Source organism: Propionicimonas paludicola, assembly GCF_002563675.1.
GTDB classification, from domain to species: domain Bacteria; phylum Actinomycetota; class Actinomycetes; order Propionibacteriales; family Propionibacteriaceae; genus Propionicimonas; species Propionicimonas paludicola.
Genome location: NZ_PDJC01000001.1, coordinates 3,198,356 through 3,255,072, shown reverse-complemented (window position 1 = coordinate 3,255,072; position 56,717 = coordinate 3,198,356). Strand labels below are relative to the sequence as shown.

The 56,717-nt window shown below is 67.7% G+C and carries 53 protein-coding genes, 1 tRNA gene and 1 other RNA gene (2 of these 55 running past the window's edge); 28 read left to right on the top strand and 27 right to left on the bottom strand.

The annotated features are described in order from the left end of the window. The 3 genes from ATK74_RS15065 to ATK74_RS15055 form a co-directional block, all read right to left on the bottom strand. Positions 1-1,876 carry the 5' portion of an AAA family ATPase gene (locus tag ATK74_RS15065; RefSeq protein ID WP_143483508.1) on the bottom strand. It extends 620 nt beyond the left edge of the window, so only the first 1,876 of its 2,496 coding nucleotides appear in the window; the start codon lies at positions 1,874-1,876; the stop codon falls past the left edge of the window. Between the two features lie 254 nt (positions 1,877-2,130). Next, entirely contained in the window at positions 2,131-2,697 is a 567-nt protein-coding gene (locus tag ATK74_RS15060) for a YbhB/YbcL family Raf kinase inhibitor-like protein (RefSeq protein ID WP_098459126.1), read from the bottom strand. A 14-nt stretch (positions 2,698-2,711) separates the two neighbouring features. After that, positions 2,712-4,127 carry an MFS transporter gene (locus ATK74_RS15055; protein ID WP_098459125.1) on the bottom strand — a complete coding sequence of 472 codons (1,416 nt, stop codon included), beginning with the start codon at positions 4,125-4,127 and terminating at the stop codon, positions 2,712-2,714. Positions 4,128-4,213: 86 nt separating this feature from the next. Between ATK74_RS15055 and ATK74_RS15050 the strand changes: the two genes are divergently transcribed. Beyond that, positions 4,214-4,663 (top strand): MarR family winged helix-turn-helix transcriptional regulator, encoded by a 450-nt coding sequence (locus ATK74_RS15050; RefSeq protein ID WP_098459124.1) that lies wholly within the window; start codon positions 4,214-4,216, stop codon positions 4,661-4,663. 736 nt (positions 4,664-5,399) lie between these two features. After that, positions 5,400-5,588, top strand: a complete 189-nt coding sequence (locus ATK74_RS15045) for a hypothetical protein (RefSeq protein WP_098459123.1) — start codon at positions 5,400-5,402, stop codon at positions 5,586-5,588. Between the two features lie 6 nt (positions 5,589-5,594). On the opposite strand, the gene ATK74_RS15040 is transcribed toward ATK74_RS15045, so the two are convergent. Both ATK74_RS15040 and ATK74_RS15035 read right to left on the bottom strand, forming a co-directional pair. Next, a complete protein-coding gene (locus ATK74_RS15040; protein WP_143483507.1) occupies positions 5,595-7,187 on the bottom strand; it encodes a hypothetical protein in 1,593 nt (530 codons plus the stop codon). A 207-nt stretch (positions 7,188-7,394) separates the two neighbouring features. After that, a complete protein-coding gene (locus ATK74_RS15035; protein ID WP_098459121.1) occupies positions 7,395-8,219 on the bottom strand; it encodes an Nmad2 family putative nucleotide modification protein in 825 nt (274 codons plus the stop codon). A gap of 121 nt (positions 8,220-8,340) precedes the next feature. On the opposite strand from ATK74_RS15035, the gene ATK74_RS15030 reads away from it, so the two are divergent. Further along, positions 8,341-9,165: a hypothetical protein gene (locus tag ATK74_RS15030; RefSeq protein ID WP_143483506.1), complete on the top strand. Its 825-nt coding sequence runs from the start codon at positions 8,341-8,343 to the stop codon at positions 9,163-9,165. On the opposite strand, the gene ATK74_RS15025 is transcribed toward ATK74_RS15030, so the two are convergent. From ATK74_RS15025 to ATK74_RS15015, 3 genes are all read right to left on the bottom strand, one after another. Continuing rightward, the gene (locus ATK74_RS15025) at positions 9,162-9,602 is read right to left on the bottom strand and encodes a DUF488 domain-containing protein (RefSeq protein WP_098459119.1); all 441 of its coding nucleotides are present in this window, start codon (positions 9,600-9,602) and stop codon (positions 9,162-9,164) included. The genes ATK74_RS15030 and ATK74_RS15025 overlap by 4 nt on opposite strands. A 270-nt stretch (positions 9,603-9,872) precedes the next feature. Further along, complete coding sequence (locus ATK74_RS15020; RefSeq protein WP_098461813.1) at positions 9,873-10,955, bottom strand: hypothetical protein; 1,083 nt, start codon at positions 10,953-10,955, stop codon at positions 9,873-9,875. 196 nt (positions 10,956-11,151) lie between these two features. Further along, entirely contained in the window at positions 11,152-12,489 is a 1,338-nt protein-coding gene (locus ATK74_RS15015) for a hypothetical protein (protein WP_211283398.1), read from the bottom strand. A 484-nt stretch (positions 12,490-12,973) separates the two neighbouring features. On the opposite strand from ATK74_RS15015, the gene ATK74_RS15010 reads away from it, so the two are divergent. Next, on the top strand, positions 12,974-13,618 hold the full coding sequence (locus ATK74_RS15010) for a hypothetical protein (RefSeq protein ID WP_143483504.1): 645 nt from the start codon (positions 12,974-12,976) through the stop codon (positions 13,616-13,618). A 183-nt stretch (positions 13,619-13,801) separates the two neighbouring features. Here the strand turns inward: ATK74_RS15010 and ATK74_RS15005 are convergent. From ATK74_RS15005 to ATK74_RS14970, 8 genes are all read right to left on the bottom strand, one after another. Next, positions 13,802-13,889 (bottom strand) — tRNA-Ser (locus tag ATK74_RS15005). 126 nt (positions 13,890-14,015) lie between these two features. Next, positions 14,016-15,065, bottom strand: coding sequence for a hypothetical protein (locus ATK74_RS15000; protein ID WP_098461809.1), 1,050 nt, complete (start codon positions 15,063-15,065; stop codon positions 14,016-14,018). Next, on the bottom strand, positions 15,065-15,571 hold the full coding sequence (locus ATK74_RS14995; protein WP_098461806.1) for a SigE family RNA polymerase sigma factor: 507 nt from the start codon (positions 15,569-15,571) through the stop codon (positions 15,065-15,067). The genes ATK74_RS15000 and ATK74_RS14995 overlap by 1 nt, the downstream gene beginning before the upstream one ends. A gap of 94 nt (positions 15,572-15,665) precedes the next feature. Continuing rightward, positions 15,666-16,391 (bottom strand): AAA family ATPase, encoded by a 726-nt coding sequence (locus tag ATK74_RS14990; RefSeq protein WP_098461804.1) that lies wholly within the window; start codon positions 16,389-16,391, stop codon positions 15,666-15,668. 68 nt (positions 16,392-16,459) lie between these two features. Next, positions 16,460-17,560 carry a hypothetical protein gene (locus ATK74_RS14985; RefSeq protein ID WP_098461803.1) on the bottom strand — a complete coding sequence of 367 codons (1,101 nt, stop codon included), beginning with the start codon at positions 17,558-17,560 and terminating at the stop codon, positions 16,460-16,462. Beyond that, a complete protein-coding gene (locus ATK74_RS14980) occupies positions 17,560-18,066 on the bottom strand; it encodes a SigE family RNA polymerase sigma factor (protein WP_098461801.1) in 507 nt (168 codons plus the stop codon). Before ATK74_RS14980 ends, ATK74_RS14985 begins: the two co-directional genes overlap by 1 nt. A gap of 153 nt (positions 18,067-18,219) precedes the next feature. Further along, a complete protein-coding gene (locus tag ATK74_RS14975) occupies positions 18,220-19,365 on the bottom strand; it encodes a hypothetical protein (protein WP_098461800.1) in 1,146 nt (381 codons plus the stop codon). Then, positions 19,362-19,871: a SigE family RNA polymerase sigma factor gene (locus ATK74_RS14970; protein WP_098461799.1), complete on the bottom strand. Its 510-nt coding sequence runs from the start codon at positions 19,869-19,871 to the stop codon at positions 19,362-19,364. The genes ATK74_RS14975 and ATK74_RS14970 overlap by 4 nt, the downstream gene beginning before the upstream one ends. Positions 19,872-19,996: 125 nt before the next feature. Between ATK74_RS14970 and ATK74_RS14965 the strand changes: the two genes are divergently transcribed. Then, a complete protein-coding gene (locus ATK74_RS14965; RefSeq protein WP_098461798.1) occupies positions 19,997-20,773 on the top strand; it encodes a carbon-nitrogen hydrolase family protein in 777 nt (258 codons plus the stop codon). Positions 20,774-20,904: 131 nt separating this feature from the next. Here ATK74_RS14965 and ATK74_RS14960 read toward each other — a convergent pair whose 3' ends face one another. The 3 genes from ATK74_RS14960 to ATK74_RS14950 form a co-directional block, all read right to left on the bottom strand. Continuing rightward, on the bottom strand, positions 20,905-21,984 hold the full coding sequence (locus ATK74_RS14960) for a hypothetical protein (protein WP_098461797.1): 1,080 nt from the start codon (positions 21,982-21,984) through the stop codon (positions 20,905-20,907). Next, the gene (locus tag ATK74_RS14955; protein WP_098461796.1) at positions 21,968-22,489 is read right to left on the bottom strand and encodes a SigE family RNA polymerase sigma factor; all 522 of its coding nucleotides are present in this window, start codon (positions 22,487-22,489) and stop codon (positions 21,968-21,970) included. The genes ATK74_RS14960 and ATK74_RS14955 overlap by 17 nt, the downstream gene beginning before the upstream one ends. Before the next feature lie 262 nt (positions 22,490-22,751). Then, positions 22,752-23,552 carry a hypothetical protein gene (locus ATK74_RS14950; RefSeq protein WP_098461795.1) on the bottom strand — a complete coding sequence of 267 codons (801 nt, stop codon included), beginning with the start codon at positions 23,550-23,552 and terminating at the stop codon, positions 22,752-22,754. Positions 23,553-23,690: 138 nt separating this feature from the next. On the opposite strand from ATK74_RS14950, the gene ffs reads away from it, so the two are divergent. From ffs to ATK74_RS14905, 9 genes are all read left to right on the top strand, one after another. Beyond that, an RNA gene (gene ffs, locus ATK74_RS14945) (signal recognition particle sRNA small type) lies at positions 23,691-23,788 on the top strand. Between the two features lie 192 nt (positions 23,789-23,980). Then, the gene (locus ATK74_RS14940; RefSeq protein WP_245841063.1) at positions 23,981-26,077 is read left to right on the top strand and encodes a DNA polymerase III subunit gamma and tau; all 2,097 of its coding nucleotides are present in this window, start codon (positions 23,981-23,983) and stop codon (positions 26,075-26,077) included. 54 nt (positions 26,078-26,131) lie between these two features. Then, positions 26,132-26,443, top strand: coding sequence for a YbaB/EbfC family nucleoid-associated protein (locus ATK74_RS14935; protein ID WP_098461793.1), 312 nt, complete (start codon positions 26,132-26,134; stop codon positions 26,441-26,443). Positions 26,444-26,478: 35 nt separating this feature from the next. Beyond that, positions 26,479-27,093 carry a recombination mediator RecR gene (gene recR, locus ATK74_RS14930; RefSeq protein ID WP_098461792.1) on the top strand — a complete coding sequence of 205 codons (615 nt, stop codon included), beginning with the start codon at positions 26,479-26,481 and terminating at the stop codon, positions 27,091-27,093. Further along, positions 27,090-27,932, top strand: a complete 843-nt coding sequence (locus tag ATK74_RS14925) for a Cof-type HAD-IIB family hydrolase (RefSeq protein WP_098461791.1) — start codon at positions 27,090-27,092, stop codon at positions 27,930-27,932. The genes recR and ATK74_RS14925 overlap by 4 nt, the downstream gene beginning before the upstream one ends. After that, positions 27,916-28,374: a putative immunity protein gene (locus ATK74_RS14920; protein ID WP_098461790.1), complete on the top strand. Its 459-nt coding sequence runs from the start codon at positions 27,916-27,918 to the stop codon at positions 28,372-28,374. Before ATK74_RS14925 ends, ATK74_RS14920 begins: the two co-directional genes overlap by 17 nt. A gap of 156 nt (positions 28,375-28,530) precedes the next feature. Next, positions 28,531-28,902 (top strand): hypothetical protein, encoded by a 372-nt coding sequence (locus ATK74_RS14915; protein ID WP_143483703.1) that lies wholly within the window; start codon positions 28,531-28,533, stop codon positions 28,900-28,902. A gap of 268 nt (positions 28,903-29,170) precedes the next feature. Beyond that, positions 29,171-32,332: an isoleucine--tRNA ligase gene (gene ileS / locus ATK74_RS14910; RefSeq protein WP_098461788.1), complete on the top strand. Its 3,162-nt coding sequence runs from the start codon at positions 29,171-29,173 to the stop codon at positions 32,330-32,332. Next, positions 32,332-32,976: an alpha/beta fold hydrolase gene (locus ATK74_RS14905; protein WP_098461787.1), complete on the top strand. Its 645-nt coding sequence runs from the start codon at positions 32,332-32,334 to the stop codon at positions 32,974-32,976. Before ileS ends, ATK74_RS14905 begins: the two co-directional genes overlap by 1 nt. Before the next feature lie 13 nt (positions 32,977-32,989). Here ATK74_RS14905 and ATK74_RS14900 read toward each other — a convergent pair whose 3' ends face one another. Beyond that, positions 32,990-33,577 (bottom strand): TetR/AcrR family transcriptional regulator, encoded by a 588-nt coding sequence (locus ATK74_RS14900; protein ID WP_098461786.1) that lies wholly within the window; start codon positions 33,575-33,577, stop codon positions 32,990-32,992. A gap of 83 nt (positions 33,578-33,660) precedes the next feature. Here ATK74_RS14900 and ATK74_RS14895 point away from each other — a divergent pair, with 83 nt between their 5' ends. The 3 genes from ATK74_RS14895 (at position 33,661) to ATK74_RS14885 (ending at position 37,113) form a co-directional block, all read left to right on the top strand. Beyond that, positions 33,661-34,167 carry a DUF2867 domain-containing protein gene (locus ATK74_RS14895; protein ID WP_169923882.1) on the top strand — a complete coding sequence of 169 codons (507 nt, stop codon included), beginning with the start codon at positions 33,661-33,663 and terminating at the stop codon, positions 34,165-34,167. Positions 34,168-34,176: 9 nt separating this feature from the next. Next, on the top strand, positions 34,177-35,109 hold the full coding sequence (rarD, locus tag ATK74_RS14890) for an EamA family transporter RarD (RefSeq protein WP_098461784.1): 933 nt from the start codon (positions 34,177-34,179) through the stop codon (positions 35,107-35,109). 96 nt (positions 35,110-35,205) lie between these two features. Beyond that, positions 35,206-37,113 (top strand): chorismate-binding protein, encoded by a 1,908-nt coding sequence (locus ATK74_RS14885; protein WP_143483702.1) that lies wholly within the window; start codon positions 35,206-35,208, stop codon positions 37,111-37,113. A 241-nt stretch (positions 37,114-37,354) separates the two neighbouring features. On the opposite strand, the gene ATK74_RS14880 is transcribed toward ATK74_RS14885, so the two are convergent. Further along, positions 37,355-39,412: a M3 family metallopeptidase gene (locus tag ATK74_RS14880; RefSeq protein ID WP_098461782.1), complete on the bottom strand. Its 2,058-nt coding sequence runs from the start codon at positions 39,410-39,412 to the stop codon at positions 37,355-37,357. Between the two features lie 137 nt (positions 39,413-39,549). On the opposite strand from ATK74_RS14880, the gene ATK74_RS14875 reads away from it, so the two are divergent. Next, complete coding sequence (locus ATK74_RS14875) at positions 39,550-40,164, top strand: YgjV family protein (protein ID WP_143483701.1); 615 nt, start codon at positions 39,550-39,552, stop codon at positions 40,162-40,164. An 8-nt stretch (positions 40,165-40,172) separates the two neighbouring features. Here the strand turns inward: ATK74_RS14875 and ATK74_RS14870 are convergent, their stop codons facing one another. After that, entirely contained in the window at positions 40,173-40,829 is a 657-nt protein-coding gene (locus ATK74_RS14870) for a hypothetical protein (protein WP_098461780.1), read from the bottom strand. A 106-nt stretch (positions 40,830-40,935) separates the two neighbouring features. On the opposite strand from ATK74_RS14870, the gene ATK74_RS14865 reads away from it, so the two are divergent. The 4 genes from ATK74_RS14865 (at position 40,936) to ATK74_RS14850 (ending at position 45,833) form a co-directional block, all read left to right on the top strand. Continuing rightward, entirely contained in the window at positions 40,936-42,063 is a 1,128-nt protein-coding gene (locus ATK74_RS14865; protein WP_098461779.1) for an ATP-dependent 6-phosphofructokinase, read from the top strand. Beyond that, the gene (locus tag ATK74_RS14860; protein ID WP_098461778.1) at positions 42,063-42,887 is read left to right on the top strand and encodes a PhzF family phenazine biosynthesis protein; all 825 of its coding nucleotides are present in this window, start codon (positions 42,063-42,065) and stop codon (positions 42,885-42,887) included. Before ATK74_RS14865 ends, ATK74_RS14860 begins: the two co-directional genes overlap by 1 nt. A gap of 463 nt (positions 42,888-43,350) precedes the next feature. Next, positions 43,351-45,192, top strand: coding sequence for a dihydroxy-acid dehydratase (gene ilvD, locus ATK74_RS14855; protein ID WP_098461777.1), 1,842 nt, complete (start codon positions 43,351-43,353; stop codon positions 45,190-45,192). Positions 45,193-45,230: 38 nt separating this feature from the next. Further along, positions 45,231-45,833, top strand: a complete 603-nt coding sequence (locus ATK74_RS14850) for an HAD family hydrolase (RefSeq protein ID WP_098461776.1) — start codon at positions 45,231-45,233, stop codon at positions 45,831-45,833. Here ATK74_RS14850 and ATK74_RS14845 read toward each other — a convergent pair. Next, entirely contained in the window at positions 45,830-46,411 is a 582-nt protein-coding gene (locus tag ATK74_RS14845) for a cysteine hydrolase family protein (protein WP_098461775.1), read from the bottom strand. The two genes, ATK74_RS14850 and ATK74_RS14845, sit on opposite strands and share 4 nt — an antisense overlap. Positions 46,412-46,481: 70 nt before the next feature. Here ATK74_RS14845 and ATK74_RS14840 point away from each other — a divergent pair, with 70 nt between their 5' ends. Beyond that, positions 46,482-47,453 carry a GlxA family transcriptional regulator gene (locus tag ATK74_RS14840; RefSeq protein ID WP_098461774.1) on the top strand — a complete coding sequence of 324 codons (972 nt, stop codon included), beginning with the start codon at positions 46,482-46,484 and terminating at the stop codon, positions 47,451-47,453. A 4-nt stretch (positions 47,454-47,457) separates the two neighbouring features. Here ATK74_RS14840 and ATK74_RS14835 read toward each other — a convergent pair whose 3' ends face one another. Beyond that, entirely contained in the window at positions 47,458-48,645 is a 1,188-nt protein-coding gene (locus tag ATK74_RS14835) for an aminotransferase-like domain-containing protein (RefSeq protein ID WP_211283396.1), read from the bottom strand. 65 nt (positions 48,646-48,710) lie between these two features. Next, a complete protein-coding gene (gene pdxH / locus ATK74_RS14830) occupies positions 48,711-49,343 on the bottom strand; it encodes a pyridoxamine 5'-phosphate oxidase (protein WP_245840966.1) in 633 nt (210 codons plus the stop codon). Between the two features lie 465 nt (positions 49,344-49,808). Between pdxH and ATK74_RS14825 the strand changes: the two genes are divergently transcribed. Beyond that, positions 49,809-50,720, top strand: a complete 912-nt coding sequence (locus ATK74_RS14825; protein WP_098461772.1) for an AEC family transporter — start codon at positions 49,809-49,811, stop codon at positions 50,718-50,720. Positions 50,721-50,728: 8 nt separating this feature from the next. On the opposite strand, the gene ATK74_RS14820 is transcribed toward ATK74_RS14825, so the two are convergent. Together ATK74_RS14820 and thrC are read right to left on the bottom strand one after the other, a co-directional pair. After that, on the bottom strand, positions 50,729-51,253 hold the full coding sequence (locus tag ATK74_RS14820) for a hypothetical protein (protein WP_098461771.1): 525 nt from the start codon (positions 51,251-51,253) through the stop codon (positions 50,729-50,731). A gap of 25 nt (positions 51,254-51,278) precedes the next feature. Beyond that, positions 51,279-52,733, bottom strand: a complete 1,455-nt coding sequence (thrC, locus tag ATK74_RS14815; protein ID WP_098461770.1) for a threonine synthase — start codon at positions 52,731-52,733, stop codon at positions 51,279-51,281. A gap of 130 nt (positions 52,734-52,863) precedes the next feature. Here thrC and ATK74_RS14810 point away from each other — a divergent pair, with 130 nt between their 5' ends. The 4 genes from ATK74_RS14810 to ATK74_RS14795 all read left to right on the top strand — a co-directional run. Beyond that, the gene (locus tag ATK74_RS14810; RefSeq protein WP_098461769.1) at positions 52,864-54,294 is read left to right on the top strand and encodes a coiled-coil domain-containing protein; all 1,431 of its coding nucleotides are present in this window, start codon (positions 52,864-52,866) and stop codon (positions 54,292-54,294) included. After that, positions 54,291-55,313 carry a DivIVA domain-containing protein gene (locus ATK74_RS14805; RefSeq protein WP_098461768.1) on the top strand — a complete coding sequence of 341 codons (1,023 nt, stop codon included), beginning with the start codon at positions 54,291-54,293 and terminating at the stop codon, positions 55,311-55,313. Before ATK74_RS14810 ends, ATK74_RS14805 begins: the two co-directional genes overlap by 4 nt. A gap of 174 nt (positions 55,314-55,487) precedes the next feature. Then, the gene (locus ATK74_RS14800) at positions 55,488-55,961 is read left to right on the top strand and encodes a GyrI-like domain-containing protein (protein WP_098461767.1); all 474 of its coding nucleotides are present in this window, start codon (positions 55,488-55,490) and stop codon (positions 55,959-55,961) included. Positions 55,962-56,082: 121 nt separating this feature from the next. Further along, a protein-coding gene (locus ATK74_RS14795; protein ID WP_098461766.1) for a MerR family transcriptional regulator crosses the window boundary here: on the top strand, positions 56,083-56,717 show its 5' portion. 187 nt of this gene lie beyond the right edge of the window; the window shows 635 of its 822 coding nt (coding positions 1-635); it begins with the start codon at positions 56,083-56,085; its stop codon lies beyond the right edge, outside the window.

Genomic DNA, 56,717 nt, shown 5'->3' with positions numbered 1-56,717 from the left:
GAGCGTTGCAGATTAGGTTCGCCCCATAGTTCAGGAGGCACCGGTAGTACTCAAGTGGTTTCCGAATGACAGACTCTTCGTCACGCGGCGCGAAGTACTCGGCGGCGCGTCTTGTACGGCGGAGAGCGATATCCGGCTGCTCGACTGCACCGGCGCTTCTGTCGAGGATGTGGAGTTGGTCACCAGCGCTCTCGTCGAAGCCAACTCGACTCTCGAGACGGCTTCGGAGATCCCGTTCAAGCGCGCGAGCTTCGCCCTTATCTGTGGTCATTGCGAGGCCGTAAAGGAGGTGGCGCATAAGCCGAAAACCCAGGTCGAACTCCTCTGACTCGATACCCCGCCAGGAGTGCAACAGTTCCCGGCCAGACCGTCGGTTCACCTCACTCCGAGTGGCCATCAGGCACGCCGCAGCTATGCAGTCCGCCTCAGCATTGACCGAGCGTGCCAAACCTCGTGGAACGCGATCGACCAGATCAAGGCACTTCTCAAACTCGTAGGCGCCGAGAGCGATGGTTGCCTGCACCAGTGCACTGAGCGCGTCAGCTAGCCCGCCATCAGCAATGGCTTGTCGGACCTCTGGAGAGAGGTCCTCTAGGGTCCTGCTGTGATCTCGGGTGGCCTGGAGGCCCGCTTGAAGTCCTAGGACTGCAGCCTCCTTCGTCCGCTCAGCACGAAGTGCGTTGATGCAGCGGGTCTCATAGTCATCAGGCCGGAGGACCCGTAGGCAGTCCATTAGCCGCTCATGCACTTCCACGCCGTCAGTCAGTTCGGGATCGCGGAAGTACTCGCGGATGATGTCGTGCACAAAACGGTATGTGCTCGCTCCTCCTTCGATGACGCGTTCATCGCAGCACCTCCGGATCAGGCGACGCGCCTCGGCATCCTCGCCGGGGTAGGCGCACACAACCTCGGCTTGTCGGAAGGTGAGCCCGATGGTTGCCGCGATCTGCAGTAGGGAGTGGAGCTCGTTACCAACATTGCCGAGTGCGCGCACGCGTTCGCCGAACAGCTCTCGCCGAAAGGCTGTGATGCTCATGGTTGTGAGTTGGCTGGGCCCGTAGCGGGATAGGTACTCCGCCGCCCGCTGAGCCAGCTGCAGGTGTCCGCCAGTCAGCGCGTAAATGTCCTCCACCGTCTCGCTCGGCGTGCCAGCCGGCGCACCAAAAGCGGTCAGGACTTCTCGGAACTGGGATGGAACTATCTCACCTAGCTCACGGCGGCGAACCCACCTGGCGGCAAGCGCGTCGTCATGGGCTCGCGGATAGACAACGCCTTGATACTTGGCGAGAGTCTCAACAGCAATCACGCGAAGCTGAGTCAGGAAGGGATACGACTCTCGCAACTCTTCGTCTAGCAATGAGCTAAGGAACTTTAAGGAACCCGCGTCCCACCAATGCAGGTTATCGGCGATCAGGAGTAGCGGTCGCTTCCTAGACGCCCGCTCCAACACGGCTAGGGCATGCTGCTCGGCATCGCTGAAGACTCGGGAGTGTCCCCTCTTGCGGGATGGGCCGAGCCGCCTTGCGCCATCCACCACCTGAGCAAGCCCTTCGACGAGGCCCGCCATGTTCACGGCAGCCAGGGCCATCTGGCCTATGCCAGCCACGACTGGTACCGCACCCCTCCATCCCTGCGGCAGGCTCTCGAGTGCGTAGCCGAAGGGCGCGAGCGTTGAGGCGCTGCGATCGATGTCACCGACGGCAGTGAGAGTCACGCCTCCTGCGTCCTGCCAAGCAGAGCCAACCACTCTTGCGATCGTTGACTTGCCTACGCCAGGAGGCCCGGTTAGAAGCTGGATTTCATCGGCGGTTTTGAGGCCTTCCGACAACTCCCGCACGACCGTGTCGTAGCCGAGCACCTGCATGACGCTGGACAACAGATAATCCTCAATTATCTAGTATTCGCTTGCTCTCAACTATGACACGCATGGGTAATCGGCGGTGAGAGTTTGGGCCAACTCTCACCCTTGTCAGCACCGCCTGCCCTCCCGCACACCAAGGGGCACTGAGGGATACAACAGCCACGCCTGACTGCAGGCGATGAGGCGACAGTGCAGCTAGCGGAGATGAGTGCGCGCACCCGACTCGAGTGATCGCAGGGTTCCTCGCTGGCGAACGTGATTGTGTGCCGTCAGCGGATCTCGTAGGTCCCGTCCAGACGGGCGCGGGCGATCACATGTCCAGCCATGGCCTGGACGGTGTCGTCCAGGGTGAACGTGTCGGGCAGATCGATCTGCTGGTCGAGGGCGAACAGCTGAAACACGTAGCTGTGCGGGCCGTGGGAGCGAATCGGCAGCGGACCTGAGTAGCCGCGGCGACCGAGACCGCCCTTGCCGTGGCGGAGTCCACGGACGGGGCTGGGGTGAGTGAGCCCGTTCTCCGGGATGCCCTGGGCAGTGGGGTCGATGCCGAGAGTGAGGGCATGCGTGGCCGGTCGGCCGAGAGGCACATCGGGGTCCTGAACGATGAGGACGAGCTCCTGAGTGCCCGCCGGCGGCGGAGTCCAGGTCAGGGCCGGTGAGATGTTGGGTCCGCGCATCCGTCCGCGATGTCGGGGCGGGATCGGAGTGCCGTGGTCGAAGGCCGGGCTGGTCAGCACGAAGGTTCCGGGTGCCTGCAGTTCGGGCGTGGCCCAGGCGAGGGTGTGGTGTCCGGCACGCCGCTTGCGGAGCAGGACGCCTAGGGGGTTGACGGGCATGAACTGGCTTCCTTCTAGGCGTGGGACGTGGTGCCGGCGTGGCGGCGGAGGGAGCGGTCGAAGACCGTGAAAGCGACCGCGATGAGGCTGACCACGATCATGATCGCGCCGATGGTGCGGACGCCGCTGTCGGTGGCTTCGGTGTGGAAGACGATGCCGGCGATGGCCGAGGACGCGATCGAGCCGATGTAGCCGAACGTCCGCAAGAGGCCGGACGCGACGCCGAGCTGCTCGGGTGGCGCCTCGAGGTAGAGGGCGAGTTGGTTGCCGCTGGAGGCCGTCCCCAGCACCACACCGAAGACCACCGTGATCGCAATGATCCACGCGATGTTGGTGTCGGAGGTGAGGAAGGCCACGCCGATGGAGCCGATCAGGCTGGCGACGGCCGCGACAATCACCGGCCCGCGGACCAGGTTGCGCTTCGAGATCGGCGCGACGATCACCCCGGAGATGACCCCCATCGGCAGCAGGAGCAGTCCGACGCTCAGCGCGGACATGCCGCGCGCGGCCTCCATCCATTGGGTGACGCCGTACATGACCACGTAGACGCACAGCCCGACCAGGGCGAAGCGGATGTAGGTGCGGGTCAGGGCACCGTTGCGGACGAGCAGTCGCACGTCGAGGAACGGGGACGCGGCGCGCAGTTCCGACAGGGTCAGTGCGACGAACAGGACCACGGCGGCGGCCAGCATCGTCCAGTTGGGGTTCTGCAGGGAGAACAGGAATAGCAGCAGCGCGATCGTGGCCAGCCCGAAGCCGATGATCCCGGCTAGGTCGATGCTGGACAGCACGCCGCGGACGTTCCTGCGCTCCTGCGGGACGGGGTCGCGCGGGATCCAGATCAGCGTTGCGGCTAGGGCGATCAGCGCCGCGGGGACGTTGATGAAGAACACCCAACGCCAGCCGATGGTCTGCACGATCACCCCGCCGATCGGCAGGCCGAGCGCTGCGGTGGCCATCCCTGCGATCTGCAGACCACCGAGCACGCCGCCGGGCGGCTTCTCCATGCCGGTCTGCGCGGCCCGACGCTGGATCAGCATCATGGCGGACGGGTAGGCACACGACGTCCCCAGCCCGATCAACACCCGGGCGGACAGCACCATCGCCAGGCTCGGCGCCACTCCCCCCAGCACGCCGCCGAGCAGCACGAGGACGATCCCGACGACGAAGACCCGTCGGGCGCCGAACACCGCGGCCAACTTGCCCGCGGTGGGCTGGGCGATCGCGCTGGCCAGGTAGAGGGCGGTCACCAGGGAAGCGGTCTGCCCGATGGGGACGCCCAGTCCGGTGGCGATCGGGACGAGCGCCGTGGCGATCATCGAGCTGTTGATCGGGTTCAGCGCCGAGCCAATGAACAGCGGGGTGGTGAACCGCCACGAGAACGGCTTCTCCATCACGGCTGACCCTGCAGCGGCGGTGGGTGATGACATGGGTAGCTCCGAGGAAGGCATCGGTGGTTGGCGAGTCACGATGTTTAGGTGTACTAAAGATCGTCTTTTAGGTATGCTAACGATCTATGGAGACGGAAGCAAACGGAGTGGACGACGCCCTCGACGGAGGTCTCGGAGGCCAGGTCAGGTCCACGGTGGGACGGCTCTATCGCCGCTTCCGCAGCGAACGTCCCGAAGGCAGCCTCGGCGACACCGCCCTGGACGTGCTCATCTGGCTACACAAGCACGGCCCGCAGACCCTGACCGAGCTCAGCGAGTACGGCCAGGTCGCGCCGGCGTCCATGAGCCAGAGCGTGAACCGACTCACCTCCGCCGGCTACGCGATCCGCACCCCCGACCCGAAAGACCGCCGCAAGGTGCTCTTCCGCACCACCCCCGAAGGCGACGACATCGCCGCGACCACCCGCACCCAGCGCCACGCCTGGCTGGACGCCCAACTCCGCGCCCTCAACGCCGAGGACCAGCACGCCATCGCCCACGCCTGCGCGCTGCTGAGCACCATCGCCGACTCCTGAGGCTCAGCGGCCGATCCGAGCCGCCGCGACCGCCCTCGCCCGGTTGATCAACGATTTCCGTCCGGTGCCTCACTCTGCCGCGATGCGCGACCTTCACGTCGTCGCCGCCACCGTCGCTCAGACCGCCTAAGCCCCAACCCTGACCCGACGGCCCTGGACTACAAGGCCTCCGGCTCACCACGGCGCAAACAGGTCGCCGCAGACGCGGCGGGAGTATGCCCAGGTCACAGCGACGGACCCCGCCTTGCGGTCGGATGTGGGGCAGCACTCAGGCACCAACTAGCGCACGATCCGCGGCGACCCCCTAGCCGACCGGCCAACGAAAGGGTACTTGCCAAGCCCAGCCTCTGCGGTGGACGATAACCGCAGCTTCTGTAGTTGAAGCAAGACGCGAGCCGACGCACGACGTCACACTGGAGCACTTGGTGCAATTTCTCGAACTGCAACACGCGGTTCGCCTACGTGGCGAACCGCGTCAGGTATTGCAGGATGCTCACATGGTGACTGTTGGTGCGTATCAGGAACCGCAATTAGTCCGAGTTGAGTTGAGCAGCGACACACTCGCCTTCTCCCCGCGACACATTCGCGTCGCGGAACCCGCGCCAAGTTCGGCAGGAACGGCCACTCAACCCAGATGTCCGGTGTGGTCGCATGACCGAACGGCTACTGGCACCGGGGTCGCGTACCACCACCCGCGCGGTTTCATGTCGGTGTGCCCCGGGGAAGGGAACGACGCATGACCCTCGATGAGCCTGTGAAGGACCTCAAGCCAACCGAGGTGTTCACTCTGCGTGAGCTCACCAAGGGGGTGGGCGACCCCGCGACTCGCGCGAAGCTTGAGGCTGTATACCGCCGCAACCTTCGGCGAAACCGTTGGCTTGTCTCCGATATCGCCATGGTGAATCCAGAGGCCAAACCGCTCTAGCCTCCGTTAGGCACCCAGCGCGCGGTCAATCTCACGCAGCACTTCGCCCCGACTCTTGGCTGGAATCTCCTTGTCAAGGATCAGTTCACCTGCCTCCTCCAGCCACGGCATCGCTCGCTGAATGCGATCAAGGTTCCTTTCCCTTAGCGAGCTCTCGCCATGGCCGGGACCCGCTTTCACTCCCCATGTGCTGGAGACGACGACAACACCCACGGGAACTGGCCCATCACCCTTGCCATCATGCCAAAGGGGCATTCCAAACGACGTCTTCCATCTCCCTGGCGCGTCTGCACCGGCGGCGTCCAACTGCGGCGAGCCTGCGCAGAACACCCGAACCGCGAAATATGGACTCTCAAGCGAGATAGTGTCGCGACGCATAAGCTCGTGGTCGCGCCAAGTCCCAATGGAGGCCGCCCAAAGTGCCAGTTCGCGCAGATGGTTCGGGCTCCATCGCGCCCATATCTCAATCTTCAACCCTTCGTCCGGGCTGGCGCCAAGCTGGAAGCGCACCATCTTCAGATACCTGTCAAGAATGTCGTGGTGGAACGCCTGGGCTGCCGAGTCATCACAGTGCCCGGACCAACCCCTCCACCAACGCGCCAACCGTTCGTCGTACCTCCGTCGGTACCTTACGGTTTCAAGACGATCCACGTCGCCGCGCATGAGTGCCCAGGTGCTTTCGAGAAGCAGTTGCGCTACTTGTGAGTAGAAGTCCGGATTGATGGCGGTGAGCGCCAGCGCAGCGAGCCGGTCAGAGCTAAGCGCCTTTATGCCGTGGCGAACACCTGATGACGCAAGCCACTCCGAGCCTTGATGCGGCAGGATCGCATAGCGCGGTTGCAGGCCCTCAGAGCTTGAAGTAGCTATCAAACTCGAAACTAGTGGCCCGTCGCTTACTGACGAGCCCACTATCAGCAGTCGCGCAGACTCAATGCACTCAGTTAGGAACGCGGACGTGCGGGCACTCGTCATGCTGTAGGTAACCTCACCTACGACTGGAATTCCGACAGGGCGGTCGCCGTAGGGCACCGATCCATGCAGGTGCACACACGTCAGTGAGCCCGGGCTAGTGACGTTGCCGGGAAGGCCCTCGCCCTCGCCTAAGACCACCACAGGGTTCAACACCACCCGCGGAGCCAGCCCTTCCGACTGAAGATGCAACTCCTCATAGAGATAGCTGTCGTAATTGGGAGTGACAAAAAGGACTGATCCTCCTTGCCACGCAATCATCGCGGCCCACATGCTCAGCGCCTGGAGCAGCATTCCGGCCATCATGCGGCGCGGCCCATAGAGAATCGAACCAAGATCAGCTTGCAGATGACCAACCCAATTGCCCTTGTCTCGCCACTGATACAGGGCTTCAGCCGCAGTTGCCGCACGCTCGGGTCCGAGGTTCGTCACCCAATCAGAGACATCCTCCAGATTGGCATCCGTCTCCTTCCAGAACTTCCCGAGCAACTGCTGAACCAAGTTGCTCCAGCTGACATCCGTTCGGTCGATCGTGGCGCCTAGTCCCACGTAGACAACCCAGTGGTCAGGAGTACTGAGATCACGAATTCGAGCATATGTAGATTGTCTGCGGAAAAAGTGCTCGTTCACCTTGCAGCCCTAGAACGTGAATTGACTGGGATCACCAGGGTAGCGGCAACATTGAGCGGGGACCGATGTTGCGGAGCCACGAAGCTACTCGTGTCGCCCGGCGATTCAGGCAACGTGTTGGCCACTCTTGCGACACAGTCCCATTCCACTAGCCGCCCCTGCTACTGAGCGCGTGGCGTTGCTGCAAAGGCGGCCAACGCGATCAGCTCACAGTCTCGTCGCAAGAGCGCGGGTCCCGACGCCAGTTGAGCGATGTCTGTCGGAGTCGGCGTGGATCGTTGCGCATCCGCAGTCGCAGCTCGGCTGGTCGCCCGCGACGAAGCTCACCCGCCTCTCTGGATCGTCGAGCAGTTCAGCCCACTCCCCGTTGAGCAGCGCCTCTAGCTCGGCGATGGCCTCGGCGCCGTGATTCGAGCGATGCCCCCTGCCGCGGTGCAACTTCCCCTCGATCGGCAAGTAGGGCGCGTCCGGCCCGAAGTAGACGAAGTGATCCGACACCAGGACGTAGCGTCCGCCGAGGTCGTGCCACTTGTTGCCCTCGTCCTCGGCCTCACCGTTGGAGTGCGCGGACGGGGCCAGCTGGCGCGCGGTGGCCGGATCGTTGCCGGTGTAGATCGCATCCCCATGCCAGGCCGGATCAACGGACGTGGCCGGCGGCGTCCGCATCGGACGCTTCTGCGGATACTCCCGGTGGTACGACTCGAAATCGAGGACGTCGGTGACCTGCATCACGAACACCACCGACCGATGCGGACGACCCCGCAGCCCAACACCGGCCAGCCCGACCACCCAGATGTTCTGCGCTCGGATGTAGCCCGGATCTGACCTCCGCAGCTCAGTGATGTCGGCTCGTCCCGACTGACGCAGCAGCCGTCCGCCAATCGCCCTGCGGATCGCTGGCTTGCAGCACGCCAACGTGCAAACCCCGAAGAACGGATTCGGCGCAAATCCAGAGTCAGTCGCCACCACATAGCTGAAGAGCGCGTCCACCCGGTTCGGGTTCGCCGGACCCGTTCGGGCATCGTCGGCCATGTCCCAATATTGACGGAACGGGCGCCGCCGCGCGGTGCGGCGCCCGAGGTTCCTCTCCGAACTACCTGACGCGGATCCCGCATTTCGACATTATGGGTCTCATCATGATCGAAGGAGACGCATGACTGCTCAGGCAGCCCAAGGAATGGTGCAGGCCCGCATCCTCATTACCGCGAAGACCTACCCGACGCCGTCCGAGAGGCACCTCGAGACAGTGTGCACAGCCGGCGTGCGTCTTGACACGCCGCAGCCGGAGTGGGTACGGCTTTACCCGATCTCCTTCCGCCTGCTCGATTACGATCTGCAATTCAAGAAGTACCAGATTGTGGAGGTCCCGATACGCTCACGCGGCGCCAAGGACATCCGATCAGAGTCGTACACCCCTGACATCTCACGCCTCATCTCGGGCGAGGTCATCGATTCGCAGCGAGGAAAGTGGACTAGGCGTCGCGAGATGCTGGGCTCTCTGGTGGGCGCCACCACAACCTGTGCGTTGATCAGCGCTAACAAGAACCTTCCACCTCATACTCTGGGCCCCTCGCTCGGCCTAGTCAAGCCTTTGAATCCGCAAGTGAGCGTCACCAAAGGGAAGCCCTGGAATCGAGCACAGCAGCAGAAAGTGGCCCGGGCGGCAATGCCAACGCTCTTCGATGAGGATTACGTCCGCAATGAACTCGAACCACAGCCCTACGACATGCGGGTTCGGTACTGCTGCACAGATCCAGCCTGCAAGGGGCACGACCAGTCGCTGATCGACTGGGAGGTCGGACAGGCTGGTCGTACCTGGTCGCTTCGTTACCCAGCGGACGAGATCCCCGAACGCCTGCGCGCAAAGTGGCAGGGGCTCTTTTCTGAAGACAAGGATGCCCACCTTTTCGTTGGGAACCAGCTACTACACCCTCAATCCTTCATGGGGCTTGGCGTCTGGTACCCCCGGAAGACCTAGACGCAGGTCAGCTCCACTGGCATCTCCTCGGCAATGACGTCCGCGACTATTCCACGGTGACACTGGGAATGGTCACGTTCGAAGCACAACAGAGCCACAGTGCCCTCATCGAGGAGTTCAGTCACGTGGTGAATCGCACCCATAGCCTCATCCGACTCAAGTAGTTGCCGGTACAGCATCCGGGATTGAGTGGAGCCGTGCCGAAAGGCCTCACGGTTGTCTTTCGGGTTTCCGAGCTCTCTGTGATGTACGTAGCCGATCCCGGCCGCGCCAAGCGCGTCACGGAGGGCCGACTTGGAGAGCCCTCGCTTCCTGGATATCGGGGTCAGACGGACGTCGATCAGCACCTGAACATCGCAACTCTGAAGAGCGCGCACGAGTTGGCTCAAGTCCCTGCCCTCGTAGCCGATGCTCACAAGTTGGGGAGGTTCGCTCATGTAGTCATTATGACGCAAGACGGCGGTGCGAACTTGTCAGACTGGGGACGACAGCCTCGCCACCCGACCGGAGGCCGTCCACGCCAACCGACGGCCGAGCTCGCGAGGTTGACACGAGCCCGCCACAGGGGCCAAACGACGCTTCTCATCGAACGGCTGTGATTCACCTTGGCGCCCGCGTGTCCACCCAAAGAGCCAAAGACATCCGGCCTCAGCGCGCAGCCGTGAGCCGATTGATGCCCGGGGAAAGGCCCCGTCTCCAGGAGGTCTTCATGCCGTGAGGGCCTTGCTGACGGCATCTGGTATCTCCGCCGCGGAGCGCAGGAATGCGGCGAGCCAACGACGGTGTCGCTCGCCAGATGCGAGATCGTGGCCGCAGATTTGTAGAAGGTCCGGTGCAATGTGTCTTCGCTTCACCAATCGCTCGTGGATCACTAAGTCGATATGGCGGGGCAACTCACTCAGCGTCGACTCTTCTGCGAGTCGGTTGATCAGTTCGACAAGTTGCTCAGTCCAAGGTGGGGGTGCGGGCTCGAAGGCACCGACAGACTCCGCCTTCAGCGTGGCATCAGCACCAGCAGCCGACAGTGCCCGAGCAACATACATGTCAACTGCTTTCGATAGCGTTCGCATCGCGTGAGCCGGAACGAGCCCTTCGGCCAAGCGGTCCTCCACCTGCTGGCGCCAATCTCGGGGGTCGGTTGAGCGAGCCAGACCTACCAGCATGACGATCTGGAGCCCGAGCACAGAGATCGCTTCCGCGTACAGCCAACGCAGCGCCGCCTGGTCGTCATCGTCGAGCGTTGGCGTCCACCACTTTCGAAGCTCGGCGATGATCCCGACGCAGCGCTTCGTTGCCTGCCACGGAGAGACGAACCAGATCTCCGACCGGAGCGACCAGAAGGCGCGCTCGAGAACTGGCTCCTTCTTGACTGCGAAGTGAGTGGATGCAGTCGCCTGCCATGCTTCCGGGCCCTGGCTTCCAGCATTCTGTTGCATCTCAGCGAGGTCTCGTTGCTCCCATCTTCCTAGATCGCCGGTGCTAAGCGCGGCGACGTCGAGCGTCCTAGCAAGGTCACGAACTCTCTCGGACGGTGGCGTGGCGGTCAGCAAGATCGCGTGGTCAGCGCGGACAATTCGCTGTAGCCCAGCCAACCAGATGACGCGGTCCAGTGGCTTTGGGGCCGACTTCCCGGTCCCGCTCTTCGCCTCCCCGATCAACTTGACGGACTTCATCTGCGGGGTGAACGAGTACGCCAGAAGATCCAGGTCCGTAATCAGCAACGGATCCGGATAGTAATGGCGCTGAAGGTCGACCCCAGCCCTTACGTAACTCCCCTGCCAGAAGCACATTCGGGCGAGCCGCATCTCAAGCTCGGCGCCGGCACTGAGCTTCGCGGGAGCTGCATGCTCAAGGCGGCGACCCGTAACGCTGGCTGCAGCGGGAGCTCGATGCCCAAGCCGAGAAAGGTGTGAGCGACCACTGCCTCTCGTTCCAGCCGAAGCGCCACCGGGGGCAACCAGATCATCCATTGGCAAGGAGTTCTGCTCAGAAGTCGAATCGGGCAGCACGCTGGGCCTCCTGTCGGGCTTCTCGAAGCTTAAGTATCGCTGCGCCGGTGATCTCGTCGGCCTCCCGCTGATCCCCAATCTCTGCTCGGTCCGCCTCTGGCGTCTTCCAGTTCGACGGGGGACGCAACGGCTCTAGCGAACCCCTCACGCCTGAGTCCGCGGATTGTGATGCTTGGAGCCAAGCAAGGCCACCCTCAATGATTTCAGTCTTCACGGCGTCCAGATACGCCCGCCCGCCGGAGCCAGATCGTACAGAAACGATTCCGTGGGCCTCCAGCAGGTGATAATCGGTCGAGATGTTCGTTGCTGGACCGACAGAGCCCCGATTCACCAGCGCATTCACGAGAACGGTGGGGCTCTGGATACGCCCCATGCTCGTCGCTGCCTTCTCGTGACCGTAGAGAATGTGGGCAACGAAGAGCTTCCGCTGGTGCAGTGCTTCCGTTGTTAGGAGACGGTCGTCCTGCGACTCCTGGATCGGCGAAAAGACGTACGTCTGTGGTGAGGCGCCGGCAGCGCTGGACTTCACCGTGACGGCCTGCAGGAGCCCTACCTTCCGAGCAGACTTGAGGATCGAGGAATCGAATGCGCCATAGCTGTTGAGCGCTAGCCCCGGCCTGGCAGATGCCAACTCGCACATGCCGAGCAACGAGTCTCGCTCGCCGCTGGGCAGCGACCGCAGAAAGCCCGCAATGTCGACTGCCTGCGCTCCGCCTCCCCAGACATTGGGGTTGTAGACCACATCCTCGCCAAGCGCCGCCGATAGCACCTTGCAGTTGATCCCCGAGGCGAGCGTCAGAGCAAGCGCTGCGTCGGCGACTTCATCGACATAGCCTCTCCGCGAGATCTGGTCCGCATGCTGTGACCGGGTCAACGGTGCCCAACTAGCGATCTCGGTGCTGTGAAGAACTGCCTGCTCCAACTCCGTAGGATTGTATTCGCTCAGCACGCGGAGTGCTTGGTCGATTACTCGTCCGCTTAGGCCGACGAACTCCTCGATCGAAGCCAGCCTCCCGTCGACACCCCAGGAGTAGTCGACTAGATCCGCCCGCTTGAGCGTGGGCAGCACTTCGTGCTGAAGCCGATGCGAGCCTATGCCCGCGAGGGTCGCAAACTCGATGGCCATATCAGCGCTGAGGCCCGCTCCAAAGCCACGGAGACGAACGGCGAAGTCCATGGCGTCCGCGGCTGCCGATAGCTGCCCCAATTTGGCCTTGACCACCGGTTCGTTAATGGCCGCGAGCTGCTTGTGCACATAAAACAGAGCCCTGCCCAACCTCGCGTCGTTGGTTGGTTGCGGCGGTGGGGTGATCACAGAGGACATCTTGCCCTGCCGACCGCCGCATGCGCTGGATCTCGTGCCTTCAGGTCGCGAGTGGGGTGGCGGGATGTGGCGATTACCCGCTCGATGCGAGCGGGTAGCACTGCGTCCAAGGTTCCCAATATGAACCTGCCGAGGACCTCGGCATACACAAAGCGGCTCGTCACAAAGTCCTGAACGACCGGCATGAGTCTGGGAAAGCCGCGGTGCGGAATCTCAAGCGGGCTTCCATCGGACCGGGCTGAGTCGAAGGCCCTACTTCCGACGGCACGAAGAGCCCTGGGTTCCTGCGACCGGCCCGGCGTCGGGTCAGCCACCACACGGGCGACACTTCCCAGGCCAGCGAAGGTGGCCAGGTCGGCCTCGGTGCACGCACCGAGTTACCACCGCTGCGGACGCCGCGCGATGCTTGCCCGGGCTGCGGGGCGAGCTCTGACACCATCGGCCCAACTCCCCGTCCGCTGGCATTATGTGGATCGTGGACCTGAACCAGGCAGCAGCGAACTTCCGTCGCGCGATCGTGCACGCCGACAACCTGGTCTCTGTGCACCGGCATGCCGGAGGCGGCGGGCGCGGGCGTCGCACTCAAGAGACCTCGATCAACCGGGCGGTGGTGGTGATCACCGTTGCGACGTGGCAGGCTGCCGTCCAAGACATGGTGTTGAGCTGCGCAGCAATGTCGGAACCTCCAGCGGCGGATCCATTTCTGCCCGCTTACAAGGTCATTGTCGGCCGGGTTCAGTCGGAAGTGGGCGCCTTCTCCACTCCGAACGCGCAGAACACGCGTCGGCTTCTCCAAGGAGTGGGTTTCGACCCGCGGCAACACTGGGCTTGGCGCCAGGCTGGTGGTCGCGGTCAGGGATCGATTGCCGTGCAACCGTCTGATGTTGAAGCCAGGATCGACCAGTGGCTCAAGGTGCGTCACGCGATCGCCCACGGACATGAGCACCTTCCAGCGGTCCGTGTTCTCCAGTCAGTTCGTGCTTCCGCCAGCCCGCTCGCGGATCCGCCGCTCCGTTTGGTCGACGCCGAGCAGTGCCTTGTGTTCTTCAAGCGCGTGGTCGGGCTCACCGGTGATGCTCTCGCCTCACATCTCGGTGCAGCAGCGCCGATGTGGGCCTAGGCCCCCATGGGCGGCTCTCGCCGGCACACCCTGCGTGGGTTGCTGGGGGGCGGATCAGTCCTTGCGTGGAGGCGGGCGACTGACCTGGCCCGGTTGCGATTGGGACAACCCCTCCGCGGATAACAGCTGGGCCAGATGCCTGAAACGCTCCTCCCGTGGTCGGAGCACGCCTCCCTAGCCAACTGGCGGAGGATACGAGATTCGAACTCGTGAGGGCGTGAACCCAACCCGCTTTCCAAGCGAGCGCCATAGGCCTCTAGGCGAATCCTCCGTCGGCGATGATACCGGCTGAGCGGCGGAGAACTCCAACCGAGCGAAACCCCTGGTCAGACGGACGCCCTGAGCCCCCAGCCCACCCCAGCGCCCGCCGACGCTCGCAGGTGCACCGATCAGACCCCTACTCGGGGCGCGGAGTCTCCGTGTAGGTGTAGCCACGGTCGTCCCGGTAGGTCACTGACGTCACCAGGTTGCCGGACTGCGGAGTGCCGATCGCCATGATCACGTCCCAGCCGTCCAGGTGGTACCGCTGCGAGTGCCGGACGCCGGGGGCCAGCTTCGTCCGGATGATCGTCGAACCGTGGGGCACCAGGCACACCTGTAGGGACTTGGTCGGCCCCATGGCGGGGTCAGGGGCGTCACAGTCCAGCACGAGCGCCCCGCGCCGGAAGGAGTTCACCATGTCGTTGATCTTGTAGCGCAGAACGGTGTGCGTCTGATCCAGGTAGAGCCAGCCGTCGAGGCCACCCAGCGCCACATGCACCTGCGACAGCCGCTTGCCCGTGCCGTCGAAGTGCTCCCCGGACGGGCTCTCCCATTCCAGCCGGTCGATCGTCGGAACTCGACCGTCGTCGTAGTAGGCCACGTACAAGGTCGCATCCACCCCGGGCAACGGCTCATAGAGGATGCCGGGGGTGTCATCCCAGGCGAAGCTCATCGGCGCCCAGAGGTGGACTGCCCGGTGGGCCAGCACTCCGATCCGCAAGTGTTGCCCCAGGTCCGAGGCGACGTCGAAGGGCCGATCTGCGGTGGCCTCACCCGTCCAACTCTGCAGAAGCGCCCCGGAGGGGCTGTACCGAAATAGCGTCACCGTCAGCCCGCCCGCGGACGGCACCGCCGATCCCTCCACCCGGGCAGTCACCCCCGCATTGGAGGACAGCTCGATGCGCGCCCGGTCCTTCGCTAGCGGGGACGGGTCCTCCGTGTCCACCACCGACGGGGACGGCGTGGCGACCACCGGGGCCGACCCGTTCGGGCGCAGCGGCGCCAGGCCCGTCCAGCTCAGCCAGCCGACCAGGGCCAGTGCGAGCCCACCGGCCACCGCGCGGGACCGCCGGACGCGCCGCAGCCGCTCTCCGGGAGCGAACAGCGCCTCCGCCTGAACGGTCGGACGCACCGGCTCCGCCACCGCAATCAGGCCATCCCGCAAGCGGGTCTCCACTTCGTCCATCACCGTTCCCCCTCCTTGATCGGGGTCAGTTGCTCACGCAGCATGGCCAGCCCGCGCGAGCAGGCCGACTTCACGGTGCCCACGCTCACCCCGAGGGTGCGGGCCACCTCGGGCTCAGTCAGATCGTCGAAGTAGCGCAGCACGATCACCCGCCGCTGATGGGGCGAGAGCGTCCGCAACAACCGGACGATCTCGTCCCGATCGTCGACGCCGGCCTCGGCCGAGCCGGACGCCGCGAACTCGGTCAGCTCGACCGACTCCGGGCCACGGCGCCGCCACCGATCGACGCTCAGATTCACCAACACCCGACGGGCATAGCCGCGGGCATCGTCGGGACGGACCCGCCACCAGGCCGCATAGGTCCGGGTGAGCGCCTCTTGAACCAGGTCGTTGGCAAGCTCGGCGTCACCGCAGAGCAGGAAGGCGGTGCGGGTCAGATAGCCGACCGACGCGTTCACGAACTCGGTGAACTCCGCCTGCCGCTTCGCGGTCGCTTGCCCGGCCATTAGCTGCCCTTCTTCCATCCTCACCTTGCCCTACGCAGGGGCCGGCCGAATGGTTGAGCGCGAACGCGGAACGCCCGGACGGGCTCAGTTGGGCCTAGTCAAGGCCGAAGTAGCCCGGGTCGGCCAGGAATCGCCGGTAGAGGGCCACGGTGAGCAGCTGATCCCAGCGGCGCGGCTCGAAGCCGGTCTCGTCCAGCTCGATCAGTTGAGCCGCTGGAATCGCGGCCAGGATCGGGGAGTGGGTGGCCAGCAGCACCTGGATCCCGTCGCTGCGCAGCTCACGCAGCTGATTGGCCAGCGCGATCTGGGAGAGCAGCGACAGACCGGCCTCGGGCTCGTCCAGCACCAGGAAGCCACCACGTCCGGCCATGTGGCCGAGCTTGGTGGTGAGCAGCTCGCGGAACGCCTGGCCGTGGGAGTACTCGTGATACGGACGCTCCGGATCGGCCGGCGAGGGATGCTCCTCCAGGTAGGTGAGCAGCCCGTGCATGGTCTCGGCCCGCAGGAAGTAGCCCCACTTCGAACGGGCCAGGCCGCGGGTCAGCTGCAGGTGCTCGTGCAGCCCCGACTCGCTGGGCCGCGAGCTGTGCTGAAAGTTGGTGCTGCCGCCCTCGGCATTCAGCCCGTAGGCCATGGCGATGGCCTCGACGATGGTCGACTTGCCGACCCCGTTCTCCCCCACCAGGATCGTCAGCTCCGACAGCTCCAGGCCCTCGGCGGCCAGCTGGGCCACCGGCCCGAGCGTGAACGGCCAGCCGACCTGCTCCACGCCCGGACGCAGCCGCACCTCTCGCACCGGGAGCGAACTGAACGCCGTCACCTCACCGAGGGTAGGCGCTGGCACCGACAGCGCCCCCGGGGGTGGACGGGACGCTGTCGGTCACGCTGCTACCCGACCTTGGTCTCGACCTGCTTCCCGGTGCCGGTGGTGTAGCGGAGCCCGGTGACGATCTGGGCGAGTGTGCCCTTGTCGTAGGGGACGACCACGACCGGACGATCCCCGACGGTCACCAGTTTCCAGTCACTCACCCCGGGGGCCAGGATCGGCGTGATCTGAGTGGCCCCGATCGGCAGCGGGCAGATGGCCAGCGACTCCCACACCTCGTCCTGGCCTACCTCCTTGGTCGACGACCCGGCGAAGCGACAGTTGCCTTGCGCCTCGCGGACGTTCATCGCATACCCGAGCCCGTCGTAGTCAACCAGCGCCAGAAGATCGTTGTGCTCCAACGAGGCCAGGGTGCCGGTATGCCCGTCCACCACGAACCGGGCGGACGGCATGTCCGCGGCCACCGAGTCGCGGGGGCCTCCGGAGGTCTCCACCGAGCGCAGCTGCCCGTCCGAGCCGCGCCAGGCGAGCGCGGCCAGGCTGTTCAGCTTGGCCCCGTCCTGGGGAGCCACCACGAACACTGTGACCCCGAAGTCGGGCAGCTCGGCGGTGTAGCTGACCAGGCCGGACTGGCCCTTGTTGTCGACCGGGGTGAACCAGCTCGCCCGATCGGTGAGCAGGCCGACCCGGAGTCCTTCCTCGAGATCGAAGCCGGCCGGGTTGCGATCCTGGTTGAGCTGCTCGGTGCTGAAGTTGCCCGACTGACTGACCGCGGTCACCTTCAGGTCGATCCCCGTTGCCGTCTTGGTGGCACGGAAGCGGACGTCGTACACGCCGGAGGTCAGCCCGAGCGGCGGGAGCGCGATGTGCGCCTCCTCGGTGGCGCCCACGCCGATCTGCCGGGCCGCCGTGGACGGAGCCGGCGACGGTGTGGCCACCACGGACACCCGTCCGTTGTTGGCGAAGATGCTGGAGGTGAGCACCAGGCCCAGGCCGGCCGCGGCGACCAGTACCGCTGCCGTCCCGCCGGCGATCCCGGCCATCCGTCGCCGCTGGCGCAGCTGCCGTCCGCGGGCGACGACCTGGTCCAGGTCGGGAACCTCGGCCACCGGCTCAGCCAGCTGGGTCAAGCCGGCGTGCATGCGGGCCTCACGTTCGTCCATCACCGCTCCCCTTCCTTCGCTGCGGCCGTTGTCCGGCGCAGATTGGCCAGTCCTCGCGAGCAGGCCGCTTTCACCGTGCCCGCGCTCACTCCGAGGCTGCGGGCCACCTCGGCCTCACTGAGATCGTCGAAATAGCGCAGCACGATCACCTGACGCTGCTGTGGCGAGAGCGTCCGCAGCAGCCGGGCCACCTCGTCCCGGTCGTCGTAGGCGGACTCGGCCGAGCCGGACGTCGCATAGTCGGCCAGCTCGACAGCCTGCGGCCCGCGCTGCCGCCACCGATCGACGTTCAGGTTCACCAGCACCCGGCGGGCATAGCCGCGGGCGTCTTCTGGACGCAGCCGCCACCAGACCGCATAGGTGCGGGCCAGCGCCTCCTGGGTGAGCTCCTTGGCGACCTCGCGGTCACCGCTGAGCAGATACGCCGTGCGCGCCAGATAGGGCGAGGCGGCCGCGAAGAACTCAGCGAACTCCTGCTCGCGGCGACTGACCCGTTCGGTGCCCACGTGTTCCTCCTCGGTGCTCTCAACCCTGCCCTACGCCACGGCGGACGGTTTGGTTGACGCCGAACTCCGTCGAATGTGGCGCGAGCCAGGAGACCCGCACAGACACCGACAGCGCCCCGCGGGGTGGCCGGGGCGCTGTCGGTAACTCGACTGCTACTTACCCAAATGCACTGCCTTGCCGGAGGCGTCCACGTAGTCAGCAGAGACCACGACCGTGCTCGTCTCCTCGCTGGCGTGGTTCACCGCGACCACCATCACCCAGCCGTCCGAGAGCGTGGCCGATGTCCAGTCCGAATCCGGAGCTTTCGGGTTGAGGGTGAGCTGCAGCTTGGTCGTCCCCGGTGGCAGCGCCACGAAGTTGGCCCAGGTGCAGCCGGTGGGCGGGACCTCGCCGCAGTGGCCGACGCCGCCACCGATCAAGCTGGACGGCGTCGCGTCCTTGATCGCCATGCTCGTGCCGCTGAACGTGCCGCCGTCGCCCCACAGGCCGAGTTCCCCGATCTCCTCCGACCGGTAGACCCGGGTCCGCGCCCCAGCGACCGTCACTTCCGCACTGGGCACCTCCGCCCCCGAGGTCGAGTACAGGGAGCCGTCCGGGGTCTGCCAGATGACGCCGACATCCTTGGTTGGCTCGGCCACGCCGCGCTCGAAGACCGTGACGAGTGCGGATAGTCCGGTTCCGGGAAGGACCTTGGTGTCGCTTGCCCGTAGACCGACATTCAGGCCGGTGGACAGACCGGCGCGAGTGGCCGTCCCCGGAACCAGCGTCACCACCACTCGCTTGCCAAGGGCAACGAAGGCTGCCGACGTCCGGCCGGCTTCGATCTGCGCAGTGGTCTGCTGGTCCGCCTGGCCGAGCTTGCTGCCGGTGGCGGTGATCGACGTCATCCCGGTGCCGGTCGGCTTGGCCACCACTACCAACTGGTCGAAGGGAGAATGGGTCTTGTTCATGCCGAAGCCGGTCAGGTCGAACGTTGCCTTCCCCGGGACGGTGTCGCCGCTCGTTGGGCTGACCGACGGGGTTGCCGAGCTCACCGAAGGGGTCACCGAGACCGACGGAGCCGGGGACGGGGTGGCCAGCACCGGAGCCCGTCCGCCGTTGGCGACGGTGGCGGCCACGGCGAGGCCCAGGCCGGCCACGGTGACCAGCACGGCGGTGAGCCCGGCGCCAACCCGCATCGCCCGGGAGCGGCGAGCCCGCTGTCCAGTGGCGAGCAGGTCATTCGCGTCCAGGCCGGAGTCGATCGGCTCGGCGGCCCGAGCCAGGTCGGTGCGCAGCAGTTCCTCAAGATCGTTCATCGCAGGCCTCCTTCATCGGCCATCTGGTAGTGCTGGCGAAGCGCGGCCAGGCCCCGCGAGGAGGCCGACTTCACCGCGCCGGTGCTGATTCCGAGGAGTTCGGCGGTGGCCGCCTCGGACAAGTCGTCGAAGTAGCGCAGGACGATCACGCGTCGCTGCTGGGTGGGCAGTCCGGCCAACAGCCGGACGATCTGATCCCGGTCGTCGACCTGGGCGGGGCCCTGATCGGTGAACGGCTGCTCGGCCAGTTCGGCCGGCACCGGCGGACGTCTGCGCCACCGATCGATGTTGAGGTTCACCAGCACCCGTCGGGTGTAGCCGGTGGCCTCGCCGGGCCGTACCCGGCGCCAGGCCAGGTAGGTCTTGAGGAGCGCTTCCTGGACCAGATCGTCCGCGAGAGCCCGGTCGCCACACAGGAGATAAGCGGTGCGGGTCAGGCTGCGCGAGGACGTCCGGACGAAGTCGGCGAACTCGGTGTCCCGAGTGGGGGTGGAAGATCCGAACATCTGGCCTCTTTCGTCTTGCTTCACCCTGTCCTACGCAGCCGCGACCCGCGAGGTTGCCTGCCGCGGGTCGCTGATTTCGAGATTGTGGGCGGTGCTCTGGGGCGTGGGCGTGTCAGGCTGGAGGCATGCGCGTCGCCTTGGCCCAACTTCGCTCCGGCACCGACCCGTCGCAGAACCTCGACCTGGTCGCCGATCACATCGCTCGCGCCGCCGGACGGGCCGAGCTCCTGGTGTTCCCGGAAGCCACGATGAGCTCGTTCGCCGGGGCTGCCCACCGGGCGGCCCAACCGCTGGACGGGCCGTGGGCCGGCCAGGTGCGCCAGCTGGCTGTCGAGGCCGACCTGACCGTGGTGCTCGGCATGTTCACCCCCGGCGCCGGACGGGCCCGCAACACCTTGCTGGTCACCGGCGCCGCCGAAACCCACTACGACAAGCTGCATCTGTTCGACGCCTTCGGCCAGGCCGAGTCCGACGACATCGAGCCGGGCGCGGCATTGGCGTCCTTCTCGCTGGGGACGCATCAGGTCGGGCTGGCCACCTGTTACGACGTCCGGTTCCCGACCTTGTTCACCTCGCTGGCTCGCGGCGGAGCCGAGCTGATCGTCCTGCCGGCCTCCTGGGCGTCCGGGCCGGGCAAGCTGCATCAGTGGCGCACTCTGGTCACGGCCCGGGCCATGGACTCGACCAGCTTCGTGGTTGCCGTCGATCAGGCCGCCGGGCCGGACGCCCGTCCGGGGCTGGCCACCGGGATCGGCCACTCGATGGTGGTCTCACCGACCGGCGAGGTGCTCCTCGAACTCGGCGACGACCCCGAACTGGCCTTCATCGACCTCGACCTGGCCGAGGTCCCTGCCGTCCGGCTGCGCCTCCCCGTCCTGGCCCACACCCGCCCGCTCCCCTGAGCGGGGACGGTTCCCATTTCGTACCAACCCCTTGTCACACGGGTTGGGGACGGTTCCGATTCCGTACCACGCCACCCGTCCACCCTGGTCCCAGCGTTTGCCGGGGACGGTTCCAATACCGTCCACCGACGTCAGCTGGGTGCCTTCCAGGTGGCCTCACGTCCGTCCGCAGCTCGGTAGGTGACCTGACTGAACACCGAACGGATGTAGCTGGGCTCCTTGCTGGAGGCAAGGATCACCTGCCGATCTTCGAAGCTGCCCGTGCCCCACTCGACACCGTCCCCCTCGAAGCTCTGGTCCAGAAGGGAGGCTCCCCTGGGCAGGACCACCATGGTCGTCAGCACCCCTCCAGAGCCGAGCGTGGTCCAGTTCGGCTCGGACGCAGGCTCGACGCCGCCGAGTCTTCCGCCGTCCGACACGGTCATCACGTCGAGGCCCAGAGCCTTGTCCCAGATGAGGGTGCCGGTCCGTCCGCTCGTGGACAGCGTGATCCCCACGCTTGCGACCGCGCCGTTGGAACAGTCATGACCAGTTCCTTCGGTTCCGATCCAGACACAACCCATCGCTGCAGCGTCCACGTTCACGTCGGCCATCGCGACCGCGACGGTGGCGTCGACCTGCGGCAGGTAGCGCATGGCGACCTTCTCGGGCTTGATCCGGTTGGCGGCCCCGTACTGCCGATCACTCCAGTAGATGTCGTCGATGCGGCCCGGGATCAGAGCCACCAGCAGCGGGCCCGATCCGCCCAGCGCGGCCCGCTCATCCCCAGACGGCTCGGGACGCACGCGCTGAACCTTGCCATCTGTCGCCGTCACTACGAAGTTCAGCTGGTAGCTGTCCGGCGTTGAAAGCCGCTCGGCCGTCACTTTCAGCTGCTTCACCGGAGCACCCAAGCCGTCCGCGGAACCAAACGTGACCGACTCCTTGGTCCCCGGGCTAACGCTCGGCCGCACGGACTGGCTGGCCGTAGGCACCGGAGACGGCGTGGCCAGCACCGGGGCCGATCCTCCGAGTAACCAGTGCGGGGCGGTCGACCAGCCGACAGCGCCCGCGACCATCACCACGGCCGCCACGACGACCAGGCGCAGCGCCGTCCGGTTCTGCCGCGCCTGCCGTGCCCGAGCCAGGACGGCCTCGAAGTCGGTGGCCGGCGCGAAGGTCTCCGCCGACGTCATCAACTCATCGCGCAGCTTCTCATCGAGCTCGTTCATCACTGTCTCCTTCCCCCACCAGGACGAACCGGGAACGCAGCGTGGCCAGGCCACGGGAGGCCGCCGACTTCACCGAGCCGAGGCTGATCCCCAGCGTCCGAGCGACCTCGGCTTCGGGCAGATCGAGGTAGTAGCGCAGCACGATCACCCGACGCTGCTGGGTGGGCAGCTCGGCCAACATCCGGGAGGCCTGGTCGTGGTCGTCCACCCGTCCGTGCGGGTCGGAGGCCTCGACAGCCTCCATGGTCGGCGTCGGTACCGTCCGATTGCGTCGGAAGCGGTCGATGTTGAGGTTCACCAGCACCCGGCGCGCATAAGCCAGCGGGTCTCCGCTCCGGGCTCGCGACCAGGCCAGATAGGTCTTCACCAAGGCCGCCTGGACGAGTTCACCGGCCTGCTCGGCGTCCCCGCACAGCAGCCAGGCCGTCCGGCTCAGCGAGGCGGACGCGCCCCGCATGAACGCGGTGAACTCCGCGTCCCGCTCGACGCTCCCGGTAGCCGGCATCTGCACCCTCCTTGGCCATCTCCACCCACACAACGCCGCAGGGCGGACGAAGGTTGCCTCTTCCCGCAAACTGAGACAGCAGAGCCGACGACCCCCGGCCGCCGGCTCGCTGCCAGCCCCGAAGGGCTGGGCTTTGGGGGCTCTGTAGAGCCCGATGCGGGCAAGACTCGCTCCTGTGTCGCTCCGGTACGAAATGGGAACCGTCCCCAACCGCCGCGACAAGGGGGTGGTACGAAATCGGAACCGTCCCCGTGGGTGGGGGCTAGCTGGGAGTTGCGCTCGGCTGAGGCGAGGCGGGAGCCGATGAGGCACTCACCGACGGCGGGGTGATCCCGCACTGCTTGAGCTCCTGCTCGACCTGCTTGGTCAGCCGCGTCTTGCCGTTCGCCACAGCCTGAGCGACGGTGCCGGAGTAGATCTGGTTGTCCTTGGACTGCAGGTTCACCGCGGACGCCTTCTCACACAGGTGGTAGACCTCGCCGGACTTGGTCCAGAAGACCTCGTCCTTGCCGGTCAGCTGGACGACCTGGCTGTTGTCGACGGCTGCCGCTTCCTTCGAGGGCGGGTTGGGGTTGATGCCGACCACCATGGCCACCACGGCCAGCACTCCGGCCAGGCCACCGGCGATCGCCTTCTGGCGTCCGTCCATGTTCTTGTTGGTCAGCACCATGACGATCAGCGGCAGGAACGCCAGGACGGCGATGAACGCACCCAGCTGGTTCTGCACGAAGAACCGCACGGTGTCCTTCTTGGACGCCGGATCGAGCCGGTTGGCCTTCTTCCACAGCAGCGAGCCGGTCACCGACAGGCCGCCGATCACCACGATCACCACACACAGCCAGATCAGCAGCGTCGTGGTGAACGGAGTTTGCTTGAGCATCCAGAAGATCGCGAAGGCCTCCAGCCCGATCGCCACCACCCAGGCCACCATGGCGATGATCCGCAGCGTGGTGGCCTGGCTCTTGGCTTCGGGGGTCGGCTTCCAGTTGGCCACCTGCTCTTCGAGGGCCTTGTTCGACTCGTCATCGGGCAGGTCAGCCGCCCGAACCAGCTTCTTTGCCATCCGTCCTCCTTCGGCTTGGCGAAAGCATAAGCACAGCCATCGGCGTGCGGCGGGAGGACGACGAGATTCACTTACTAGTGAACGTGCGGTCGCTGGAACCCCGGCTCGCCCTGGGCCGTCCGGGCCAGGTAACATGGGTCTTGGTTCCCCGCGCGGCGGTACCTCGCCCAACTCCCCCAGGGTCGGAAGACAGCAAGGGTAAGTGAGCTCTATCGGGTGCGCGGGGGCCGCTTCAATTTCCGGGCCGACGAATGTGGGCTGCAACCCGTAAGGTGCACGTCGTGGACGAAAGCGACGAGGAGTTCTCCGAAGACGCACTCGAGTTGTTCGAGCAGGACGGACCCGATCTGTTCGGCGCGACCGAACCTGCCCTCGAAGAGCTTCCCGAGGATGCGGACGCCCAGTCGCCCGAGGTGACCGCCGCCCTGATGGACGCGGTCGATGCGCGCCGGCTGCCGGCCACCACCGTCACCCGTCCGGACACTCCGCTGGCGCTGTATCGGCGCTACCGTCCCGAGACATTTGCCGAAGTCATCGGCCAAGAGCACGTCACAGAGCCGCTGCAGCGGGCGCTGGCCAACAACCGGGTCAACCATGCCTATCTGTTCTCCGGGCCGCGCGGCTGCGGCAAGACCACCTCGGCCCGGATCCTGGCCCGCTGCTTGAACTGTGAGCAGGGTCCGACCACCACGCCGTGCGGGGTCTGCCAGTCCTGCCGCGACCTGGCCCGCGGTGGCTCCGGCAGCATCGACGTGATCGAGATCGACGCCGCCTCGCACGGTGGCGTGGACGACGCCCGTGATCTGCGCGAACGTGCCTTCTTCGCACCCGTCCAGAGCCGCTACAAGATCTACATCATCGACGAGGCGCACATGGTCACCCCGCAGGGCTTCAACGCCTTGCTGAAGGTGGTCGAGGAGCCGCCGCCACACGTCCGCTTCGTGTTCGCCACCACCGAACCGGACAAGGTGCTCGGCACCATTCGCTCGCGGACCCATCACTACCCGTTCCGGCTGGTGCCGCCCAAGACGCTGTCGACCTACCTGGCCACGCTGTGCGAGGCCGAGGGGATCGCCGTCGAGCCCGCCGTGCTGCCGCTGGTGGTCCGGGCCGGTGCCGGTTCAGTGCGAGATTCGCTGTCCGTGCTCGACCAGCTGCTCGGTGGCGCCGCCGAAGGTGGGGTCAGCTACGCCCAGGCCACCGCCCTGCTCGGCTACACCCCAGACGCTCTGCTCGACGAGATCGTGGACGCCTTCGCGGCCGGTGACGCCAACGGCGTCTTTGCAGCCGTCGACAAGGTGATCGAGGTCGGCCAGGATCCACGTCGGTTCGCCGAGGATCTGCTGCGCCGGCTGCGCGATCTGATCATCGTGGCGGCCGTCCCGGAGGCGCTCAGTAACGGCCTGGTGGACGTGGCCGGCGACCAGGCCGAGCGCCTCGCCTCCCAGGCCAGTGCGCTGGGGGCCGGTGAACTGACCCGCGCCGCCGAGGTGATCGCGGTCGGGCTGACCGAGATGCGGGGCACCACGGCACCCCGGCTGCACCTGGAACTGATGTGTGCCCGGGTGCTGCTGCCCGGCGCCGACGTGGACGGACGCGGCCTGCATGCCCGCCTGGATCGCCTGGAGCGCCGGATCGGGATCGGCGGCGAGCTGCCCGCTGCGGCTCGTCCGGCAGCTGAGCCTGCCCACAGCCCGGTGGCTGAGCCCGTCGAAGCCCGCCCGGTGGCCGCACCTGTCGGAGCCAGCGAGAAGTCCCGCCGCAACGCCCAGGAACCGACAGCTGAGCCCGCCCACAACCCGGTGGCTGAGACTGTCGACGCCCCGGCCCCGGCTCCACGAGGAGCCTCTCGCCGTCAGGCCGCGATGGCCGCAGCCGCCGCGGAGGCGGCCGCTGCCCAGGCGGCGACAGCTGAGCCGGTCGCAAAGGCTGCTGAGCCAGTCACAGCTCCGGCGGCCGAGCCTGCCGAAGCCCGCCCGGCGGCTGAGCCCGTCGAAGCCCCCGCTGCAACCGGACGACTTTCCGGGGCGGACCTGCGTCGGCTGTGGCCGGAGATCCTTGAGAACGTCAAACATCGGCGCCGGTTCACCTGGATCCTGCTCAGCCAGAACGCCCAGGTGGTCGACGTCCGCAACGATGTGCTGACCCTGGGCTTGGCCAACACCGGCGCCAAGGAGAGCTTCGCGCGCGGCGGCAACTCCGACGTGCTCCGCGAGGCGATCCTGGAAGTGATCGGGGCGGCGTTCCACATCGAACTGATCATCGACGCCACCGCAGACGCTCCCCAGCAGGCCGCGGCACCGGCTCCGGCACCGTCCTCGTCGAGCAGCCCGGAGCGAGCCGCGGCGATCGAAGAGGCGCGGGCGAACATCCGTCCGACAAGGTCGGCCGGGTCGCCGTCCGAGCCACCCGAGGACGAGGTCGAACCCGATCGCGACGATGAAGTGGTCGACGCGGGCGAGTCGTCCACCGAGGAGTTGCTGATGAAGCACCTCGGCGCCGAGTTGCTCGACGATGAAGGCTGAGCAGCCCGTCCACCTGGGCGCGGCTAGCATGACAGGCACCCGATAAGGAGCACCATGTTCGATCCCAGTTCCCTCGACCTGAACACCCTGCTGGCCCAGGCTCAGGCGATGCAGAGCCAGCTGGAGCAGGCTCAGGCCGACCTGGCCAACCGGACGGTGCAGGGCAGCTCCGGCGGCGGCCTGGTCGAGGCCACTCTGACCGGCACCGGCGAGCTGGTCGGGCTGAAGATCTCTCCGGAGGCCTGCGACCCGACCGACACCGAGACCCTGGCCGACCTGATCGTGGCGGCCGTCCGCGACGCCAACCACCAGGCCATGGCGCTGGCTCAGGCCACGATGCCGCCGATCCCCGAACTGGGGCTGTGACGACGTCCGTCCAGGACTGAAGGCTAGGAGCAGGTTTGTACGAAGGTCCGATTCAGGATCTGATCGATGAGCTCGGGCGGCTGCCCGGCATCGGTCCCAAAGGCGCGCAACGAATCGCCTTCTACATCCTGTCCTCCGACAAGGCGGACGTGGAGCGGCTGGCCGCCACCTTGCGGGAGGTGGCCGAGAAGGTCCGCTTCTGCGAGGTCTGCTTCAACATCTCCGAGGAGGACCGCTGCCGAGTCTGCCGCGACCCGCGCCGGGACCGCACCTCGATCTGCGTGGTCGAGGAGTCCAAGGACGTGATGGCGATCGAACGCACCCACGAGTTCCGCGGGCTCTATCACGTCCTGGGTGGTGCCATCAGTCCGATCGACAACGTCGGCCCGGCCGACCTGCACATTCGCGAGCTGCTCACCCGGCTGCAGGATTCGACGATCACCGAGGTCATTCTGGCCACCGATCCGAACCTGGAAGGTGAAGCCACCGCCACCTACATCGCCCGGCTGCTCGGCGGCACGGGCGTCACCGTCTCCCGGCTGGCCAGCGGGCTGCCGGTCGGCGGCGACTTGGAGTACGCCGATGAAGTCACCTTGGGCCGGGCCTTCTCCGGTCGTCGGCGGCTCAACGAGGGGGCAGCACAGTCTTGACCAATCACCGGATCCGGCTGATCGCATCAGACCTGGACGGCACTTTGCTGCGCGCTGACAAGACCATCACCGAGCGCACGGCTGAGACCATCCGGACGGCCACCGCGTCCGGGCTGTTCGTGGTGGCCGCCACCGGACGCCAGTACCCCCAGGTGCCGACCGAGCTGGAGAGCGCCGGGCTGAGCCACATCGTCGGCAGTAACGGCGCCATCGCCGTCGAGCTGCCCAGCCGCCGGGTGCTGTTCGAGGAGTTACTGAGCCCGTCCGCCATCGAGCCGATCGTCGCCTTCCTGGACGCCGAGCTGCCCGAGGCCCGAGTGTCGGCGGTGCGCGACCACGGCGCCCGGCATGCCGCGGCGCCCGGCTACGCCGACCTGCTCACCCCGATGGAGCGGGACAAGTACTGGTGGCACATCGACACCGAGCCGCTGGCTGCGGTGATCGGTGAGCCGACCCTGAAGCTGACCGTCCGGCACCCTCGGCTCGACGCCGAACAGCTGCGGACGATGCTGTCCAGTTCCGGACTGAGCGGCTTCCACGCCACCACCTCGGGTGCGCCGTTCCTGGAGATCGGCGGTGCCGGGGTGACCAAGGCCACCGGCGTGTCCCGGCTGTGCGAACTGCTCGGCGTCTCGCCGTGCGAGGTGCTGGCCGCCGGGGACGCCCGCAACGACCTGGAGTTGATCGATTGGGCCGGGATCGGCGTCGCGGTTGGCAATGCCGACCCGGCTACCATCGCCGCGGCAGACTGGGTGACGGCCAGCAACGAGCAGGATGGAGTGGCGCTGGCCATCGAGACCGTGCTTGCCCAGGAGAACCGCCATGAACCCGTCAGCTGATCCGGTCCTGACCCGGTGGGCCGCCGACTGCGCCGAACACCTGCTGGCCCAGTTCCCCGACTTCGCCGATCATCACGCCGAGGCTGCCATCGCGTCCGCTCGGGCCTGGGCGGACGGCACTGGCAGCGCCGATGACTGCCGGGAGGCCGCCTTCGCCGCCCACCTGTCGGCCCGGGAGTTGTCCGAGGCCGGCTATCGGGCCGTGGCCAGTGGCGTCCGGACCGCCGCGAACGCTGCGGCCAGCTGCGATGACGCCACCTTGGCCGAAACCGCTGCTGACTACGCCATCGAGGCCTTGAGCCTGAACAGCGCGCCCTGTGAGCTGACCAGCGCGGTCCAGGCCGAACGCCGCTGGCAGTGGACGCAGCTGCCCGAACCCCAGCGCAGCACCCTGTTCGACCTCGAGCCCCCCGAGCCCGACCCGGCATCCTGCGCCATCTAGCTCGCTGAGCCTGTCGAACGGACCTGTTGGCTTCGACAAGCTCGGCCAACAACAAGCCCCGCCATCGCGGCGCTCAGCCGACCTGCGGGGAGCTCACAGCCACGGCACAGGGTGGATGTGCATGCTGAGGGGCACTCGGCAGTAAGGGAGCACGACATGCGACGATTCCCAGGCCCGGACTACTTCTCGGGCTGGCACATGCTGGCTGGCATCGCAGGGTTCCTCGGCACCCTGCTGCTGATCACGCTGATCACCGTGCTGGTGGTCTTCCTGGTCCAGCGGGGCAAGCGGCGTCCCGTCCCGATGGACTATCGGCCGCCGCTGCCGCCGGCCCTGCAGCTCCTGGACGAGCGGCTGGCCCGCGGCGAGATTGAGATCGACGACTACCTCAACCGCAAGGCCGCCATGCTTGGAACACCCACCACGGCCGCCGAACCGGCGGCCTGGCCCGAGCCGGGGCAGGACCCGACCCGGGCGACATCAGCCCGGGTGGACGCAGCTGGCCAGTCCAGCTCCACCGAAGGCTGAGCCAGGACGCCGCCGAGCCCCCAACGCCCGTAGGGGCTCGGCGCGTCGAGCTCGGTTTCGGCCGGGGTTGCCCACAGCCCTAGAATGTGGGGGTCCGCACGGCACTGATGGGGCTATCACCCCGGAGCTGCCGGAAGAACAGAGCGCGAGCTCTCAGTAGAACCGGCCGCGGCGAGCAAGAGCGGGGTGCCGATCTCGGCACCCAAGAAGGGTGGTACCGCGGGGTTCGCCTCGTCCCTTCGTCCGCACCACCGACGAAGGGCACCCGATGACCACCGACTCCACTGAGCGTCCGCTGTATCGCGCCGTCCCCGCGATGCTCGACCTGCCGGCCATGGAGCACGAGATCCTCGACTTCTGGGCCGCCAACGACACCTTCGCGGCCAGCCTGGAGCGCACCGAGGGTGGTGCACCGTGGACGTTCTACGAGGGTCCGCCCACCGCCAACGGCATGCCCGGCACCCACCACATCGAAGCCCGCGTCTTCAAGGACGTGTTCCCGCGGTTCAAGACCATGCAGGGCTTCCACGTCGAGCGCCGGGCCGGCTGGGACTGCCACGGCCTGCCCGTCGAGCTGGCTGTGGAGAAGGAACTGGGCTTCAACGGCAAGCCCGACATCGAGGCCTACGGCGTGGAGGCGTTCAACGCCAAGTGCCGGGCCTCGGTCAGCCGCCACGTGGACGCGTTCACCGAACTCACCACGCGAATGGGCTACTGGGTGAACCTCGACGAGGCCTACTGGACGATGAACCCCAGCTTCGTCGAGTCGGTCTGGTGGGCGCTGAAGCAGATCCACGACAAGGGGCTGCTGGTCGAGGACTACCGGGTCGCGCCGTACTGCCCGCGCTGCGGCACCACGCTGTCCGACCACGAGCTGGCCCAGGGCTACGAGGACGTCACCGACCCCAGCGTGTACGTCCGGTTCCCGCTGATCTCCGGCCCGCTGGCCGGCAAGGCGTCTCTGCTGGTGTGGACGACCACGCCGTGGACCCTGGTCTCGAACACCGCCGCGGCCGTGCACCCGGACGTCACCTACGTCGTGGCCACCAAGGACGAGCCGGACGGTGAGTCGCTGGTGGTCGCCGAGGCGCTGGCCGAGAAGGTGCTCGGCGATGGCTGGTGCCTGGGCCAGAGGTTCCAGGGCAAGGAACTGGAGTACTGGAAGTACAGCCGTCCGCTGGATCTGGTCGAGTTCCCCGACGTGGTCGGCGGCACCCACTACGTCCTGCTGGCCGACTACGTGACCACCGAGGACGGCACCGGCCTGGTCCACGAGGCTCCGGCTTTCGGCGAGGTCGACATGGAGGCCTGCCGCGCCTACGGGCTACCGCTGGTCAACCCGGTGCGCCCCGACGGCACCTTCGATGAGGACCTCGACCTGGTCGGCGGCCTGTTCTTCAAGGACGCGGACGCCGTTGTCATCGACGACCTCACCAGGCGCGGCCTGATGTTCGCCGTCGAGCACCACATGCACTCCTACCCGCACTGCTGGCGCTGCCACACCCCGCTGCTCTACTACGCCCAGCCGTCGTGGTACATCCGGACCACGGCCATCAAGGACGCCCTGCTGCGCGAGAACGGCAAGACCAACTGGTACCCCGAGCACATCAAGTGGGGACGCTACGGCGACTGGCTGAACAACAACATCGACTGGGCGCTGTCCCGCTCGCGCTACTGGGGCACCCCGCTGCCGATCTGGCGGTGTGAGGCCAAGCACCAGACCTGCGTGGGTTCTCGGGCCGAGCTGTCCGAGCTGACCGGCGTCGACTTGTCCGAGCTGGATCCGCACCGTCCGTTCGTGGACGAGGTGAGCTTCTCCTGCCCGCAGTGCGGCAAGACCGCACACCGGGTGCCCGAGGTGATCGACGCCTGGTTCGACTCCGGCGCCATGCCGTTCGGCCAGCTCGGCTACCCGTGGGTGGACGGCTCGAAGGAGGCCTTCGCGGCCGCCTACCCGGCCGACTTCATCTGTGAGGCCATCGACCAGACCCGTGGCTGGTTCTACTCGCTGATGGCCATCGGCACCCTGGTCTTCGACGAGTCCAGCTACAAGAACGTGCTCTGCCTGGGCCACATCCTGGCCGAGGACGGCCGCAAGATGAGCAAGCACCTGGGCAACATCCTGGAGCCCATCCCGCTGATGGATAAGCACGGGGCGGACGCCGTCCGCTGGTTCATGGCCGCCGGCGGCTCGCCGTGGATGGCCCGCCGGGTCGGTCACCAGACCATCCAGGAGACCGTCCGCAAGGTGCTGATGACCTACCTGAACACGGTCGCGTTCCAGAGCCTGTACGCCCGGGCGAACTCGTGGTCGCCGGTCGATGCGCCGTCCACCGAGAAGGCGCATGTGCTGGATCGCTGGCTGACCAGCGCCCGCAATGTGCTGGTCCGCGACGTGACCGCGGCCCTGGAGGACTTCGACACCCAGCGGGCCGGTGCGCTGCTGGCCGAGTTCGTCGACAACCTGTCCAACTGGTACGTGCGCCGCTCGCGGCGCCGCTTCTGGGAGGGCAGCGACGGCGCTCTGCGCACCCTGCACGAGACCATCAACGTGGTCACCCGGCTGATGGCCCCGCTGGCCCCGTTCCTCACCGAGCGGGTCTGGCAGGACCTCGTGGTCGCCACGGACGCCTCCGCTCCGGCGTCGGTGCACCTGGCCACCTGGCCGCTGGCCGACGTTGCCGCCATCGATGACCGGCTGGACGAGGCCATGCAGCTGACCCGGCGGATCGTCGAGTTGGGCCGCTCGGCCCGCTCGGAGGCGAAGGTGAAGACCCGTCAGCCGCTGCGCCGGGCGCTGGTGCCGTCCGCCGCGTTCGGACTGCTGGACGCCGAGCTGATCGCCGAGATCGAGGCCGAGCTGAACGTGGAGTCGGTGGAGTCCTTCGCTTCGGCCGGTGACCTGGTCGACCATTCGGCCAAGGGCAACTTCCGGGCGCTGGGCAAGCGATTCGGCAAGCAGACCCCGCTGGTGGCCAATGCCATCGCCGCGGCCGATGCCTCCGCCCTGGCTGCGTCCCTGGCCGCCTCGGGTACGGCCACCGTGGAGGTGCCCGAGCTGGGAACGACCGAGGTGAGCGCCGAGGAGGTGCTGATCTCCGAGCGTCCGCGCGAGGGCTGGTCGGTGGTCAACGAGCAGGGCGAGACGGTGGCCCTGGATCTCGAGCTGACCCCCGAGCTGATCCGGGCCGGCCTGGCCCGCGAGTTCGTCCGCGCCATCCAGGAGGCTCGCAAGTCGTCGGGCTTCGAGGTGTCGGACCGGATCGCGCTGCGCTGGTCGGCCACCGGTGAGACCGCGGACGCCATCCGCGCCCACGCCGGGCTGATCGCCGACGAGGTGCTGGCCACCGACGTGGCCGAGGCCCCGGCCGGCGAGGGTTGGTTCGCTGACGAGGAGCTCGGCTTCACCTTCACGGTCAGCAAGCTGTGATGACCGGCCGCCGGTTGCCGGTGGTGCTGCTGCACTCGGCCGGCCAGACGCCACAGATGTGGCAGCCGCAGGTCGAGGCCATCGGTGCGGACGTCCGAGTGATCGCGCCGTGGCTGGCAGGGCTCCGTCCCGGTAAGCCAGGTGACATCTCACTGGTCTCGACCGCCGCGGACGTGATCAGCCAGCTCGACCGCTACGGCATCGAGAAGGCCTGGCTGGTCGGCCACCAACTCGGCGCCATGACCGCGCTGCAAGTGGCCACCACCGAGCCGAGCATGGTGGCCGGGCTGGTGCTCTCCGGGGCCATGCTGACCCCGGGCCGGCTGGCCCTGGGCATGCAGAAGACGCTGATCCGGATGCTGCCCAACCAGGCACTGGCCGACAGCGGAGCCACCAAGGCCGACCTGCTGCGCGCCCTGGACGTGATTGCCGGGGCCGACTTCGGCGCCAAGATCGGCACCGTGGAGGTGCCGGCGTTGGTGTTCGCCGGGGCGTCCGACCCGTCCCGGGCGGCCGGCAAGCAGTTGGCCGACGCACTGCCGCAGGGCCTCTACGTGGAGTTGGACGGGGCCGGCGCCATGCCCAGCCTGGAGGCCGCCGACCAGTACAACCAGCTGCTGGTCGACTTCCTCGGGCTCCGCTGAGCCCGGCCCGGCTTCAGCCGCGCGGTATCAGGGCCAGCACCGCCGCGCTGGCAGCGCGGGTCGCCGGCGTGATCCAGTCCGGAATGGGCTCACTCGCGCCGAGGTAGGGGCGAATCATCGCGTACGGAAGCTGTTGCACGGCCGTTCGCACCTTAACCAGGTCGGCATCGGCAGCACCGAAACGCCTGCCCGTCGCCATAAGGGCCATCTCGGCGGAGTCGTTGAGACTCACAACATCCTCGCGCTGGTCCTGCGGGCAATCCGCCACCAAGGCGTGATACCGATACAAGGTGAGCGCGATCGCCTCCTCGGGGTTCGCCCGGCAGTAGTCAGGCACCCGACAGGCAGCGGCCAGTAGCGCCTGCTCGGCATCCGGGTTCTCCAGTGCGTCCATGAACGCGACCTGGAAGCGTCGGATGCTGCGAACCCAGAGCGCGACGAACAGGGACTCCCGAGTCGGGAACCTGTAGTAGATGCTGCCCACTCGGGTCCCCAGGCGCGCGGCGACCTCCTCGACCGTGGCATATCGCCAGCGTTCGGCGACAACCGCCAGCGCGGCGTTGAGGATGTCGTCGTTGTCGAATCGCGGCGGCCGGCCCATGCGGCGATCCTAGGAGTATTTGTGGCAGGGCTCAAGAATCATTAGTATTTGTGGCATACCCCAAAAACTATGAGGAGGAACCAGTGACCCGCGCTACCTGCATCCCCGCCGGTGCCCAGGCCCTCGCCCGGACGCCTGGCTTTGACTACGCCGACGCTCAGCTGATCGAGCTCCCGACAGATACCAACCGAGACCCGGCCGTATGGGCGGAGCGGATCTTCTCCCATGAGTCCTGGCCGATGGCGCTGCGGGCCCTGATGGTGATCCGCAACGCGATCGTGCCGCTGTTCGGGATCCGCAGGGAGACCGGGCAGGGCACCCTCGTCAGCGAGGTCATCGACGGCGAGGCGCTGATCGAGAATCGGGACAAGCACCTCGACTTCCGGATCGGAACCACCATCAGCGACGACGTGTTGTGCATTGTCACCGTGGTGAAGCTGCACGGCTGGCTGGGCCGGCTGTACTTCCTGCCGGTGCGCGTGCTGCATCCCGTGGTGGCCGAGACCATGCTGCGTCGGGTCGTGCGCGACTCCACCAAGCCAGGGTCGGTCCTCGGGCAGGGTGCGGGAAGGGCAGCGCGGCTCGCATAGGGTGTTCTGGTGCCAGAACGTCCGCAGCAGAAGCTCGACTCCACCGGCCTGATCCTGGCGTTCACCGCCTACCTACTGTGGGGCGCGTTCCCGTTCTACTTCAAAATGCTGTCGGCGGCCGATCCGTTCGAGATCATCGGCCATCGGGTCACCTGGACGTTCGTGTTCTGCCTGCTCGGCCTGCTGGTCACCCGCCAGCTCGGGGGCTTCGTCGAGGCGCTACGCACCCCCAAGCTGTTCTGGGGACTGACCGGGGCCGGTCTGCTGGTCACCGCCAACTGGTCGATCTACGTGTGGGGCGTGCTGAACAACCACATCGTCGACGCCGCCCTTGGCTACTTCATCAACCCGCTGGTGACGGTCAGCCTGGCCGTCCTGGTGCTCGGCGAACGGCTCCGGCGCGCACAGGTGGTGGCGCTGAGCGTGGGTGCGCTGGCCGTGATCGTGATCACCATCGGCTTCGGTCAGGTGCCGTGGGTGGCCCTCTCGCTGGCCTTCAGCTTCGGCTTCTACGGCCTGGCTAAGAAGCAGCTGGGCGCCCACGTGAGCCCGCTGGTCGGGCTGACCATCGAGACGGCGCTGCTCACTCCGTTCGCGCTGGGCTTCCTGGTGTGGCTGCAGGTCACCGGACGCAGCCACTTCTTCAGCGAAGGCCCCGGGCTCACCGTCGGACTGGCCCTGGCCGGCGCGGTCACGGCGATCCCGCTGCTGCTGTTCGCCGGTGCCGCGCAACGGATCCCGCTGTCAGTGATCGGGCTGCTGCAGTACCTGGCGCCGGTGATCCAGTTCAGCATCGGCGTCCTGTTCAACCATGAGCAGATGCCGCTGCCCCGCTGGATCGGCTTCAGCCTGGTGTGGGTGGCGCTGGTCGTCCTCACCATCGACAGCCTGCGGGCCGCCCGCGGCCCGGACCTGGTGATCGAACCCGAGGTCATGGACTAGGGGACGGTTCCATCACCGTCCGCCCGCTGACAAGGTCGCGCAACTGCCACCCTGATCCCGGGGACGAGGCGGGTCCCGGCCGCTAGCGTGGCCACGATGACCAGATCGCTCGGCCAGCTCGGCGCCCTCCTGTTCGACGCCGACCCTAGCCAGGCGCGCTGCCGACGCTATCGAGGCCCAGTGCGATCCTGGGGCTGCCCGGCCGATGCCTCGGCTGCCGACGTCCGTCGCACCGTCGACGAGCTGGACGCCGCCACCCGGGACGGCGCCGAGATCGTGCTGAGCCTGGCCTACGAGGCCTACCGAGTGTTCTCGGTCGCGGACGGCCTGACTCCGCTCGCCGACCCCGGCCGGACGCCACTGCTGCAGGCCGTCGAGTTCGCCGGCTGCGATCTGCTCACCGCCGACCAGGCGTTGGCGTGGCTGGCCGCGCTGGCCGGCGATGCCGAGGCGCAGTTCGCACCAGTGCAGCCGTCGATCACGGCCGAGGCCTACGGTGCCGCCGTGGAACGGGTCCGCGAGCAGATCGCCGCGGGACGGACCTACCAGGCCAACCTCACCTTCGGGACTGACAGCCGCCTCCGCGGCTGGGCCGAGCCGTCGGGCGACACTTCGGGCGGGGATCGACTGCTGGCGTCCGGCTTCGCTCAGCTGGCCGCCGAGGCCGAGATCGGCTACGGCGCGCTGCTGCTGTCTCCGGAAACGTCGTTGCTCTCGCTGTCGCCGGAGCTGTTCTTCAGCCTGGACGGACGTCGGCTGACCACCCGTCCGATGAAGGGAACAGCCCCGATCGGAGCCACGCCCGAGGAGACCGCGGCCAACGCCGAGGCGCTGGCCGCCGACCCGAAGAACCGCGCCGAGAACCTGATGATCGTCGACCTGCTGCGCAACGACCTGGCCCGGCTGCCGCAGACTCGACAGGTGGCGGTCAGCGAACCGTTCGCGGTTGCGCAGCACGGGTCGGTGCTCCAGATGACCACGACCATCACCGCCGACCTGGACGTGCTACCGAGCCTGTGGGAGCTCCTCGACGCCCTGTTCCCGTGCGGTTCGGTGACCGGCGCTCCGAAGCGGGAGACGATCCGGATCCTGGGCGAGCTGGAGGCCGGGCCGCGCGGCGCGTACTGCGGCGCCATCGGTTACCTCTCGGCCGGGCCGGACGGGCTCGCGGTCACCATGAGCGTCCCGATCCGCACTCTCGAGGCCCCCGCTGAGCCGGACATCACGCCCGCCGGACTGGTCAGCTGGCCGCTGCGACTCGGGCTCGGCGCTGGCATCACCTACCCATCGGTTGCCGCGGACGAGTGGGCCGAATGCCTTCTCAAGGGCCAGTTCCTGGACCGGATCGGACGCCGGTTCGAGCTGATCGAGACCATCCGGCTGGTTCGGACCGATCTCGGCTGGCTGGCTCCAGCCGCCGACGCACATCGGGAGCGAATGGCGTCCAGCGCGGCCGAACTGGGGCTGCCCTGGCGTCCGTCGGAGTTCGACGAGGCGTTGATGGCCGGGCTCGCGCAGGCGTCCGCGGTCGCCGCACCCGACGAGGACACCCTCGGACTGCGGCTCGGACTGGGCGAGGACGGCCAGTACTCGCTCGCGCTGCGCCACTTGGAGACAGTGCCGGTTGCCCGGTTCGCCCTGCACCCGCAACCGCGGCACAGCGCCGACCCGACTCTGCGACACAAGACCACCCTGCGCTCGGCCTACGACCGCGCTCTGGCCGATGCCCGCAGCCGAGGCCTGTTCGACGCGGTGTTCACCAACGAGCGCGGCGAGCTCACCGAGGGTGCCCGCAGCTGCCTGCTCGTCCGGCTGGACGGGGCCTGGCACACCCCGCCGCTGTGCTGCGGAGTGCTGCCCAGCCTGACTCGCGCCGCGTCGCTGGCCGACCTCGAGCTGGGCGTGATCGAGTCGGTGCTCACCCCGTCCGACCTGCTGCGGGCGGAGGAGCTCCGACTTGGCAATGCCCTCTACGGCCTGCTGACGGCGCAGTTCGTCGACTGAGCCCGCCGCCGCACCATGGGCGCTCAAACCCGAGTTTGGTCCCGATCCGAACCGCTCACGCGGCAGCCAGCAACTCAAACCCGACTTTGGCGCCCCATCCGAGCTCCTCCGAGCCTGAAATCGGTACCGAAATCGGGTTTCACTTCAGCCGGCTCGTCCGACGGCTCCAGATCGGGACCCTTCTCGGGTTCGAGGCATCCCGACCCACCAGCAAGCCGAAAGAAGGTCGGACGTTCCTGGCTCAGGCCAGGCCGCGGCGTTCCAACAGGTGTGCGAGATCCGGGTCGGTGCCCCGGTAGTCCCGGAAGGCCTGCATCGAGTCGATCGAGCCGCCGCGAGCCAGCAGCCGACGGCGGTAGCGCTCGCCGTTCTCCCTGGTCAGACCGCCATTGGCGGTGATGAACGCGACCGTGTCCGCGTCCATCACCTCGCTCCACAGGTAGGCGTAGTAACCGGCGTCGTAGCCCCCCTCGAAGCTGTGCCGGAAGTACGTCGAGCGGTAGCGCGGCGGCACCAGCGGGTAGTCCAGCCCGACCTTGGCCAGCGCAGCCTGCTCGAAGGCCTCCACCTCGTCCGGCCCGGACGGGAGCTCGGCCAGCGGCGTGGAATGCCAGACCTGATCCAGCAGCGCGGCGCCCAGGTACTCGGTGGTCTTGTAGCCCTGCCCGTAGCGATTCGACCCGATCAGCGTCTCCACCCAGGCCGCCGGCAGCGGCTCCCCGGTCGCGTAATGCACGGCGTAGGCCCGCAGCAGGGACGGCTCCAGCGCCCACATCTCGTTCACCTGGGACGGGTACTCGACGAAGTCACGCGGGGTTTCGGTGCCCGACTGCGAGCGGTACTGGGTGTCGGAGAGCAGCCCGTGCAGGGCGTGGCCGAACTCGTGGAACAGCGTGATCACGTCGTCCCAGGTCATCAGTGTCGGCTCGCCGGCCGGCGGCTTGACCAGGTTGGAGTTGTTGGTGACGATCGGCAGCTGGCGCAGCAGATGATTCTGGTCGCGGACGTTGTTCATCCACGCCCCGCCCTGCTTACCGCCGCGAGTGTAGAAGTCGGCCAGGAACAGCCCGATCGGGGTGCCGTCAGCCTCGTCCACCTCGAAGACTCGGACCTCGTCGTTGTAGCCGCGCAGGTCCGTCCGCTCGGTGAAGGTGATCCCGAACAACCCGTTGGCTGCGGCGAACACACCCTCGTGCAGCACCCGCTCGAGCTCCAGGTAGGGACGCAGCCGGCCCGAATCCAGGGCGAACCGCTTGGTCCGCAGCTGCTCGCTCACGAACTGCCAGTCCCAGGCCTCGAAGCTCTCCCCAGGGGCGATCTCGGCCCACAGCTCAGCCAGCTCGGCAGCTTCGGCCTTGGCATTGCCGACCGCGGCCGGGGCCAGCTTGGTGAACAGCTCCCAGACCGCGGCGGCCGAGCCGGCGCAGCCGTCAGAGGCGGCGTAGTCGGCGTGGCTGGCGAAGCCGAGCAGCGCGGCCCTTTGGGCGCGGAGCCGGGCCAGTTCGGCCACGATGGCTCGGGTGTCGTGGGCCCCGGACAGGCCGCGTCCGATCGCAGCGCGATGGACGCGCTCGCGCAGCCCACGGTTGGTGAGCACGTCCAGGCAGCGCTGGCCGGTGGTGTTCTCGACCTCGATCAGCCAGCCCTCCAGGCCGCGTCCGGCGGCCAGCTCGGCGGCGGCAGCCACCTCGGCCGGGCTCAGCCCGTCCAACTCGGCGGGGTCGGTGACCAGGACGGCAGCCTCATTCATGCCGGCCAGACTCTCCCGGCCGAAGGCCGACTGAAGCTCGGCGATCCGGGCGTTCAGCTGCTGCAACTGGGCCCTGGGCTCGTCGGGCAGGTTCACCCCGGCCCGGACGAAATCGGCCAGCTTGCGGGTCAGCCAGTAGGCCGACTGCTCGTCCAGAGTGACTTCGCCGGCGCGGACCCGCTCGTCCAGCGCGGCCACCCGGTCGTACAGCGCACGGTTCAGGTAGATGGCGTCGTGGTGGGCGGCCCAAGCGGTGGCGATCGCGGCTTCGGCGGCGTCCAGCACGTCGTTGGTGTCGGCCGGCTGCTTTGTGTAGAAGGCGTTGGCCGCCCGAGTGAACAGCTCGCCGCTGCGCTCCCACGCCTCGATCACATTGGCCAGATCGGCCGGCTCGGGGTTGGTGGCGATGGCGTCCAGCTCAGCCAGCTGCTCGGCCATTCCGGCCTCGATCGCCGGCTGATAGTCGGTGTCGGCGATGGCCGTGAAGTCGGGCAGACCAAACGGCAGGACGGACGGGCTGGCGAAGGGGTTGGCTGCATCCAAAGGCATATCGCCATCATTGCCGCCCCTACCGCCCTTGGCCAACCTGAGACCACGTGGGCGGCAATGGAACCGTCCCCGCCGCTCACGGGAAAGGGGGACTGCCCCCTGATCCGCGGCCCGTGCGGGTGGCTTACTCTTGGCGGATGGGCCTCACATGGGTGGATCTGATCGGGTATCTGGCGTCGGCGCTGGTGGTCGCCTCACTGGCGATGACCTCGGTAGTCCGGCTGCGGATCGTTTCGCTGGTCGGTTCGGTGGTCTTCGTCGGGTACGGGGTCGCGCTCGGCTCGATCCCGGTGATCATCACCAACACCGCCGTCGCGGCCATCAACATCTGGTTCCTGCGCAAGGAGTTCAGCGCCAACCGTGATCTGGGCGCGGTGCCGATCGCGACCGACGCTCCCTTCCTGCAGGACTTCCTGCGCTCGCACGCCGCCGACATCGCGCACTTCCATCCCGAGTTCACCGGACCCGACGCGGACGATCTGGTGCTGCTGCTGACCCGAAACGGGCTGCCGGCCGGCGTCTTCGTGGCCAGCCGGGACGGCGACACCCTGCGGCTCAAGCTCGACTACGTGATGAGCGCCTACCGCGACTCCCGGATCGGCACCTGGCTGTACCGGCGCGGCACGAAGGCGTTCACCGACGCCGGTGCCCGCCAGATCCTTGCGGCGAGCCCGTCACCGGACGTCCGCAGCTACCTGCTCCGGGTCGGCTTCCGCGCGTCCGGGGACGACCTGGCCCTCGCCCTGGGCTGAGCCTGCGCCTAGTCGCAGTAGGAGATCGGCCCGGCCATCACGGTGTCGGGCTGGCCGTCGTACCCCATGAAGGTCAGCCCGTTGGCCAGGGTGAAGATCTGCCCGCCGTCGCCCAGTTCGGAGTCGGTGAGCTTGCCGTCGGGGAACTGCTTCTTCAGCTCGGCGAAGTTCAAGTCGAGCGGGACGTCACCGGCTATCACCAGCGGAGCCGCGAACGGCTCCTTCAGCTGGAAGCCCCAGGCCGAGAGCGTCCGCGGCGCCTTCTTGGACGCCGTCTTGGCCTGGTACTGCACCCACAGCCCGCCGTAGGTGACCGTGGCGGCCCACGGGGCGGCGTCGTTCAGCTCGCAGAGCACGCCTTCCATCCGCTCGTCCGGGGCGCCCAGCCGGGTGGTCAGCAGTTGTGCGACGGTCTTCTCCGGGGTGCCGAACTTCAGGCCGCCCAGGCCGTTCCCGGCCAGCTCGACGGTGTTGGCAGCCGGAGTCTGGGAGGGGGTCTGCGTCGGGCTGGCCGCCGGGGTGGTGGCCACCGGGCTGGGACTCGGCGAGAGACTCGACGGCGTAGTCGGCGGCGTTTGGGTGGCATTGGGCGGCGTCACGGCGCAGCCGGCCAGGACGAAGAACAGCACAGCCGGCAGCAGCGTCCGGCGCAGGGGGTGGGACATCCGGCCTCCAATCGATCGTGCGTTACCACAAGCAAAGCACCCCCACCGGGGATCGCGGCAAGGACCTGCCGCTAGCCTGAGGCCTAGTCGAATCGAAGGGACCGCCATGGCTGAAGCGACCAAAAGGATCGGAATTCTGACCGCCGGTGGGGATAGCCCGGGGCTGAATGCGGCAATCCGGGGCTTCGGCAAGGCGGCGATCAGCAACGGCTGGGAGCTGGTCGGCTTCCGCGACGGCATCCGAGGGCTGGTCGAGAACCGGTTCGTCCAGCTGGACTCCAGCGCCCTGTCCGGCATCCTCACCGTCGGCGGGACGATCCTGGGCACCAGCCGGGACAAGGTCCACAAGATGGTGGTGGACGGCGAGGTGCGCGACATGCGTCCGCAGGTGCTGGAGAACCTGGCCGTTGACGGCCTGGACGCTCTGGTGATGCTCGGCGGTGGCGGCACGGCCAAGAACGCGCTGCGCCTGGTCGAGGCCGGAGCCAACGTGATTCACCTGCCCAAGACCATCGACAACGACATCGCTCGTACCGACACCACCTTCGGTTTCGCCACGGCCATGGAGATCGCCACCGAGGCCATCGACCGGCTGCACTCGACCGCGCACAGCCACCACCGGATCATCCTCACCGAGATCATGGGCCATCGGGCCGGCTGGCTGGCCCTGGGCGCCGGGATCGCCGGCGGTGCCGACATCGTGTTGCTGCCCGAGATCCCGTACTCGGTGGAGAGCGTTGCCGAGACGATCAAGGCTCGACTGAAGCATGGCTCGACCTTCTCGGTGGTGGCCGTCGCCGAAGGCGCCCGGGATCTGCACGACACCGCCGATCTGGAAGCCGCCCGGCTGTTGGTGAAGTCGGCCAGCACGCCGGAGGCGGCCCGGGCCGCCAAGGCGCACCTGGCCAACGTCGAGGACTCCCAGCGCGAGCACACCTTCAAGCTGGCCCGCGAGCTCGAGGCCGCGACCGGGCTGGAGTCGCGGGTGTCGATCCTGGGCTACGTCCAGCGCGGCGGGACGCCGTGCGCGGCCGATCGGCTGCTCGGCTCCCGGATCGGGACGGCCGCGGCTCATGCGGTCAGCAAGGGCAACTTCGGAGTGATGGTGGCAGCCCGCGGCGAGGACACCGAACTGGTGCCGCTGCCCGAGGTGGCCGGCCACCTCAAGCTCGTCCCGCCCGACCACGAATGGATCCTGACCGCCCGCAAGTTGCGGACGGGGTTGGGCGACTGATGCAGCGGCGGTTCACCCAGGTCGACGTCTTCGGGCCGGAGGCGGACGGCTTCGGCAACCCGCTGGGCGTCGTGGTGGACGCCGACGGGCTGAGTGAGGCCGAGATGGCCGGCTTCGCGGCCTGGACGAACCTGTCCGAGACCGTCTTCCTGCTGCCGCCGACCACCCCGGAGGCCGACTACCGGGTGCGGATCTTCACCATCGACAACGAGTTGCCCTTCGCCGGGCACCCGACCCTGGGCAGCGGCTTCGCCTGGCTGGCCGCCGGCGGCGTCCCGCGGCGTCCCGGCGAGCTGGTTCAGGAGTGTGGAGTCGGCCTGGTGCCGTTGCTGATCGAGGACGACCAGGTGGCCTTCGCCGCCCCGCCGCGGCGACGCACCGGACCACTGTCCGACGAACTGGTCGCCCGAATCGAGGCCGTGATCGGAGTCCCGAGCAGCGAATGGGTGGCCCACGAGTGGGGCGACAACGGCCCGCCGTGGATGATGGTCGAACTGGCCGACGCCCAGGCCGTCCGCACCGTCCGCTTCGATCACAGCAGGCTCGGCCCGCTGGAGCATTTGGGCCTGGTCGGACGGGAGACCGGACGCTTCGCGTACGAGGTGCGCGGCCAGGTCGGCGCCTGGGAGGATCCGGTCACCGGCAGCCTGAACGCCTCGGTCGCCCAGTGGCTGCGCGCCCGCGGCGCCGTGCCGTCCGAGTACACGGCCACCCAGGGCTCGCAGCTGGGCCGGCGCGGCGAGATCTTCGTCCACGACGATGGCACCGACATCTGGATCGGTGGACGAGTCCGCCCGATCATCACCGGCACCGTCGACCTCTAGCCGGACCGAAACGGGGACGGTTCCGACACCGTCCACTCTGGTCAGCGCAACTCGATGGAACCGTCCCCACTGAGCGGGTGGGACGCATGGGGACGGTTCCCTTTCGTCCCACTCCGCAGGCGGCTCCCCCAAGACGCCACGGGCTCAGCCCACAGTTGCGCTTCCTCTTCTACCTTCACCGCGCGACACCGGCCAGGGCGAGTGCGACACCTGAGCCGTATCGCAACCGCGAGCGGACCGTCGGACCTCGATGCCCCCGTGCCCTTCGGCGCCACCCACTGCCACAGACGCTAGACCAGCAGATCATGCATTTCAATACTGAGTGAATACAGACCCCGAGCGGCCGCGGCCAACCCGGCCGGAGCGGGGCCGCGCGGGGCTGTTCGTCCCAAGCGGACGAGATGGGACTGCCCGCGTTGGACACGGCGAACTAGGCTGGCTCCTGCATCGAAATGAGGTAGTCATGCCCGCACTGCGTTCTCGCACCACCACCCACGGCCGCAACATGGCCGGCGCTCGCGCCCTGTGGCGCGCCACCGGACTGGTCGAATCCGACTTCGGCAAGCCGATCGTGGCCATTGCGAACTCGTTCACTCAGTTCGTCCCCGGGCACGTCCACCTCAAGGACATGGGCCAGCTGGTGGCCGGTGCGGTCGCTGAAGCCGGCGGCGTCGGACGCGAGTTCAACACCATCGCCATCGACGACGGCATCGCCATGGGCCACGACGGCATGCTCTACTCGCTGCCCAGCCGTGAGCTGATCGCCGACTCGGTGGAGTTCATGGTGAACGCGCACAAGGCGGACGCCCTGGTCTGCATCTCCAACTGCGACAAGATCACTCCGGGCATGCTGCTGGCCGCGCTGCGGCTGAACATCCCGACCGTGTTCGTCTCCGGCGGCCCCATGGAGGCCGGCAAGGCGCACGTCTTCGAGGGCGTGGCCACCACCCGGCTCGACCTGATCGACGCCATGTACAAGGCTGTGGACGAGACCGTCACCGACGAGCAGATGCACACCATCGAGGCCAACGCCTGCCCGACCTGCGGCTCGTGTTCGGGGATGTTCACGGCCAACTCGATGAACTGCCTGCTCGAAGTGATCGGCCTGGCCCTGCCCGGCAACGGCTCGACGCTGGCCACCGCGTCCGCGCGCCGCGACCTGTTCCTGAACGCCGGCAAGCTGGTGGTCGAGCTGGCCAAGCGCTACTACGACGACGAGGACGAGTCGGTCCTGCCGCTGGCCATCGCCACTCGCGAGGCCTTCGCGAACGCCATGCGGGTCGACATCGCCATGGGTGGCTCCACCAACACCGTGCTGCACCTGCTGGCCGCGGCCCACGAGGCCGGGGTCGACTTCGACTCCGATGACATCGACGCGCTGTCCCGGATCACCCCGTGCATCTGCAAGGTGGCCCCGAACACCACCAACTACTACATGGAGGACGTCCACCGAGCCGGCGGGATCGCCGCCATCATCGGTGAGCTGGATCGCGGCGGGCTGCTAGACCGCAACGTCCACGCCGTCCACTCCCCCTCGCTGGACGCCTGGATGGCCAACTGGGATATCCGCGGCGGCAGCGCGTTGCCCGAGGCCATCGAGCTTTTCCACGCAGCGCCCGGCGGCGTGCGGACCACCGAGGCGTTCAGCTCGACGGCCCGCTGGGACGAGCTGGACGTCGACTCCGAGGCCGGCTGCATTCGCGACGTGGCGCACCCCTACACCGTCGACGGCGGCCTGGCCATCCTGAAGGGCAACCTGGCCGTGGACGGCGCCATCGTGAAGACTGCCGGCGTCCCCGAGGCCGTGTGGACGTTCCGCGGCCCGGCCGTGGTGACCGAGTCCCAGGAGGAGGCCGTCGAGGCCATCTTGAGCAAGCGGGTCCAGCCCGGCGACGTGGTGATCGTCCGCTACGAGGGCCCCAAGGGCGGCCCCGGCATGCAGGAGATGCTCTACCCGACCTCCTACATCAAGGGCCTGGGCCTGGGTCAGAAGTGCGCGCTGATCACCGACGGACGCTTCTCCGGCGGCTCGTCGGGCCTGTCGATCGGCCACGTCTCGCCGGAGGCCGCCTCCGGTGGCGTGATCGGCCTGGTCGAGGACGGCGACATCATCGAGATCTCGATCCCCGAGCGCAGCATGAACCTGCTGGTCGATGACGAGACCCTGGCCGCGCGCCGGGCCGTCCGCGACGCCGAGGGGTGGAAGCCGAAGAACCGCGACCGCCAGGTGAGCATGGCGTTGAAGGTCTACGCATCCCTGGCCCTGTCGGCCGACAAGGGCGCTGCCCGCTCCCTGGCCAATTGAGTTCGGCAGCCGACCGTCCGGCCCGCGAGGACCGGCCGATGATCCGCGCCCTGCTGTTCGACGCGGACGGGGTGCTGCAGTGGCCGACGGCCGGCGCCATCGAGGCGTTCACGCGGCTGGGTGAGGACCGGCCAGGCTTCGTCAAGGACCTGCTGGCCGAGGAGGCCACGACCATGACCGGCCAGGTCGAGTTGGTCGAGGTGCTGCAGACGGTGATCGAGCGGTACCGGCTGACGGTGAGCGTCGAGGAGCTGATCCAGATCTGGTACCGGATCGAGCTGCGTGAGCCGATGCTCGAGGTGGTCGCCGAGGCCCGGGCCGCCGGCCTGAAGACGGCGCTGGCCACCAACCAGCAGCCCTATCGAGGTCGGTGGATGCAGCAGAACCTGCCCTATGCCGACTACTTCGACGAGCTCTGCTACTCCTTCGAGTTGGGGGTGGCCAAGCCCGACCCGGCCTACTTCACCCAGATCGTCACTCGGCTCGGGGTGGCTCCGGAGGAGGCCGTGATGATCGACGACCTGCCAGAGAACATCGAAGCCGCCCGCAGCGCCGGCCTGCACGGCATCGTCCACACCCCTGCGGACGATGCCGTCACCATTCGGCGCGCGCTGGGCCAGCTGGACGTCCCGGGCTTCTAGGACGCCGGGCGGTCGGACAGCAGAGCTGCGGTGCTGACCACCTGGGCGAAGCCGCCGGCCTGCAGGTTCACGGCGGTGGCCGCCATCAGTTCGGCTCCGCTCAGCTGCACTCGTCCGGTGGGCAGGTCGGCGGCCAGGGCGAAAGTGCTGGTGGCATCGAGGGGCACAATCACCTGGTAGCCGAGGTTGCCCCCCATCCGGGCGGTGGTTTCGACACACATGTTGGTCTGGATCCCGCACAGCACCAGCCGCTGGATGCCGGCCTCGCGCAGCCACTGATCGAGGTTCGGCGCGCCCAGGAACGCCGAGTTCACGTTCTTGGTGATCAGCAGGTCCGGGCTGAGTTCTGCCAAGTAGCCCTTCAGCCGGTTGCCCGGGTTGGACGGGTGCAGCGGCGAGCTGGGCTTGCCCGAGTCGTGCCGGACCAGGACGATCGGGCCGCGGTCCTCGGCAGTCCAGGCCGCGACCAGGGCGGCGATGTGGGCGTCGGCGTCCGGATTGGCCGGGACGCCCCAGAACGACTCCACCTCGAAGCCGAGCTGGACGTCGATCACGATCAGTGCAGTCTTGTCGTTCATGGCTCCATTCCAGCCTGCGCGCGGGTGGCGGACGAGTGGCGTAGATGTCAGGTATCGCTAATATCGCGTCATGCTGGTCGGCGTACTGCTCCTTCCGCGAATGCGCAGCTTCGATGTGGCGATCGCCATCGAGGTGTTCAGCTCCGGCGTGGCCGACGGTGCTCCGCGCAACGAGGTCGTCCTGGCCGGTCCGTCCAGCCCGGTTCCGCTCAGCGGCGGGCTGCGCACCGACGTCGAGCCGCTATCCGCTCTGGACGCCGCCGAGCTGATCCTGATCCCGGGGTTCAGCCAGATCGAGACGGTGCTGGACGACTTCGACGGCGTGGACGTCCAGGCGTCCGCGGCTTGGCTACGGGCGCAGCACGCCCGCGGGGCAACCCTGGCCGCCCTGTGCACCGGGACCTTCCTGCTGGCCGAGACCGGCCTGCTCGACGGCAGCTCGGCGACCACCCACTGGCGCCACACCGGACGGCTGGCCGCGCAGCATCCGTCCATCCGGGTTGATCCGGCAGTGATCCACCTGCACGACGAGCAACGCCGGTTGTGGACCTCGGCCGGGGTCACGGCCGGTGTCGACATGTGTCTGGCCATCGTCCGCCACTTCCACGGAACAGCGGCGGCCGCGACGGTGGCCCGCTCGATGGTGCTGCCGGTCTCCCGCTCCGGCGGCCAGGCCCAGTTCATCCCGCCACGAGTCGGGCGCGAAGACTTGCCCGGTGCCGACCTGGACCGACTGCAGCAGGCGGTCAGTGCCGACCTGAGCCGACGCTGGACCCTCGATCGGCTGGCTGTGGCCGCCCAGGTGTCCCCCCGCACCCTCCAGCGTCGCTTCGCCGACCTGGGGGTCAGCCCGAGCCGTTGGCTGATCGACCAGCGAGTTGTGGCAGCCCAGGAACTGCTGGAGAGCAGTGACCTGAGCATCGAGCAGATCGCCGCACGGGTGGGCTTCGGCAGCGCCGACCTGTTCCGCAAGCACTTCCAGGCGCGGGTCTCGGTGGCCCCGTCCCGCTACCGGGAGAGCTTTCGGCAGCGGACGCGCTGAACGCTCAGGCCCAGCCGAACACCTTGGCCAACCGGGACAGGCCCTCGGCGATCACCTCGGGCGAGTTGGTCACATAGGACAGCCGCATGGCCGAATGGTCGGGGTCGGCCACGAAGAACGGCCAGCCGGGGACGTAGGCGATGCCGTTGTCGACCGCCTTGGGCAACAACTCGGCGGTGTCGACGCCTCCACCCAGGCTCGCCCACAAGAACATCCCGCCTTCTGGATGCGTGATCGTGGCACTGGCCGGGAGCAGGCCGGCCAGCCCGTCGGCCATGGCGTCCCGGCGGGTTCGATAGATCCGGCTGACGTGGGCGATGTGGGCGTCCAGGTCGCAGGTGGCCAGGTAGCGGGCCACGGCGAGCTGATCGGTGACCGCGCTCTGCAGCCCGACCGCCTGCTTGGCCACCTCGATGGCGCGCAGGATCGGACCCTCGGCACGCAGCCAGCCGATCCGGATGCCGGGGGCCATGATCTTCGACGCCGAGCTGAGCAGGACGGTCTGGGCGGCCATCCCCGGCAGTGCGGCCAGCGGCGGTGCCGAGACCCCCTCGAAGCGCAGCTCTCCGTAGGGGTCGTCCTCGAGCAGCGGCGTCCGCGTGCGTAGCAGCACCTCGGCCACCGCGGCCCGGCGATCGACCGGCATCGAGCGTCCGCTGGGGTTCTGGAAGGTGGGGATCAGGTAGACGAACTTGGGGTGATGCTCGGCGATGGCGGCGTCGAGCGCGTCCGGCAGCACCCCGCTGTCGTCGGTCTCGACCGCGATCAGCCGGGCGCCGCTGAGGGTGAACGCCTGCACGGCGGCCAGGTAGGTGGGCTGCTCGACCAGCACCACGTCGCCGGGATCGAGCAACACCTGGCCGACCAGGTAGATCCCCTCCTGGGAGCCGCTGGTCACCTGCAACTGCGCGGACGTGGTGGGCAGCTTGCGACTGGTTCGGGCGGCGAGCAGCTCGAGCAGCTCCGGCTCACCCTGGGTGGTGGCGTACTGCAGCGCCCGCTGTCCCTGATGAGTCAGGACGTAGTCGTAGGCGGCATGGAAGTCGTCCAGCTCGAACAAGGAGGCGTCCGGGATGCCGCCGGCGAAGGTGATCACGTCCTCGCGTCCGACCACCGAGAGAATGTCGCGTACCGGAGAGCTCTTCACAGAGGCGAAGCGGGCAGCGATCTCGAAAGCGGTGGGACTGGTCACCAGCCGATGGTTTCACGCTGCGGTGCGCGCGGGCAGGGGTCGTCCAACCCGCGACCCTGCCCCGGCTAGGGAGCTAGCCGCTCCTTGCGCCAGCCGTCGGGTTGGCGGGTGAACCGGATCCGGTCGTGCAGCCGGGACTTGCGGCCCTGCCAGAACTCCCAGGTGTGCGGGACCAGCCGGTAGCCGCCCCAGTTCGGCGGACGCGGCGGGTTCAGCCCGTGGCTCGCGGCGACCTTGGCCACATTGGCCACCAGGACGCCTCGGTTGGCGATCACCTGGCTCTGCGGGGACGCCCAGGCGCCGATCCGCGAGTCGATCGGGCGGGACGCGAAGTAGGCGTCCGACTCCTCGTCGGAGGTGAGCTCAACCGTCCCCTCGATTCGGATCACTCGCTGCAGCTCGACCCAGTGGAACTGCAGAGCAGCCTTCGGGTTGCCGGCCAGCTCGCGGGCCTTGCGGCTGTCGTAGTTGGTGTAGAAGACCACCCCGGAGGCGTCGCAGCTCTTCACCAACACGATCCGGGTGGACGGCTGCCCGTCCGGCCCGACCGTGGCCAGCGTCATGGCGTTCGGCTCGGGCACCTTGGCCGCGATCGCCTGGGCCAGCCAGCGCTCGAAGAGCTCCAGCGGCGCATTGCCGGCCGCGCTCTCGTCCAACTCGTCGCGCTCGTAACTGATCCGCATCTCACTGAGGTCCACCCTGCAAGGGTAGGCCCGCCCGACGCCGTCCCTCACCCCGGGCCAGCGGCGGAGCCGCCCCCCAAACCCGTTCGCGCTACCGAATGGAACTCCTGCTACCGGAATTTCGGCAGCAAGAGTTGCTCTCGGTAGCGGGAACCGGGCAGGAGCCGGTCGGGGCTGGGCAGATCCGGGACGGAGGACCCGGGCGAGGCACGGTGGGGCGAGACCATTCCGAGTCGTCCCGCCCCCTCCGAGCCAGCTCCTGGCCGCCCCCCAAACCCGTTCGCGCTACCGAATGGAACTCCCGCTACCGGAATTTCGGCAGCAAGAGTTGCTCTCGGTAGCGGGAACCGGGAGGCGGGGCCGGGGCGCCCCGTGGCCGGTGGGACGGGAGGCGGGGCCGGGGCGCCCCGTGGCCGGTGGGACGGAGTCGGCGGTGGGACGGAGTCGGGGGCGGGCAGACCGAGGCGGTAGCGTGCGGACGTGCTGGATACCCTGCTGCGCGCGCTGAGCCTGGTCGCCATCATTGGCATCGGCCAGCTGGCCAAGCGGGCCGGCTGGGTGAGCACGTCCGACTTCAGCAAGTTCTCCAAGATCGTGCTGGGCGTGACCCTGCCGTGTGCCCTGTTCACCAGCTTCAACACCTTCCACGTCGAGTTCGCCCTGCTCGGTCTGGCCGTCTTCGGGCTGCTGGTGAACGTCGCTCTCCAAGTGATCGGCTACCTGCAAACCCGACGACGCAGTCGGCAGGACCAGGCGTTCGCCGTCTTCAACTCCGGCAGCTACAACATCGGCGCCTTCTCCACCCCGTACCTGTCCGGCCTGGTCGGTCCGCACGCGATGGTCTTCTCCTCGCTGTTCGACATCGGCACCGCGGTGGCCAGCGCGGGCATCGCCTACGGCTGGGGCATGTCGTTGGTGCACCCGTCCGGACGGCTGCGGCTGAGCGCCTTGCTGCGCAAGGTCGGTACCAACCCGGTCTTCGTGACCTACGTGACGCTGCTGGTCATGCAACTGCTCAACCTGCGACTGCCCGACCAACTCATCGTGTTCACCTCGACGGTCGGCGCGGCGAACCCCTTCCTGGCCATGCTGATGATCGGCATCGGCCTGGACCTGCGACTGAGCCGAGCCAAGTACCTCGACGCAGCGCGGCTACTGGCCCGCCGCTATGTGTTCGGCCTGGTGGTCGGGGTGGCCTCCTGGTACCTGCTGCCGTTGCCGACAGATGCCCGGGTGGTTGTGGTGATGCTGCTGTTCGCCCCGATCGCGGCCATGATGCCGGCGTTCTGCGCCGAAGCCGAGCTCGACGTCGAACTGGCCAGCTTCGCGAACTCGGTCAGCGTGCTGGTGGCGATCGTCGCCATGCCGACGCTGTACCTGCTGCTCAGCTGAGCCCGGCCTCAGCGAGCCGGGTACCGCCGGTGCTGGCCCGGCTTGAGTGAAGCGATCAGGGACGGCACCGCGGACGGTTCCAGCTCCGGACGGGTCCGCCGCGCCTTGGCCAGGAATCGCGCCTCGGCCCTGCCGAGCCGGGCCACGGCCTGCTCCACCGGCCAGCGCAGCGACTCGGCCAGTTCCAGAGCGTCCAGTTCGTCCCAATGGCGACGCTGCAGCAGCGCCCGATCCCGGGTGTTGAGCTTGCTCAGCGCGTCCAGCATCAGCCGGGCCGGACGGGCCGGCGGCGGCGTCCCCAGGTTGCGGAACTTCTCCATCAGCCCGAGCCGATCGGAGTACTCCTCGAAAGCCAGGAAGACGACCCGGTCGACCTCGCGGTACAGGTCGGCCAGATCGGCATCGGCCTCACGGTCCAGCCGGGCGAAGACCCGCTCGGCCAGCTCCTCCGGATCGGCCACGCCGATCGTCCGCCACTCGCAACTGGTCACCACCAGGCGGGAGTAGAGCACCCGGAGCTCGTCAGATCGCACGTCGCTGAGCCTAATCCGCCGCGGTTCAGCGAGGGAGGTCCGGCACCGGCTCGGCCCGCTCGGCGATGAGCCGCTTCAAGGCGTCCGGGTCATTGGGCAGCTCGACCACCCGGCGCGGCAAGTCCTCGATCCCGTCGAAACGGGCCGGACGCTCCGGCACCACCCCGACCGCCTCAATGATGGTCTCGGCGAACTTCACCGGCAGCGCGGTCTCCAACACGATCATCGGCACCCCGGGCTGGACGAACTCGCGGGCCACCTTCACCGCGTCCGCCGTGTGCGGGTCGATGAGGACCCCGTTCCGGGCGTAGACCTCACGGATCTGGGCGAGCCGGTCGGCATGGCTGGACGAGCCGGAGACGAACCCATAGCGGGCACGCAGCTCGGCGAACTCGGGAGTGTCGGACAGGTCGAAGTAGCCCTTGCTGGCCAGTTCCTCACCGAACAGCCGGCGCACCCGGGCCCCATCGCGGCCGAGCAGGTCGAAGATGAATCGCTCGAAGTTGGATGCCTTGGAGATGTCCATGCTCGGGCTCGAGGTGGCCGCCGTCTCGGCCGAGCTGCGCACCCGGTAGACGCCGGTGCGGAAGAACTCGTCGAGCACGTTGTTCTCATTGGTGGCCAGCACCAAGGTGTTGATCGGGATCCCGATCATCCGGGCCACGTGGCCGGCGCAGATGTTGCCGAAGTTCCCGGTGGGGACGCAGAAGTCGACCTGCTGATCATCGGAGGTGGTGACCCGCAGCCAGCAGGCCACGTAGTAGACCACCTGGGCCACCAACCGGGCCCAGTTGATCGAGTTCACGGCACCGAGCGCGTAGCGCTGCTTGAACTCCAGGTCACCAGCCACCGCCTTGACCAGGTCCTGGCAGTCGTCGAAGACGCCGTCCACCGCGATGTTCACGATCGACGGGTCATCCAAGCTGAACATCTGGGCCTGCTGGAAGGGCGTCATCCGACCGGCTGGAGTGAGCATGAAGACCCGGATGCCACGCCGTCCGAGCATGGCGTGCTCGGCCGCCGATCCGGTATCGCCACTGGTTGCGCCGAGGATGTTCAGCGTGGTTCCGCGACGAGCCAGCTCGTACTCGAAGAACTGACCCAACAATTGCATCGCCAAGTCTTTGAATGCAGCGGTCGGGCCGTCGGAAAGATGCCCCAGCCACAATCCACCGTCGAGCTCGGAAACCGGAACGATGTCGGCGGTGGCGAAAACCTGATCGTTGTAGGCCCGGTCACACAGCGTCCGCAGAGCCGCCGAATCGATGTCGGTGATGAACCTCGACAAGACCGCGTGAGCCAACGCCGCGTACCCCTCGACCCGCAGGGTTTCCCGCCAGCTGGCTAGCTCAGCAGCCGTCAGGCGCGGATACTCGGCGGGCACGAACAGGCCGCCGTCCGCGGCCAAACCGGCCAACAGGATGTCGCTGAAACCGAACGTGGTCGCTGCCTCGAGGGACCTGGTGGAGACGTACTGCACCCGCCGAACTCTACCCGGGCACCGGATGTGGAGTATTTCGCCCGATAACGCTGGACCAGAACCTCAGACAGTCTCGTCAAAATGGGGGTGGCGGGTTGCCCCGACAAGGGATTACCGGGAACATTTGTCTGTGTCCGACTCTTCTGCCGTCCCTGGCGATCAGCAGGCCGGCAGTGATCTCACCCGGCACGCCACTGAGATCCTCACCCATGCGCAGAACCTCGCGGACCAACTGCGGATCGAGGCCCAGGCCGAAGCCGACCAGATTCGCTCCGAGATCATCGCCCAGCGTGAGGTCCTCGAGCAGCTGAACAGCGAGATCGCCGAGCGCGAAGCTGACGTCGCCGCCGCGATCGCCACCGCCAACTCTCGCTTGGAGGACTCCCACCGGGACGCCCTGAGCCTGCTCTCGGACGCCACCGAGCAGGCCACCATGATCACCCAGACCGCCGAGCACACCGCGGCCGAGGTGCTGGCCCGTGCCCGTGAGGACGCCGACCGGCTGGTCGCTGAGGCCCGGCAGAAGGCCGAGCAGATGCTGGAGGAGGCCACCGCCGCCACCATCGACGCTCAGCACACCGCCGAGGCGAAGCTGGCCGAGCTGGACGCCCAGGTGGAGAGCCGGCAGCAGGTGCTGGCTGCCGAGGAGGCCCAGCGCCGCGATCGGCTGGCCAAGGAACTGGCCGAGCTGGCCGACACCACCACCGCCGATCTGGATCAGCATCGGGCCGAGGTCGAAGCGGATCTGGCCAGGCAGCGCTCCGAGTCCGACGCCGAGCTGGCCGAGCTGAAGCAGACCGCGCTGGCCGAGGTGAGCGCAGCCCAGGCGGAACGGGAGCGACTGATCGACGAGGCCCGCCGCTACGCCGACGGCCTGCTGGCCGCGGCCAACGCCGAAGCCGCCCGGGTGAAGGAAGAGGCGGCCGAGATGCACGAGAGCGTGGCGGCCGAGGTGGAGAACATCAAGCGCACCGAGCGCGACAAGGTCGCTGCCCACGTCCGGGACATCCGGGAGAAGGCGCAGATCGCCGCCACCACCACCGAGCACCGCAATGCGGCCGCCATCGCCGCCGCGAAGGCGACCGCCATCGAGATCGAGACCAAGGCCAAGGCGGTACTCGACGCGGCCAGGATCGAAGCGGACAACACCGTCCAGCGCGCGAAGGACGAGGCCGAACGCGAGCTCCGCAACGCCAACGTCGAGGTCACCGCCCAGCTGGAACGGGCCCGCTTGCGGGTCGAGGAAGCCGAGAGCGGCGCCCGGCTGATCAGGGAGCGAACCACCAACGATCTCGAGCGCTTGCAGCGTGATACATATGAAAAAGCTGGAGAGATCCGCCGGGAGGCGGTTGATCTGCTAAACCAAGCACGTGCTGATGCCGATGCTGTGCGCGCGGAGGCCCGAGCCCAGATGGAGCGCGCCCGCGCCGAGGTGTCGGTGTTGGCCAAGAGACGAGAAGACATCACCGCCCAACTAGGGCACCTATCCGGGGTCATTGAGGCGCTTGCCGCCGAACGACCCGCAGCAGCGAACCAGCAAGGAATGGAAGAACAGAGATGATCCAGATCCCCGGATTCAAGACGGTGCTGCGCGGCTACGATCCGACCGAGGTCGACCGCGCTATTGGTGATTTGGCCAAGGCCCGTGACCAAGCCCGGTCGGAGGCGGCGGACAGCGCCATCGAGTCCACCAAGCTGCAGGCCACCGTGGCCCAGCTGGAGGAGCAGTTGAGCGGCTACCGCACCCGGCTCGCCGCGGTCGAGCAGAACCAGCCGTCCGACCAGCCGAGCTTCAACGACCTCGGCGCCCGGATCGGCCGGATGCTGGCCCTGGCCGAGGACGAGGCTGACGAGCTGAAGACCCGCGCCAAGGCCGAGGCCGAGCGGCTCTCCGCCGAGGCTGAGGAGGCCGCCAACCAGACCAAGAGCGCAGCCGACCGCTACGCCCGCGACGTGGTGAGCAAGGCTGACACCGAGGCGGCTCGGATCGTCGAGGCCGCCAAGCGGCAGGCCGACGAGATCGTCGACTACGCCGATCGGGAGGCCGTGGCTCGCCGCGAAGAGGCCGAGGCCGTCTACGAGCACCAGCGGGCCCGCGCCGCAGCGGCCGCCGCCGAGTTCGAGCGTTCCCTTGCCGAGCGTCGCGACAAGGCCGCCGAGGAGTTCGCCGCGCAGATGGCCGCCAACGAGCAGGCCATCAACCGGGCACAGGAGCGTCAGGTCGCCCTGGAGATGGAAGGCGACCGGGCTCTGGCCGAGGCCAAGCTGGCCGCCGAGTCGACCATCAAGGCGGCCCGCGAAGAGGCCATCCAGCACGTCGAGGCAGCCCGCCTGGCCGCGCTGAAGATCCGTCGCGAGTCCGAGCGTGAACTCCAGGCCGCCACCGGCCGCCGGGACGCCATCAACGCCCAGCTGGCCAACGTCCGGCAGATGCTGGCCACCCTGGGCGGCACCGTGGCCTCGCCACTGGCCGAACTGGACGAGATCGAGTTCGCTCCGATTCCGTCCTCGGCGGCCAGTCCGGTCGAGACCGTCACCCCCGAGGCAGCCGACGTGGTGGACGAGTCCAGCCAGAGCTGACCCGCATGGCCTCAAGGGCGTCCTGGATCACTGATCCGGGGCGCCCTCGGCATGTGGGTAGCCGAAAGGCTGCTGCTTTGTAGCCGGTTGGGGCCTTGACTGGGCCAGTCGTTCGGGACTCCACTTGATCCATCGGGGCCGCTGGTCGGCGTGCGCCGAACAGGAGGTCTGCGAATGTCGTTCCAAGTGGACGTCAGGCAACTGCCGGCCCAGCATGCGGCTGTCCTGGAGTTGCAGGCCCACCCCTCCAACATGTCCTCAGCGGTCAAGTCCGGCTATGCCCAGTTGGCAGCGGCGATCACTCGCGCCGGAGTGGCCTTCGCCGGCTCCGCGTTCTTCGTCATGGAGCAGGTCTTCGACGACGACCACCCGGCACAGATCCAGTTGGGCTTCCCGATCGCCTTGCCGTTCCCTGCCGACGGGGACGTCCGGTGCACTGAACTGGCCGCCTGCGAGGTGGCCACCGCGATTCATCGTGGCCCCTACGACGAGGCCGGCCCGGCCTACCGGGCCATCGAGGACTGGATCAGTTCGCACGGCTATGTGGCGATCGGCTACCCGCGGGAGATCTATCTGGTCTCGCCGGCCGACACCATGGACCCGCTGGAGTACATCACCGAGATTCAGATCCCGATCGCACACCGCTGAGCACCGCCTTACCGATGTGCGCCCACCGAGAAGGGGACTGCCCCCTTTGCTGTGGGGGTGGCGTCAGTCTGCTTGACTCTCCAGTGACGGGAGAGTTCAGGATCGTCTGCAGGAGGCAGTGATGGCCAACATGATTCAGATCGGACGGTTCGCCCAGGCGACCCGGCTGTCCATCCGCACCCTGCGCCACTACGCCGATGCCGGGCTGCTGGTTCCGGCATGGGTCGATCCGAGCAGCGGCTATCGCTACTACAGCTACGAGCAGGTCGGCACCGCCGAGCTGATCCGGCTGCTGCGCCAGGTGCAGATGCCGTTGGCCGAGATCGGGCAGGTGCTGGCCGCGTCCGATCGGTCGTCGGTGGTCGCACTGCTGCAACGCCACGAGGCACGACTGGCCGACGACCTGGACCGGCAGCAACGCGCGCTGGCCTATCTGCACCGGCTGATCGATCAGGAAGGACACATCGTGAACTACGAAGTCACCCTCAAGCAGCTGAGCCCGGGATGGGCCGCACTGCTGCGCACCGAGGCGACGGCAGCCACCGTCACCCAGGCCATCCAGGCCGGCTATGGGCAGCTGGCGGCGGCGATCACCGCTGGCCAGGTGGCCTTCGCCGGGCCGCCGTTCTTGTCGATGAGCGAGCCCTTCGACGATGAGGCGCCGACCCCGTTCGAGCTGGGCTTCCCGGTCAGCGGCCCGTTCCCCGCCCTCGGCGCGGTCGAGGCCGTGGAGCTGCCGGCGTGGCTGGTGGCCAG

Bases quoted from the DNA above. Each gene is read 5' to 3' on its own strand.
- ATK74_RS14805 (WP_098461768.1), top strand. From the start codon at position 54,291: ATGATCCAGATCCCCGGATTCAAGACGGTGCTGCGCGGCTACGATCCG.
- ATK74_RS15025 (WP_098459119.1), bottom strand. From the start codon at position 9,602: ATGAGCGAACCTCCCCAACTTGTGAGCATCGGCTACGAGGGCAGGGAC.
- ATK74_RS14955 (WP_098461796.1), bottom strand. From the start codon at position 22,489: ATGCCGGCTACCGGGAGCGTCGAGCGGGACGCGGAGTTCACCGCGTTC.
- ilvD (WP_098461777.1), top strand. From the start codon at position 43,351: ATGCCCGCACTGCGTTCTCGCACCACCACCCACGGCCGCAACATGGCC.
- ATK74_RS15055 (WP_098459125.1), bottom strand. From the start codon at position 4,127: ATGTCATCACCCACCGCCGCTGCAGGGTCAGCCGTGATGGAGAAGCCG.
- ATK74_RS15045 (WP_098459123.1), top strand. From the start codon at position 5,400: ATGACCCTCGATGAGCCTGTGAAGGACCTCAAGCCAACCGAGGTGTTC.
- ATK74_RS15030 (WP_143483506.1), top strand. From the start codon at position 8,341: ATGACTGCTCAGGCAGCCCAAGGAATGGTGCAGGCCCGCATCCTCATT.
- ATK74_RS14845 (WP_098461775.1), bottom strand. From the start codon at position 46,411: ATGAACGACAAGACTGCACTGATCGTGATCGACGTCCAGCTCGGCTTC.
- ATK74_RS15060 (WP_098459126.1), bottom strand. From the start codon at position 2,697: ATGCCCGTCAACCCCCTAGGCGTCCTGCTCCGCAAGCGGCGTGCCGGA.
- ATK74_RS14985 (WP_098461803.1), bottom strand. From the start codon at position 17,560: ATGGACGAACGTGAGGCCCGCATGCACGCCGGCTTGACCCAGCTGGCT.
- ATK74_RS14900 (WP_098461786.1), bottom strand. From the start codon at position 33,577: ATGGGCCGGCCGCCGCGATTCGACAACGACGACATCCTCAACGCCGCG.
- ATK74_RS14870 (WP_098461780.1), bottom strand. From the start codon at position 40,829: ATGTCCCACCCCCTGCGCCGGACGCTGCTGCCGGCTGTGCTGTTCTTC.
- ATK74_RS14880 (WP_098461782.1), bottom strand. From the start codon at position 39,412: ATGCCTTTGGATGCAGCCAACCCCTTCGCCAGCCCGTCCGTCCTGCCG.
- ATK74_RS14915 (WP_143483703.1), top strand. From the start codon at position 28,531: ATGCGACGATTCCCAGGCCCGGACTACTTCTCGGGCTGGCACATGCTG.
- ATK74_RS15020 (WP_098461813.1), bottom strand. From the start codon at position 10,955: ATGTGCTTCTGGCAGGGGAGTTACGTAAGGGCTGGGGTCGACCTTCAG.
- ATK74_RS14960 (WP_098461797.1), bottom strand. From the start codon at position 21,984: ATGAACGAGCTCGATGAGAAGCTGCGCGATGAGTTGATGACGTCGGCG.
- ATK74_RS14860 (WP_098461778.1), top strand. From the start codon at position 42,063: ATGCAGCGGCGGTTCACCCAGGTCGACGTCTTCGGGCCGGAGGCGGAC.
- ATK74_RS14840 (WP_098461774.1), top strand. From the start codon at position 46,482: ATGCTGGTCGGCGTACTGCTCCTTCCGCGAATGCGCAGCTTCGATGTG.
- ATK74_RS14975 (WP_098461800.1), bottom strand. From the start codon at position 19,365: ATGAACGATCTTGAGGAACTGCTGCGCACCGACCTGGCTCGGGCCGCC.
- ATK74_RS14905 (WP_098461787.1), top strand. From the start codon at position 32,332: ATGACCGGCCGCCGGTTGCCGGTGGTGCTGCTGCACTCGGCCGGCCAG.
- ATK74_RS14800 (WP_098461767.1), top strand. From the start codon at position 55,488: ATGTCGTTCCAAGTGGACGTCAGGCAACTGCCGGCCCAGCATGCGGCT.
- ATK74_RS14935 (WP_098461793.1), top strand. From the start codon at position 26,132: ATGTTCGATCCCAGTTCCCTCGACCTGAACACCCTGCTGGCCCAGGCT.
- ATK74_RS14995 (WP_098461806.1), bottom strand. From the start codon at position 15,571: ATGGCCGGGCAAGCGACCGCGAAGCGGCAGGCGGAGTTCACCGAGTTC.
- ATK74_RS14875 (WP_143483701.1), top strand. From the start codon at position 39,550: ATGGGCCTCACATGGGTGGATCTGATCGGGTATCTGGCGTCGGCGCTG.
- ATK74_RS14970 (WP_098461799.1), bottom strand. From the start codon at position 19,871: ATGTTCGGATCTTCCACCCCCACTCGGGACACCGAGTTCGCCGACTTC.
- ATK74_RS14850 (WP_098461776.1), top strand. From the start codon at position 45,231: ATGATCCGCGCCCTGCTGTTCGACGCGGACGGGGTGCTGCAGTGGCCG.
- ATK74_RS15035 (WP_098459121.1), bottom strand. From the start codon at position 8,219: ATGGCCGACGATGCCCGAACGGGTCCGGCGAACCCGAACCGGGTGGAC.
- ATK74_RS14885 (WP_143483702.1), top strand. From the start codon at position 35,206: ATGACCAGATCGCTCGGCCAGCTCGGCGCCCTCCTGTTCGACGCCGAC.
- ATK74_RS14965 (WP_098461798.1), top strand. From the start codon at position 19,997: ATGCGCGTCGCCTTGGCCCAACTTCGCTCCGGCACCGACCCGTCGCAG.
- ATK74_RS15000 (WP_098461809.1), bottom strand. From the start codon at position 15,065: ATGGACGAAGTGGAGACCCGCTTGCGGGATGGCCTGATTGCGGTGGCG.
- ATK74_RS14940 (WP_245841063.1), top strand. From the start codon at position 23,981: ATGGACGCGGTCGATGCGCGCCGGCTGCCGGCCACCACCGTCACCCGT.
- ileS (WP_098461788.1), top strand. From the start codon at position 29,171: ATGACCACCGACTCCACTGAGCGTCCGCTGTATCGCGCCGTCCCCGCG.
- ATK74_RS14920 (WP_098461790.1), top strand. From the start codon at position 27,916: ATGAACCCGTCAGCTGATCCGGTCCTGACCCGGTGGGCCGCCGACTGC.
- ATK74_RS14950 (WP_098461795.1), bottom strand. From the start codon at position 23,552: ATGGCAAAGAAGCTGGTTCGGGCGGCTGACCTGCCCGATGACGAGTCG.
- ATK74_RS15050 (WP_098459124.1), top strand. From the start codon at position 4,214: ATGGAGACGGAAGCAAACGGAGTGGACGACGCCCTCGACGGAGGTCTC.
- ATK74_RS14865 (WP_098461779.1), top strand. From the start codon at position 40,936: ATGGCTGAAGCGACCAAAAGGATCGGAATTCTGACCGCCGGTGGGGAT.